Source organism: Massilia sp. UYP32, assembly GCF_050434365.1.
GTDB classification, from domain to species: Bacteria; Pseudomonadota; Gammaproteobacteria; order Burkholderiales; family Burkholderiaceae_D; genus Telluria; species Telluria timonae.
Window position 1 is genome coordinate 1 of the sequence record NZ_JBNDIK010000032.1, and the last position, 57,671, is coordinate 57,671.

Below are 57,671 nucleotides of genomic sequence, written 5' to 3' on the forward strand. Positions count from 1 at the left end.
TGACGATCAAGTCTGGTTGAATCCGGAACGGATTCGGCCAGAAGCACTACAGCAAGCAGCTTGAGATGACGCGACAACTACGTTGACAAACACCGAGACGACCGCGGAACGCACAGGCGAGGCGAACGCGCGCAGTCATCAGCCCCGCGCCCCCCAAGCAGGGAATCGGGCAGCTTGGGCCGCACTCCAATCCACCCTCACCGCCGGCCTCCCGCTAGCGGTTTTCTTTTGGCGAAGCATGCTGAGAGGGAGAGGCGAGAATCGCCGGGTCGAGCCAAAAATCCTCGCCTACTTCAAAAGTCAAATTACGGACATCGAGGGAGGGCCGAACCCTCTTCTCCTCCCTGCTGGATGACGCCTTTAACTTTCGGCAATCCCGATTCCCGGAATGGCCGGTTCCGGGAGAGCCCAGTATGGAATAGCCTTAAAACGGGATAGCCAAAACCGGCAGGCAGTAGATAGAGGGCTTCACCCTGTGTAGGGCCACACCCGCCGTACGTAAATTGATTTTCGGCTCCGGGCACCTCAAGCATGGGTCTGGCAGGGATGAGATTGGGCTGCGGCGCTTGCCTGTCCGTAAATTGATTTTCAGGTTTGCGGACGTGACCTTTAATCAGCTGAGGCGTAAACACAACAAGCAGTATCCCTCGAAGGAAGGCTGGATTAAACTCGAAAGCGGCATATTGCCAATTCGAAAACTACAGGGAGGGTCAATGAAAAAACTTCTTCTGCTATGTGTTGCGTTAGCCGCCGGCCCGGCTTTGGCGGGTGAGCCGGTTCGCGCTGTTTCAAAAGACCTCGGCATTGCAATGGATAACGCCAGGCTTGCCGTTGAGCAAGCAGCTGTCGCCCACGGTACCTGCGTCAGTGAATATCCGAGTATTAAAAAGTGCGAGGAAGGCCCACAAGGATATTGGCAATGCACGGGTATTCGTGCAAATCACAAGGGCTCCTGCGCAAGCAAGCCATCTGACCTGGATGTCGTGATTAAAGCTGCCAAAGGCCTCACTGGGCCTGCAGCAAAAGCTGCCGTGATGGCAGGAGGAGTACCGCAATGAAACGTGCACTCAGCCTCGCTGCGTTACTAACTACCGCCCTGCTTTGCATTAGCCCCGCTGCCGTTGCTGGAACTGCGTTTGAAGGCTCCGGGGCAACGCTCGAGGATGCAATGGCCGATGCTAGAAAAAAGGTTGAGGATGCCGCAAAGAAAAAGAGAACTTGCGTATCGAGGTACCCTGAAATGAATACATGCAAGCAAGGCACCGATGGTAAGTGGGTATGCGTCGGTATCCGTGCGGACCGTAAGGGTAGCTGCAAATAATTAAACGGGGCTAGCGCCCCGTTTAAGTTCCACACTTCAATTTTATGCGCATCCTGTCGAACCCAAAAATGAGTCTTTATGGCAAGAGTATTGTTTCTGCTGCTATATTCAGCTCTGGGCCATGCGTTTGCTGGCGAGCCGGTACACGGAGTATCCAAGGACCTCGGTGATGCGATGGAAATGGCTCTAAAAAACGTAGAGCAAGCGGCCAAGGCTCATAGGACCTGTGTTGGCACCTAACCAAGCATCAAGACATGCACGGAAGGCCCTAAAGGCTATTGGCTTTGTACCGGAATTCACGTCCGCTCATTTTGTAATCGAAAACCGAGTGAATTGGATGCAGAGATAGCGGCGGCGAAAGGACTAACTCTCGAAACCGCTAGGGCTGCTGTTGTCGCCGGAACAGCACGAAATAAAAAGTAGCGGACAGCCTGTTCGCCTGCACCTGTACTGCCCCGACCAGCTTGGCCCGGGTTCAGCCGTGGCAGTCATGGCGCAGCTCGAGCGGCGCGGCACAGGGCTACTTCGCCAGCGGCAGCGTGGCCAGCCTGTTCAGGATTTCGGCACGCACCGCATCAGTGGCGGCCAGGTCGGCGAGCGCCTTCGGCCACAGTTCCTTGGCCAGGCTCACGGTCTGCTTGACCACCGCACGCGCGATTCACTCGGAGATGCCCGCACTCTTGGCCATGGCCAGGTAGTCGTCCACCGTTTCCTTGCGCTGGTACTGGTCGATGGCGACATCGGTGCCGAATCCCTGGAAGCCCGGCAGCGCCGCAACGCACACGATGTCGTACGCCGGCGAGAGTTCCGGCATCAGGCCATTGTGGTAGAGCACCGAGAAGTTCTTCAGGTGCGCGTCCGAGTTGCCAAGCAGGGTGTTGACCGTCTGGCGGATGAAAAACTGGCGCACGTCCTCAATGCCGCGGGTGCTGAAGCGGTTGAGCACCTGCACCAGGCGCACGAAGTATTCGCGCCCGGCGTACTTCTGGCCCGGCATCAGGCGCAGCAGCTGGCAGGCGTCTTCCATGTGCACCGCGCTGCTGGGGCCACGGTCAAACCGGTCAACCGCCAGGAAATGCGTGTCCGCACCCAACGCCTCCACCAGTTCAGGGCGCCCGGCCATCTCGCGCATTGACACCATCCGGCACTGCGCGATGTTCGCGCCCGCCAGGGCAGCCAGCTGCATGCACGCGTATTCGTTGAACACCTGCGAGTCGTCGCCCTTGACCGGCAGCTTGGCAAGCAGGCCCGACAGCGTGCCCTTGACCGGCATGCAGTAGCGCTGGCCGTTGCGCGCGCTTGAGAGCGCCAGCTTGTCATGCACCCCGGAGAGCGTGGCGGCGCCTTCGGCCGCCTGCTCAGATACGCCGATTTCGAGGTTGTCGGCACCCGTCGACGATGTGCAGACCGCGCGTTTCGGGCGCCGCGCCGGCCGCATGGCAGGTGCAACCGACATGTTCAGCCTAAATTGGTCGCAATGCACCAGGATGACTGCAAGGCTCTCCGCGGCCCGCCCGCGTACCTATATGTGGTCAATAAGGACAGCTGGCTGACCGATTCGGATAATCGTGGCATCGCTCGCCTACTCGAGCAGCACGTGCGAGCAGTGCGCCAGTTCGTCTGCGGCACGAGCGAGCTGGTTGGCCTCTTCGCCAACCCGTTCGGCCCGCACTACGCGTGCCATCATCTTCGGCTGCTATCGGGTGGCGTCCAGTCTCATGCTTGGCTGTACGGGCTCCTGCCGCATACCTGCTCCGGCGCAGTGTGCCGCGCGTCGATACCTGCCAGCTCTTCGGACTGACAAAGGTCTACGAAGGGACTTCATGGGTGAGATGAAGCTATACCTTAATGCGGAGGCAATAGTGTCGCTGCACAAACCAACCCCTCAGGAGTCTCAAAATGCGTAAATTTGTCATGGTTTCCCCAGCATTCTGGATTGGTCAGACCGGACGCGACCTTCGCAACGCCGGCATCGCCGCCCAGCTGCTCGCTCTTTACCTGCTCAGCAACCCAATCGCGAACTACACTGGCCTGTACCGCCTACCCATCATCTACATTGCCAACGACCTGGGTATGGGCCTTGACCAAGTGCGCGCCACGCTCACCGCCGTCGAGCAGACTGGCTTTGCAAAGTACGATGAGGCGAGCGAGTACCTATGGATTATTGAAGGCGCACACTACCAGCTCGGTGAGGAGCTGAAGGAGAAAGACCTGAAGGTCAAGTACGTGAACAAGGAGTTTGCTACCATCAGTAAAAGTTGCCCATTCTTGGTTGATTATTTCGCCAAGTATGGCACTGCGCTTCGCCTGTTACCACGGAAGGACGTGATGTGCACCCCGGGCACCTCTCTTGTTCCGGCAACGGGGCTGGTACCTGCTACAGCACCAACTCCGGTCGAACTAGCCGAGCTGCCGTACGGCGAGACGACCGAAGGCATCCTGGCCCCGGTCGAGATTGCTGATGAGCTAACCAAGTTTCTTGCTGAGCGTGAGTCTCGCGGTGCTCGCGCTGGCGGTGCCAAGGGAGTGACAGCGTGGGTTCTGAACTTCGATGCCAAGCATGGCGCGTGGCTGACCAAAGAACTGCTTCGGGCAGCAGCATTGGCCGGCGACTACGATATTGTCAACGGCGTCCAGTATGAGCAGGAAGCACTGGAAAAGGCCAACATTTGAGCCACACGAGCCTGATGGCAGAAGTTAGGGAGATGAAGCTGTGAATGTTAACGACCTTCATTTGGCGCTGACCTTGCCTGCCGGATAGCAAACCGTTGAGTATCACATTCCGGCATTGAAATGCGGGCATAACGGATATTGAAGATTTCGACTTGGTTCCTGAGACAGCCAGTAGCTGAGTGAGACTGAGTAGGAAAAGTGCTGCGCCAAGAACTGAGGCCACTCCCGATAACGGCAAAAGTGTCCTACTAGGACACTCTTGTCGGGTTTGAACTGGCATCACCATCACGACTCACCAACTGGATACCGGTGCCGGTTTGGATACGGTAGCTCCGCAGCGTGCCATATAGGGATGCGGTGCTGCCGGAGGACGGCAATCGAAACATGGAGTACGAAATCTAATTGCGAAGAGACTTGTAGGCTGCTCCTAGCTGCTTAGAGAACTTGAAACCTACTCTCGAAATTTTCATTGAAGACTGATAGCCCTACCCGTTAAGACCAAGATTGCTCAGCCTATCAGGAGACAAATATCTACGTCCCGTTGAAAGCTCCTCTGGCGCTATTACATCCTGCTTGACGATAGAAATAATCTTGGGGTCGACTACACAGTAACTCGGACCACCAGACGCATCCTCAACGACGTTGGGGTAAGAAATTAATTTAGAATTTGACTCAGTAAAATATGCCAAGACCACTGGTAAGGCCAACTTTTCTCTGCCAGTCTTATCCCGCCTCCACCCACCATCATCCGTCTTAACGCGCGTTGTAGCTAAGTTAGCCGCTGCTCTAGCCTTTTCAAATTTTTCAGGATACAGTTCAGCTAAATGCACTAGCAGCGCAAACGCACTAGCGCCGCCCCAATCTTCATCAAACTTGGCCAGCTCGTTGGAATCGAATGTAATATCGACCTCATAAAGATAACCCTCGGTTTCCTCTAATCTCCCCTCCGACTTCTCATGACAAGCAGCAAAAGCGGCGCCCAGAGCGGCATTCCTAGTACCAAAATGGGAAAGCTGTTTGAAAACCGCAATATTTTTAGCTGTCGTTCCGTGATAAAGTTTAATTATAGTTGTCATAGTGGACTCAGTTTACACGCGTTCTTAAATTATAATTTAATTAATTAAAAGATACCGGGAAATGCTGTGTGCGTCAACTGGATTATACTCGACAAGCAACTAAAAATTATTGTAGAGATACTCCGTTAATGAAAAAATCACAACTTATCAAATAGTTTTTCTCAGAAAAACAGGGGACGGGCCGCTTTACGCGGAAAAATTATCGAAATTGAAAAGTGTCCTACTAGGGCAATTTTTTCAATTTTAAGGCCTGCTAGGGATAGCAAGCTGAACAGACAGGGGCAATAGAAAAAACCACTGGGAGCCATAAGGTTAGATAGCAACCAACGTGGCGATTTTTCCCGCTAGGGCACCGCGTCAAGGGTCGCACTTGCCCTAATGGGCTTTCGCGCAGATGTCAGAACGAAGCTAAGAGCTTCTGAATGGCGTCCTGCACACCAGGGTCGCTCAACCCAAGACGGTCATCGGTCTTGATAAGATTTTCCCGGTATCCCGCTGGCCATGCGTGGTCATCATTGTCAATTGCGAACCAACGCGTTGGTTTTCGTCGCCTCACATCAGTGCATATTTGCATGCCCCGCGACATGTTATCGAAGGCGAACTTCGGCGTCTCTCTGTTATGAAATGTCGCACCGATGACCCTCGACTGCAAACTTGGAGTTAGCTGATGTTTCGCGAATTCAAAACCAAAAACACGCACCCACGACGTACACAGCACAATTTTCACGTCAGGATACGGGGCAAGCAATTCTTCGAAAATGGGTAACCATTCAAAAAGGGTTCTACCTGGCGTACGGATGTGTATGCCAGCTTCCGGCGAGGTGTAAACTGCGTCATCATGGGTGACACCATCGAAATCAAAGTAGCAAACCCAGAGAGGGAGGGACTGTGTAGTCTGGTCCATTAGAAGTTCAGTTTGCAAAGGATTCTGAGCCCGGCACCGGGCCTCCAGCTACGTCATGCTGCGCTTTGCCTAAGAACGCCTAACAAAACCTCTCGACATACCGCCAACAGATGAGCGAGCACGCGAGCGAGAGGAAGGCCTGATGTATGTCCGCTCGCCGCTCGTGCCGAATGCGCAACCTGCGGAAGCGGTGCAGCCATCCTAGCGTGCGTTCAACGACCCAACGCCATCGGCCGAGCCTTTCACGCGACTCCACGCCGTATCGCGCTATACGTGCTGCGATACCTCGTTGACGCAGCCAAACGCGATGCGCTCGTGAAGCGTACGCTCGATCGGCGTGCAGCTTACCTGGACGCTTACGCGCACGGCCGCGAAGTCCCTTAACCGCTGGGATGGCTTCTACGAGTGGAATAAGAAAACGCGAGTCGTGCACCTGGGCGCCCGAGATCTTCGCTACCAGCGGCAGCCCACGTTGATCAACGAGCAGGTGGTGTTTGCAGCCGAGCTTGCCACGATCGGTCGGATTCCGACCCGTATGCTCGCCACCTGCAGGCGCCGGCACGCTGGCAGCGTCAACGCAAGCTCGATCCCACATGATCTGATCGTGCTCGCGTAGCCGTCGAAGGACTGCCTCGTGGACTCGCTGCCAAACGCCAGCTTTCATCCATTCGTGGAGCCGGCGCCAACAAGTCATCCCGCTGCCGCAGCCGAGTTCGCGCGGCAAATACTCCCACGGTATCCCAGTCTTCAGCACAAACAGAATCCCGGTTAGGGTAGCGCGATCGTTGAGACGTGGCCGTCCGCCCTTCGGCGATCTGTGATGGGTCGGGAGATGAGCTGCTATGAGCGACCAAAGGTCTTCGGGTAGAAGTGCTTGGGCCATGGCATCAGTCCGTATGGGAACACGGACGTCATCTTAGCTGCCGAACTATGGCCGTGTACTTCCGCTATCGACCCAAAGCGGACGTACCCGTTGTTGAGTTCCGGAACCTTCACGTCGTTCCTATGATTAGGGCTTGACAGTATCCATGTTTGTCGTGCCGATTTAGGCTTGGCTTTCTAGCCAACCTTCATACCTGAGTCCACCTGCGCGGCTTTGGTGCACCGTATTCTCCTCGATGGGCTCATCCTTACACGTGCTCAACTATACGGTGGTTTGGCAGAAATATTCCTGCCAACTTAAAATTGTTTGAGGTATTCTTGAATTTTAGAAAACGGAGAAGAGCATGGGCATGTTGACTGAATTTAAAGAGTTTGCTACCAAGGGGAATGTGATGGACCTTGCGGTTGGGGTCATCATTGGTGCAGCTTTCAGTAAGATCGTCGATTCGCTCGTGCAAGACGTTATTATGCCTATCGTCGGCAAGATTTTTGGCGGCCTAGACTTCGGAAATTATTATCTTCCGCTAAACGGTCAGGCATTCGGACTGCCTCTGGCAGAAGCAAAAAAGGCAGGCGCAGTCTTGGCATATGGAAATTTTCTAACGGTTCTCATAAATTTTATTATCCTCGCATTTATCATCTTTCAGATGGTCCGTATGGTAAATCGACTGCGCAAACCTGCTCCAGTTGTTGTTGCCGCTCCTACGGAAGACGTTATCCTTTTGCGCGAAATCCGAGACACGTTACGGCGATAGGTTAGCTGGAGTCGTACACGCTGGGACTAGTCTACTGGAGCTATTATCGCTGGGGAATTTCGTTAGATGGTGCGGCGGAATTAGACGTCTGCTTCTGGCCGGTAGCGGACGCTGCGCTGCGGTGAGTGTATCGGATAAATTTTCTTCAAGAAAATTTCTAGACTAGTCCGCGTTAGTAGGGAGAGTACGTACGATGGCATCGCAAACCATAAACGACCGCGACGATGACACCGGCGGCGTTCTGAACCGCGCGGATCAGCGTCCGAACAATCCTAACCGTTACTGATCGTCTAGTCGTAGACCGCGCAGGCAAAGCAAAGGGGCACCGTAGTGACCTATTTCACGGGGAAGCGATACAGAATCAGGCCACCAGCTGGCGCACCTGGCGCGTGCCCATCTGCGCCAACGAAACGGCATAGGCTAGGACGACAGCGGCGGCCACGGCGGAGACGCGATGCTCAGGAAACAGTAGCCAGGCAGCTAGGATCAATGCGGTACGCAGGATGGCATGAACTACGCCCACGGAATGCTTAACGATCCAAGAATACACGATCCAGTGCAGACCCAGCCCGATGCCTAGGCTCAGCGGCACGTACTGGGGCGCGCCGAAGAACAGGCTGAGGTGGACGATCCATAACAGATTTACCATCAGTACGCACATGCCCATCAATTGTGCAAGGGGATTGGTGGACGAGACCAGCTCTTCGCAGCGAATGCGGGATAGTAGCAGTGCGATGGGGAAAATGGCGCCCGTGGCGGCCATCATCGCGATTAGAGCAGTGCGCATCGGCAGCATCAAGCCGAGGACGCCTATGGCGGCCCACACCAGCATGCCAGCAAGCGGCATTGAGATTGAACGGTTGGTGCGGCGTTCAAAGTCGCTACGCAGTTCTTCCAAGCTAGGCATTGGCGTTATCTATGTCGTTTGAGAAAGAAAAGTCTAGCATTCTTCGCAAGTGTATTGACGCATCGGCGGTAAAAAAGTTCAGAGCCGAGCATTGAAGGCTTAGGTAAAAGAACAACCTCAAGGATGGGTTTTTAGGGCTCGGAGGTCTATTACAGCGCTAGTCTTTGAATGCTAACCTTTATAATTTTCGCAAAGACTCAAGTGAACTTTCTTGCAATGCTCGGAATATGCGGCTTCGTCGTGCTTTCGAGGTAATCCAATCGATGAAAAGTTTCGCTCGTTTGCAGTCCGCGCCCGGATGCTTGGCCGGGTTTACGGCAATGATGCCGTAATGGTTGAACATCCGTTTGTCGCCTTCGACAAGGATCGTTAGACAAGTTTTTGCCTCGTAGGCGCCGTATGCAGCGCCATCGGTCAGCGTGAAGGCGCGCATTTAAACGGCCATGCTCACCACCTCGCCTATGCCAATTCCCGCCGGCACGCAAAGCACGCCTGCGAGTTTCGTACCGGCCGCCGGTTAGTACACATCGGTGCCCGAGTTGTCGCCGCGCGAAAGAAGCACGGTTATACGGAAGGCGAGACCGCCGACTGTCGCCAGTACCTGGAACTCGCCGCCGACGGCGCTAGCAAGTACGGGATCAACGTCGCCTGCCCGTGCGCCCCCTGGTGCAGCGCCAGACCGAGTCGTCCTGATCGCAGGCGGCTCCCGGCTTATGCGAGCAGCCTTGGCGTATTGAGAGCGGAGGAAACTGTCCGGCCCGCGCCAACGGCCGGGGCAAGGCTGCTGCTCAGCTCGAACGTACCCACGACCCGGCGTAGGTCATCGGCCTGGTCTTGTAACGAACGTGCGGCAGCTGCTGCCTCTTCGACCTGCGCCGAGTTCTCCTGCGTGAAGGTATCCATGTCCGTGATGGCGCGGTCAATCTCCAAAATGTTCGATTCCTGCTCGACACTGGCGGCTCTGATCTCGCCAATGATGTCGGTCACGCGGCGAACGCTGTCGACAATTTCATGCATCGTGGCGCCGGCTTGATCGACCAGCTGAGTTCCCGTGTCGACGCGAGCAACCGAGGCGCTAATCAGCTCCTTGATTTCCTTGGCAGCACCAGCCGAGCGCTGCGCCAGGGTGCGCACTTCCGATGCAACAACTGCGAACCCGCGCCCCTGCTCGCCGGCACGCGCTGCTTCGACTGCGGCGTTCAGCGCCAGGATATTGGTTTGGAACGCGATGCTGTCGATCACGGAAATGATTTCGACAATCTGCTTCGACGACTCGTTGATTGACGCCATCGTATCGACGACCTGTGCGACCACGTCGCCGCCACGCACGGCCACCCCTGATGCGGAGATCGCCAGTTCATTGGCCCGCTGGGCGCTCTCGCCGTTCAGCCGGACGCGCGATGTCAACGATTCCATCGACGCCACAGTGCCTTGCAGGGAATTGGCTTGACGCTCGGTACGTTCGGACAGATCGAGGTTGCCGGTGGCAATCTCGCGTGATGCCGCAGCGATCATTGCAACGCCCTCATGCACGCGCTCCATCGCCCCATGCATAGCGCCAACCGCCTGTTGCAGAGCGCTTCCAGCCGGGCTCACCGCCTTATGGCTGTCACTGCGCAGGTCGATTACGCCACTTTTACCTGACAAAGCCGCCACCGTCGCCGTCAGTTCGGCTGCCTGTACGGTCTCGCGTTTGAGCATGACGGACAGGAAGCACAGTACGCCTGTCTCGACCACGACGTAAGCAGCATGGACCAGGACCCGTCCAAAGCCCGGCTCGGTCATGCACCGGACGCCATAGCCGAGCTCCTGCAGATAGTTAAAGCTGAGGTGGTGCAATGCGATGGTCGTCGCCGCGACGACCACGACCACCCAGTCGCGGTAGCAAAGCAGGAAAGCCAGCAGCACGAAAATGCCGAAGTGCAGTTCGTTCAGGCCAGCCGCCTGGTGGATGTGCAGGCCCGCAAACATCATCAGCGCAACCGCCACTACCGACGCCGTGAGGCGAGTGCCGCCCGATGTCAAGATCATTGCAGTTGGAATTAGCGCCGCTGGCAGACCTACGATCAGCGCCCATTTCATCGTATCGTGCATGCCCGTCAGGCCAAGCGACATGACGAAAAGTCCCCACAGGATAAACAACATCAGGTGGTCAGCTTGCTTGTAATGAGCGCGTTCAAGGTTTGGCATCGTGAAATTTGGGATTGGAGCCCTGAAAATAGTTAACTATCGACATAAAACAATGCCGTCCGGAAAAACTATCTAAATCTAACACGATCTTCGTTCGTCAGTTCCGGCAATTTTCTCAAAAACAACAAAAGATGAAGATAAACCGTGCGCGCGCCTCCCTCTTTCGTAGCAAAAAAGACCAACTTGTCGTCCCGGCTCCTGCCGACGACCGACGTGACAGCGCCAACAGTCCAGATGACCAGTCTAGTGGGTGGACACATCAGCAGTACGGGTGACGATCATGGTGCAGTCTGCGGACAATAGCGGCGCGGCCGGCATCATCCACCAGCTGTGTATCGATGGCGTTCTCGCCGCCAGTGACAATGGCGCCAGCTTGTCGTTCAAGTGGAACACCTAGAAATTGTCAAAGGTGCGCATACAATCAAGGCGTTACGCAGGGATAGCGCCGACAACGTTTCGCTGCGCTGAAATGGTCCGCTCTTGGCCGATGGCGGACTGTCGGAACGGCTCAGTGTACTCGGCTGTTGCCTGCTGAGCAACTAGAGGGTTTTGTTAGGCGCTCTAAAGGTGGCAACGTGAAACCAGTTCGATTCAACGCTCGTGCCGAGACGGCTAGTCCGACGCCTTGGAACACTTTGACCAGCGAATCGGTCCGCACCGCTTTGCCGTTTTCGAGGCGGGACATTACATATATCAAAACGCCTACGCGGGTTGAAGCATCAGCCCGGCTTAGTTGGAGCGCAGACCTGCGAACACGAATGAGGTCTTTAAGCTCCTCTAGTCCGTAGGCAATAGGGCATTGGTCTGTTACAGGAAGAGGAGTCATCATGATGCGCTGTGCTCGCGCAGACGGCACATAATCCAAGCTTGCTCGGTGTCAGTGAAACACCACTTCCCCTCACTGACCTTGTTTATAAACGCAAGACGAATACGCTCATAGTTCTTTTCGTCAGTCCATTCGGGGTATGCCCTCTTCTTGCGCTTGAAGTACGTCACGAGCTGGCCGGCGATGTCCTCCGCTATTGTGAAACGATGCATGATTTCCTCAGGCGAACATGTAGGGACGTCACAAGTACCGTTCCCCCTCCTTTTCAACGACAGCTTTGGCTGGGCGCCTCCAACAGCGCCCAGAATCGGCTCAACTGGAAAATCCGGATGGAGCTTTCGCGTACCAATTTCTTGCGTTTCAGACATATAATGTACTTTCGTCATCAAGACATATTCTGCGCCGACGCGCCCTGCACTAGGCAGTTACGACAGCGCAAAAGCGCGGCAGACTCAAGCACTGCCTTGGCAATGAGCGACATCGGGGTAGCCCCGACAACGCCATCAGCAGCATGAAGGAAGAAAAAACGCGCTCTACTTTGAACGTACCATGAGATTTTTTCAAAGGTCAACAGCAGTCAGATGTCCGTAGGCAAAATGAAATTTCTACGGTATACGAGCCGTTGTATGCTGGTCTACTTTGCCTAACTGCCGCCACGGAGGCGCGCAGGTGGCCAGCGCCGGCAGTATGCCTTCAACATTGCTATGGCGCATCGCGACGCGCGTGGCCGAAAATAGAGGTCATCAATAGCCCAAGTCGGCTCGAAGCCCAAGGTCGAACCTGCATACGATTACCACTTCAAGCCGGATTTGAGAAGTGTGACTTGTTGAGTTTTGGTCGGCCGGGCGCGCCGGCCCGTATGAACACGCTCCACTTCACTTGGTCGGGTCGATGAGTCTGGCGGTAACTGGATTTGTGCAGCTATCCATGCGTCGACATCAGATTGTCGGAAGCGCAACCTGTTCCCAATCTTGAGACACGCTGGCAGACTTCCACCGGTACTGTGGCGGTTGTAAATTGTCTATTCTTTCAGGGATAGTAAAATGCTAGCCAAGTATTTGCCTGACACGACCCGTTGAATGGTTTAGAGTTCTTATGAGACGCAATCGCTCCGAGCGTACAAACCGGCTTCAATGACGAAACTCAAATACACAGGAAATCTTTTATTTTCTACTATAAAGAACTCTACAGACATAAATCAAATGCTTTTTTTTAAAACATTATTAAAATTTGGATAAATTATGGTAAAAATTACCAATGTTCTATTGGATAAAAAAGTCGATTCGAGAAATATTCAGTTCATCATGGATATAGCAAGCTATGCGGAGCTTGCCGGCGACATTATCAACAACAATCCTTACCAAAGGAATAAAGTAAGCAAAAGTGGAAGCATATATAATTTACTTAAAGAAGATATTCTAAAGCAATGTATCATTCCTCCCATCGTGTTGGCATCAACGTCAAAACTAGCCGAGAATGCATCGCCTGAAGAATTGCTGAAAGAAGTTTTATCGGATTCGGGGAATTTGAAAATTCTTGACGGATTACAGAGAACGCTTTCGATAATTGATGTTTACAACAATAATCGCGAACACTTTGAGCGGCTCGATGAAGAGTATCTGATACGGGTTGAGGTATATCTTTCAATTAGCGACACCGGTATTTTATATCGCATGCTAACCCTAAATACAGGCCAAACACCGATGACCTTGCGCCATCAATTGGAGATACTTTTTTCGAAATATGCGGAAGGCGAATTTAATGGCGTCAGCATTTTGCGTGAGGTTGATGAGACATCCGTGAAGTCGATAGATTCTTACAGATTTTCGGACCTAATCGACGGCTATACTTCTTTCCTAGAAAAAAATGAACTGCCGATTGATAGATTCGATATTCTTCAGACGGTAAGAACTATTAAGTTTGTCTCCGGTGAAGCCGCAGCGAAAATAGAATTCTCTGACTTCCTAATTTCCTACCGGACCTTATCGCTTGCATTCCAAAGCCGCTTTCCTGAATGGATTTATCCGGCGGAGGTGAATGATGATTTGAAGATAGAAGCAAATCCATTTGGGAGAGAAGTCTATAAGATTTTCAATAAGAGTCAACCATTAACTGGATATGGGGCTGCAGTCGCTGAGTTAATATCCTCCAAAACCATAGCTGGGTTGGATGAAGTAAGCAACCTAGCTTCTCGACTTGAGTTCGATGAGGATGACTTACTTCGTTTAATTAAATTTCTTGATGACATTCGGGGCCAATTCAAAAAAATTGGCAATGGACAAAGGATATTCTTCAAATTGTTCTTTAAATATTTGCTCGATAGGGATGGAAGCTCATTCTTAAATGTTTCTGATTCTTTAGAAAGGGCTAAAAACCGAGCAATGGCTGAGGTCTAATTTCATGGATGAATTAATAACATTGTCTGCGGAAAGAGTGCCACCGGAATACTTAGCAGACCCTTTGCCAACCATCCAAGTTCAGTACGGAGTAAGGATTTTTACGAAATCATCCCCTGATGAAAAGGAAATTTCAGAAGTTTATATAAAAGGTGAAGACTTCGAAAAGCGTATTGGGTGGATGATTCCCGTCCTATCGATGGTTTCATTGGAGCATGATTACGCTGAAAATCCGTATTTTAAAAAACATGTCTATGAAGCGATGAAATATCTTATTGGTCAAGATTTTCATGAAAAGACTTATATATTAGTTTATAGCAAAAGGTTTGTCGAAGAGGCAGGAGTTATAGCAGATGGTGAATTATCTACATCATTTGCTCTTTATGGAATATATCCGTATTATAATTCCCACTCGATTTTTGATACAAAACATAAAACCCTGGTTAGCAAAAAATTGCTTATTGAGAAAGGTTTTAATTTTGATTTTTCGTACGGATTTTTTAAGTTTATAGTAGAAAACCTACTTCCATTAGAGAATAACGGTTACGCGAGATTCATGTTCTTCTATCAGATATATGAGTTGGCGATGGAAAAGATTTTCTATATGAAAATAAATGAGCTTAAGAGTAATAGAAGCCACCTCGGCATTATTAGAGAGAAGATAAAAGATTATTCATCTGAAAATAAGCTGATTGCAATACTATATGCAGAAATGGGAAGCGATAGAAATGATGCTTCCCTTGCTCAGGTCGCGATGAGCATATTCAGTAACTTCAAAGAGGAGGCGTATTATACAACAACTCAAAAGTCTTCTATGCTCTATGACATTCGAAATACTCTTGTTCATAACTACTACAGATATAATATCGAGGGAAATATCTTATACTTGGCTTCCTATATTGAGGATGAAGCATTTCATATTTTAAAGTATATTTATTCCGTACCTAGCATTAGGAAAGAGATGGAAGATGAGTATTTTTCGAACATTGTTGACTAAGCAAGGATATATAAGTTATAGATTTGATTTCCTGTTCAAGCAGTGCGCTTTGCGCAATTAAATCATCTAACCAGGGCGGTTTCTTTTTAACCGCCACTTGTAGAGGGCATTTCCACCGTGGCAAATAATGTTAACTTGACTAATGACTTCGCGAGTTTCTTTGAACTGCGAGCCGTTCTCTATTTTTAGTTGGACCGCGCGACGGAGTCGACATCAGCGCGCTGGCTGAGTTTGAGCGTGAACTACTCCGCGCGCGAACCCAGCTGGCATGGAGGCCGCCAAGGTTCGCGGCCGAAAAGGCGGGGCGTCCGAGCCTGCTGGACGCGAGGCAGCAGCGCGCTGCCTTAGCCATGATGCGAGATACGGAGATGTCCAGGTCTGAGATTGAATCCACTACCTCAGCATAGAACTCAGTAGTAACGTCCGGTTCATCATCTCGCATCACGATGCCATAACGGCACAGTGCCACCATAGTAGTGGTGAACGCTGTTGTCCTCCCTGCCGAGTCCCAGGACGATACCTTTCGCACGTTCGAGGAGTGCCCGAACTGCAGGTCCGGCAAGCGGGCGCGACATCACGAATTCGCCTGACAGTGATTTATCATTCGCGGCAGTAGAGATGCATTTAAGCCGGCGCCTTAGCTTTAGACACAGACGTCTACCGGCAAGGTTTCACGACAGCCACCCGGATTGAAGCCACTGGCTTGCTCGTAGTGCCGACCAATATCCCTTTGTAGGCCTGAAGCAAGGGCACAGCATGCGCTAAGCTTGGGAAGGCTGTTTTGAAGGAATAAGCACTTCGCAAGACCAACTTCGGTCCATCATCTTCAAGCCTGACGATAAGACCGACGCTCGTCAGTAAGTCTCGGTATTTGTAACCGCTGAACGGGCCGGCCTCAACCAGCTTTTTGCATACGACTTCTACGGTTTGCCTAGCGGTTATTTTCGCCGCAAGAACGGCCTGGAGGATATTCTGTTCGGATACCGCGACCCTATCACCTCCTGGCTTGGATGAGACTATGGTGAAGGCGTTCTGGCTACGCCAAGAACGGATGACACTAGCATTGTTTTCTTGGGGGCGAGAGGTGGACATTTTGATTCCTTGCTAAATTTGCAAAATTCCATAGAAGAAATTTCATATGGATTACAAAAACCAGTCGCACTAACTGGTACAAGAAGCCGGCGCGGCCAAGGGAGCTATGTCGAAGTTCCAGTATTTTCCATAGAGGAATTTTTTTGTCAATATGGGCAAGCTCTTCCAAGCAAGGCATGCTCCGCCAGAGACAAATGATGGATGACTCAGCGAAGTGTCCTAGTTGGACACTTTTTTCAATTGCGATAACCCGAAGCACATAGCATTGCGAGTGGCTGCAGGTTGAGGACTCAGCTCTACAAAATCTTCCGAGGCCGACCGCGCCCTTTAGGGACGTGAGCGCTCAGCTGCGACTTGCTATGAAAGTCTAAACTTCGCTGCAATTCGACCTGGTCCCAGAGCAAAATTTTTCCAACCCTTGTAGGATTCGGAATCAACCCATGCTGCATGTAGCTGCTAACGGTGCGGACCGTTACACGCAATAAATCCGCGACTTCCTTCTTCTTCAAGTACATAACTTCCTCCGAAAGGAAAGTATAGGAAGGAAGTCGCGACATGACTTACAGCGACGGCATGCCTTTGAATGCATCAGGCATTGAGGACAATTTCAACACCAGTTTGCCCGGGTCCAGCCTGAGGTAATGCTTCTCTAGCGTGCGACTTTCGGAGTGTCCTGAGAACAGCATCACCTGCTCAAGTGACATGCCATACACCTCGACTAAACGGCTAATAGCTTCACGACGGCAGTCGTGCAGAACGACGTCATACAGGCCCGCCGCGTCAGCTGCGGCTCGCCAAGCATTCGTTACATCAGTAGCGCTTACCGGAAAGATGAGACCTCGCTCCAATGGCCCCAAATCCTGTAAGACCTTTATCGCCGTAGGCAACAGAGGCACATCCCTTGCAAGAACCTTAGATTTCTTAATATGACCGGGGTTGCGGAGCTTGACAACCTGACGTTTCCAGTCCACATCCTCCCATCGTAAGGACACGTACTCGCCGCGACGCAGTGATGTGAGTACAGCGAAGAGCATCGCAGCGCGCAAAAACCTATCTGTCACATGACCAAAAATAGCGGTCATCTCGTCGTCAGAAATGCGCCGGTTGCGAGGGGCACCGATAGGAGGGAGCTTCATGGTCATCACGTACTGCATTTCCCACCAAGAGCCGTACGTCAGCCAGCGGTTGTCCCGTTTCAAGAACATCGTGACGGCACGTCTCAGCAGCTTCAACTCATGCCTTACGGTTTGAGAGCTAACCGGATAAATTACCTTTTCGGCGATTTTCTGGTCTGCGGGCGTCTTCTTAAATTTTTTTCGATAGTGTCGCTGGTGCTTCGTAACGAGCTTCCCGTCTTTGAGTGTCAGCGATTCTCCTCTGTTTGGAGGACGCCCCGAGCCATACTTTCCCGCAATACGGTCCGCCGTCCATTCCTTGATAAAGTCTTCCGATAATTCATCAAGCGCGTACGCCCCAAAACACTGGCGCAACAACCTCAACCGCGACCCCTCCTGGTTTTCTCCAACAAGTTCCTTGAGTTGGTAGCGTTCGTACGAATCGAAGACATCCGACATCCTGACCTGCTCGGACATGATTGCCTTGGGTGGGACTGGCTCGAGGATTGGCTGGTATGCTCGCAGGAGTGCGGGGGGGAGGGTTTCCCTCACGCCTCCATCGCGCTCTACCATGAGCTCGAGTTTACGGCGTCGCGCCCAGGCAGCGCCCTTCTTCTCGGAAGAAAAGGTCGCAGCGTCCTTGAGGGGGTTTACGGTAACTTTGAAACGAAATGAGCCATTTCGCATCTCGACGAAGATATACTTCTCGAGGGTGTAACCTTGTTTCTTTGACATGCCGAAAGCTCCTGAAGTGTTGGAGCTACGGTATAGGGGTGGGATACCCCTGATGACGGCCTTGGGAAGCGAACTTTTTTCCCAAAATTTTCCCAAAATCAGCTCCACACGGAAGCGGCCTTCAAAAACACCCTTGGAAGGTGCATGAAATCTGGTGCGGCTGGCTGGAATCGAACCAGCGACCCTTGGCTTCGGAGGCCAATACTCTATCCACTGAGCTACAGCCGCGCTGGAGGCGTGACGAAGGATACAGTCTTTCCGCAAGTACGTCCATGGGGAGAGGCGGAAAAACCCCTACACCAAAGCAGGATTACACTATAATAAGATTCTTGACGGCATTTGCAAAAAGCCACTAGATCGCAGTGCCCCAGTGGCCGGTTTTTTTAATTGAATTAAGGAAATCATGAGCGACGCACACAACGAACACCAATCCCTCATCCGCACGCCTAAACAGCTCGTCGTTGCCGTCACGGGATTCTTCTTGGTTATTGTTCTAGGTATCATTTTACTCGTCACGTTCGTGACCAGTACCGCCACCACCGGCGCCGGCACCGACGGCCAGAGCGCCGAAGCCATCTCCAACCGCATTCGCCCCGTTTCCGAAGAAGGTTTCACCCTGGTCGACGCCAATGCGCCGCGCGTGCTGCAGGCCGGCGGCGCCGTCTATGCCGCCACCTGCGCAGCCTGCCACGACAGCGGCATGGCCGGGGCGCCGAAGACCGGCGACAACGGCGCCTGGGGCGCACGCCTGGCGCAAGGCTATGACACCCTGCTGAAACACGCCATCGAAGGCATCCGCGCGATGCCGGCCAAGGGCGGCAATCCGGACCTGGACAATCTCGAGGTCGAGCGCGCCGTCGTCTTCATGACCAACAAGAGTGGCGCCAGCTTCAAGGAGCCGGCCGAGCCCGCGCCTGCCCCGGCTGCGGCCGAGGCGCCGGCCGATGCCGCCGCTACCACCGTCGCACCGGTAGCGCCAGTTCCGGCCGCAACGCCCGCCGCTGCCCCGGCAGCCGCGCCAGCCATTGCCAGCGCCGACGCTGGCAAGAAAGCCTACGATTCAGCCTGCATCGCCTGCCATGGCGCTGGCATCGCCGGCGCGCCGAAATTCGGCGACAAGGCGGCCTGGACCGCGCGTCTCGGCCAGGGCGCTAACGTGATGTACGAACACGCGATCAAGGGCTTCCAGGGCAAGGCCGGCTTCATGCCCCCAAAAGGCGGCTCTACCCTCCCCGATGCCGAGATCAAGGCCGCGGTCGATTACATGGTGGCCGCCGTCAAATAAGACGCGCTGCGGCTCCAATAAAAAAGCACCCAGCCGGGTGCTTTTTTGTTTGAAAGATCATGAACGTTGTTGCAGCGCAACCCAGCAATAACGTCGCTTCGATCAGTGCAGGCGGCGACGGCGCGTGGTCAGCATGGCCATGAACCCAAGTCCGACCAGCAGGACGCCAGCCGGCTCGGGGACTGCGGTCGGCTCGGTGCTCACGAAGAAATCGAAGTTAATGCCCAACACGCCAAGTCCGCCGATTTGTTCGGTTCCGAACGCATCGTCAGTGGCCGGGAAAAAACCGTCCCAAGGATAATTCTGATATACCCCGTCAGCAAGATTATCCGTTTCGATGAGCAGCTTATTATTTGAATCGAGGAAAGAAATACGGGCCTCGTACAAATTAACGACGCTCATCAATTCGAGCGGATAATCGAACAGACCGATACCCAAAATCGCTGTTTCTCCCAACACCGGGAATAAATCGCCAGTGCTTCGAATCTGAATACTGATGAGTGATCGACCATTGCCCAAGTCACTCTCGGATTCGCTCACGGTGAGAAAACTATCTCCCCGAACCGCCATGGCTGCCTCGTCATCGAAAGTGGCGACGCCGGCAAACGCCTCATCGCTTTCGCTCCCTTGCAGATAGAAGGAGTAGGCGGAACCGACAGTGACGACCGGCGCCGCGACCGCAGCCTGCGACCCCGCGCCCAGTGTTGCGGCGACTACAAGAATCGATCCAATAAATTTACGCATGCTTTCCCCTTGATGCAAAATATTATACTTACATCAAAGCAAAATTCATGCCTTTTGGCCTGATTTCTATAAAAATCAGTGAATTAGCTCGAGCTTACCGGAAGCAAATCCAGGCGCTGTAAATTATACCGACACTACCTCAAGTCGAGCGATCACCTTGCACTATCGGTCTTCTGCGCAACTTTTCGTTCATTCTCCTCCTCTCGCAAGCTTCCCGGGCAGCTTCCAGCAACGGATATATGCCGCGTGGTATTTCGCTGCACTGTATTGCCGTTGAATCCCTTATCGTGAATTTTCTTGAATACCAAAATAAAACCTGATTCAAAATATTGCTCGAAAGAAAATTTAAACTGCTCAGAAACAGTTGGCACTATTGAACAAAAATACTTGCATGAAATAGTTGCCGTTCATATTCATTGGTTAGTAATTGTTAAATATTTCCATATTGCACTGTCACAATTGGTTACAAGTAGACTGCCGTAAATATCGTATCCTTCAAAACTTTCCCACCGGAACAAATTCCAAGCGGAATTTTTTACAGGATAAATACCATGCAATTCTGCAACTCTGCATCGACCAAACACCACGTCTTTCGCCTGAACGCCGCGCTGCTGATGTCGCTGGCAGCCATTGGCAGCACCTCGGCCGCCACCCTGTCCGTCGGTCCTGGCAAGACCTACGCGGCGCCCTGCGCCGCTTTCGCCAAGGCCAAGGCCGGCGACATCATCGAGATCCAGGGTGGCAAGACCTATAGTGGTGACGTCTGCGCCATCAGCCCGAGCGACCTCGTTATCCGCGGCGTGAACGGCCGCCCGAAGATCGATGCTGCCGGCAAGAATGCTCAAGGCAAGGCGATCTGGGTGGTCAAGGGCAATAACATCACCGTCGAGAACGTCGAGATGTTCGGCGCCAAGGTGCCAGACAAGAACGGCGCCGCGCTACGCCTTGAGGGCACTAACTTCACGCTGCGCTCGTCCTACCTGCGCGGCAATGAAAACGGAATTCTGAGCGGCGCCAACGCCAACAGTAATATCGTGATCGAATACAGCGAATTCGAACGCAATGGCGCGGGCGATGGCTATTCGCATAACTTATATATCGGCAATGTCGCCAGCCTCGCGTTCCGCTATAACTATTCGCACGACGCCCTGGTCGGCCACAATCTGAAGTCGCGCGCCAAGGTCAATACGATTAGCTACAACCGTTTCTCGAGCACGCCATCGGCCACTGCCAAGGCAGGTGCACCAAGCTATGAGATCGACCTGCCGAATGCCGGTACCGGCTACGTCGTCGGCAACGTGATCCACCAGCCGGCGGTCCACAATAATCCAGGCATGCTGGCCTATGGCATGGAAGGTGCGACAAATCCGGGCAAGGACTTGTATGTCGTGAACAATACCTTCCTGAACGACGACAGCTCGCGCGGCACCTTCGTCCTGGTCGGCAGCAAAGTGACGACCCCGGTCTTACTGCAGAACAATATCTTTAGCGGCACAGGCACCGTGACCAGCCAGGGCAGCGCCGTGCAGAAGAGCAATTATCGTTCGGTGGCCGCAGGCTTCGTCAACCGCGCGCAGTTCGACCTGCATCCGCTCGCCAACGCACTGGTGATCAATGCCGGCACCGCACCGGGCAAGTCGGCGGCCGGCGTCAGCCTGGCCCCAACCGCGCAGTACAAGCATACGGCTTCGGGAGAATCCCGTCTGGTTTCCGGCACGCTCGATATCGGTGCCTATGAAGCGGCAGGTTCGACGGCGGCGCCGACGACTCCTGCGCCTGTGCCTGCGCCTGCGCCGACGACGCCGGAAACCTGGAAGCAGTGCGCCACCGAAGGTTATACCTGCTCTTTCACCGGTACCCGTGAGGTGCGCTACGGCGTGCCGGGCGCCTACAGCACCAAGGTCATTACTGCAAAAACCGCCTGCACCTCCGCCGTATTCGGCGATCCGAAGAAAGGCTATTCGAAGACCTGCAGCTATTCCAGCCTGGCGCGCTGACCGTCCTGTATCGCGGGGAACGGCCGACCAGCTCTTCCGCGCGTAGCCACGGTACAAGCACAAAGGCCCGGTCGTCGTCGACCGGGCCTTTTATATATGCAGCACTATTTTCGGCTTGGACAGCCCTGGCTTACCAGATGATCACGCGATCCTTCGGCGCCAGGTACATCTTGTCGCCCGCCTTGACCCCGAACGCCTCGTAGAAACCAGGCTGGTTCTTCAGGGTGCCGTTGGCGCGGTACTGCGCCGGCGAGTGCGGATCGGTCTTGATCTGGGCGATCTGCGCCGGTTCGCGCATCTTGGTGCGCCACACCTGGCCCCAGCCCATGTAGAAGCGCTGGTCGCCGGTGAGACCGTCGATGACGGGCGCCGGCTTGCCCTTCAGCGAGATCTTGTAGGCTTTATAGGCGATCGCCAGGCCCGAGTTGTCGCCGATGTTCTCGCCCAGGGTCAGTTCGCCGTTGACGTGGTAACCCTCCAGCGGGCTGAAGGCGGCATATTGCGCGATCAGCGCCTTGGTCTTCTCGCCGAAACGCTTGCCGTCTTCTTCGGTCCACCAGTTGCGCATATTGCCGTCGCCGTCATACTGCGAACCCTGGTCGTCGAAGCCGTGGCTGATCTCGTGGCCGATCACGGCGCCGATGCCGCCGTAGTTGACCGCGTCGTCGGCATTGGCGTCGAAGAACGGCGGCTGCAGGATCGCGGCCGGGAACACGATCTCGTTCAGCTCCGGGTTGTAGTAGGCGTTGACGGTCTGCGGCGTCATGCCCCACTCGTCGCGGTCGATCGGCTTGCCGAGCTTGTTCAGTTCGCGGTTGTATTCCACTTCGCGCGAACGCATCACGTTGCCGACCAGGTCATCGCGCTTCACGGTCAGGGCCGAATAGTCCTTCCACTTGTTCGGGTAGCCGATCTTCGGCGTGAACTTGGCCAGCTTGGCCTGCGCTTCCTTCTTGGTCGCGGGGCTCATCCAGTCCAGAGTGTCGATCGACTCTTTATAGGCGGCCAGCAGATTGTTGACCAGGACTTCCATGTGCGCCTTGCGCTCGGCCGGGAAGTGCTTCGCCACGTACAGCTTGCCGACCGCGTCGCCCAGGCTCGATTCCAGGGTCGAGACGCCGCGCTTCCAGCGCGGTTCCAGTTGCGGGATGCCGGCCAGGGTGGTGCCGTTGAAGGCGAAACGCTGGTCGACGAAGGCTTTCGACAGGTAGTTGGCGTAGCCGTTCACGGTCTGGAACTGCAGATAGGCTTTCCAGGTTTCCAGCGGAATACGACCAAGAACGTCAGCGAAGCCCTTCAGGTAGGTCGGCTGGCTGACGATCAGGTAGTCGGCCTTGCCCTGCAGGCCCGACGCCTTCAGCCACTGCTGCCAATCGTAGCCCGGCGCCATGGCGGCCAGTTTCGAGAGTTCGACCTTGTTGTAGGTCTTGATCGGGTCGCGGTTCTCGACCTTGGTCCACTGCGCCTTGGCCAGCTCGGTTTCCAGCTCGACGATGGCTTTCGCATCGGCCTTGGCATTCTTGCCGCCGGCCAGCGCCAGCATCTTCTCGACGTGCTGCTGGTACTTGGCGCGGGTGTCCGCCAGCTTGGCGTCGTCCAGCTTCAGGTAGTAGTCGCGGTCGGGCATGCCCAGGCCGGCCTGGTACAGGTCAGCCACGTACTTGGTCGAATCCTTGGCGTCCTGGTGGATGAAGAACACGAAGGGCACGTTGACGCCGATGCGGCCCAGGTGGGCGAACATGGCCGGCAGTTCATTCTTGTTCTTGAGCGCGGCGATCTTGCCCAGTTCGCCGGCCAGCGGCTTGGCGCCCAGCTGTTCCAGGCGCGCTTCGTCCATATAGCTGGCGTAGAAGTCGCCGATCTTGCGCGCTTCGGTGCCGTTGGCCGCGCTGCGTTCCATCGCAGCTTTCTCGATCACGGCGCGCAGTTGCGGCAGGGTGTCGTCGCGCAGCTGGTGGAAGGCGCCCCAGGTCGACTTGTCGGCCGGGATCTCGACGCTCTTGAGCCACTTGCCGTTCAGGTGTTCGAAGAAATCGTCCTGCGGGCGTACGCCGGCATCGATGTACTGGGTGGCGATGCCCGACGCTGCCGCGCTGGCCTTGGCGGCGCTGGCAGGGGCGGCAGGGGCGGCGGCGCCGGATTCGGCGTGCGCGAACGAAGCTACCAGCACGAGTGCGGCAGCGCTGAACAAATGTCGTTTCATGTTCTCTCTCTTTGTTGTGAGTGCAATGCAAAACGGGCCGGCGCTCATGACGCCGGCCCGTCCTTGGACCAGATTACCAGATGATGACGCGTTCTTCAGGCGGCAGGTACATCTTGTCGCCCGGTTTCACGTCGAAGGCCTTGTAGAACTCGGCCATATTGCGCACGGTGCCGTTGGCGCGGAACTGGCCCGGCGAGTGCGGGTCGGTCTTGACCTGGTTGATCTGCTGCGCTTCGCGCATCTTCGAGCGCCACACCTGGCCCCAGCCCATGAAGAAGCGCTGGTCGCCCGTGAGACCGTCGATCACCGGCGCCGGCTTGCCGTGCAGCGAGATCTGGTAGGCCTTGTAGCCGATCGCCAGGCCGGCGTTGTCGCCGATGTTCTCGCCCAGGGTCAGTTCGCCATTGACGTTATAGCCCGGCAGCGGGCTGTAGCCGTTGAACTGGTTGACCAGCTTGTCGGTGCGGGCCTTGAACGCGGCCTTGTCCTCGGCGGTCCACCAGTTGCGCAGGTTGCCGTCGCCATCCGACTGGCTGCCCTTGTCGTCGAAGCCGTGGCCGATTTCGTGGCCGATCACGGCGCCGATCGCGCCGTAGTTGACGGCGTCGTCGGCGCGCATGTCGAAGAACGGCGGCTGCAGGATCGCGGCCGGGAACACGATCTCGTTCATCGTGCTGCGGTAGTAGGCGTTCACGGTCTGCGGCGTCATGCCCCACTCGGTGTGGTCGATCGGTTTGCCCAGCTTGCCGATGTTGCGCTCGTACTCGAAGGTCGAGGCGCGCATCGCGTTGCCCACCAGGTCGTCGCGCTTGATGGTCAGGCGCGCGTAGTCGCGCCACTTGTCCGGATAGCCGATCTTCGGCGTGAACTTGGCCAGCTTGGCGCGCGCTTCCTTCTTGGTCGCAGGGCTCATCCACTCCAGGTTGTCGATCGACTGGCCGTAGGCGATGATCAGGTTCTTCACCAGCTCTTCCATGCGCGCCTTGCGCTCGGCCGGGAAGTGCTCCTTCACGTACAGCTTGCCGAGCGCCTCGCCCAGCGCGCCTTCGACGGTGGCCACGCCCTTCTTCCATTCCGGACGCTGCTCGGTCACGCCGGTCAGCGCGGTGCCGTAGAAGGCGAAGTTTTCGTCCACGAAGGCCTTCGACAGGTAGGGCGCGTATTCGCGCAGCAGCTGCCATTCGAAGTACGACTTGACGGTCGCCAGGTCGGTCTTCGCCAGCAGTTCATTGAAACCGGTGAAGTAGCTCGGCTGGTTGACGATGATGTATTCCAGCTTGTTGCCCACGCCGGCGGCGCCCAGGGCCGCCTTCCAGTCGTAGCCCGGCGCCAGCTTGGTCAGTTCAAGCACGCTCATCTTGTTGTAGCGCTTGACGGGATCGCGGTTCTCGACCTTGGTCCACTGCACCTTGGCCAGCTCGGTCTCGAAGTCGACGATGGCCTTGGCCTGGGCCGCGGCGTTCTTCTCGCCGGCCAGGGCCAGCGTCTTCTCGACGTGCTGCTGGTACTTGGCGCGGATCTCCGCCAGCTTGGCGTCGTCCTGCTTCAGGTAGTAGTCGCGGTCGGGCATGCCAAGGCCGCTCTGGCTGATGTAGGTGGCGTACTTGGTCGACTCGCGCATGTCCTGGCCGACGTAGATGCCGTAGGGGCTCGAAACGCCGATCTTCGCCAGGTGGGCGGCCAGGGCCGGGATGCCCTTCTTGTCCTTCAGCGAGCGGATCCGCGACAGCTCGCCGGTCAGCGGCTTGTAGCCCAGGGTTTCGCGGCGCTCGGCGTCCATGAAGCTGGCGTACAGGTCGCCGATTTTCCTGGTCTCGGTGCCGGCCTTGGCGCCGGTGTCTTTCTGTGCGGCCTCGATGATCGCCAGCAGCTGCGGCGTGGTGTCTTCGCGCAGCTTCATGAAGGTGCCCCAGCTCGAACGGTCGCTCGGGATTTCGGTGTCCTTCAGCCACTTGCCGTTCAGGTAAGTGAAGAAGTCGTCCTGCGGACGCACGCTGGTGTCGATGTACTGGGTGTCGATGCCCGAAATGACGCCGGCCGGCGCGGCGGCGGTGGCGGCGGTGGCCGGCGCAGCGTCGGCAGCCATGGCCGGCGCAGCGAAGGCGGCCATCAGGGACAGGGTCAGGGTGCTCAGGAGGTGTCGCTTCACGGGAAAAATCCTTACTTGCAGTGCGATTGCAGGGTGAATCGGTTCCGGCCGGATGGTCGGCAAAAAAACCATTCTAGCGGTTAGGCAATAAACCTCGCTGGCGGAGCACGGATTTTTACTTTTCGATACACGGCACACATGTGTTTTCGCGTATGCATGTGTTGGAAGATGACAACACGATGACAGGCGGGATGACATGTGCGCCCCGTGTCCGGTGAAGGGGAATGTACAATCTCCGCAGAGGCAGCCGACAGATCGCACAATGTGCGAAACCGGGACCGGAAAGAAAAAAGCCCGCGGTGGAGGCCGCGGGCAAAGACCACTTCAAGAGTGGAGAGAGAGAAAAACTGGTTCCAACTATAGGCTGCCTCATCCGCACGCTCTTCTACTCTTACAATTGCTTACCATCGTAGGATCGGGTGTAACAACTCCGCCTCCCAACGCATCCTTTTTCATTCCAGCTCGATAGCTTTTGCGCCGCCGCCCGCAGCCGCGCACGAACCGGTTTATACTGGCCTTGCGCTACCTCAGGCATAAGTTCGCCTGCCGGTTCCGTGCGCAAATGCCTCAACGGATCAACCACATGGGTTCCACCTTCAAGAATTCCTGCCTCGTCGGCCTGGGCGTGATCGCCGGGGTCGGCCTGACCATGCAATTCTCCGCCCTCGCCTTCAAGCCGCCGGTCGACGCCAGCATGCCGATCGCCGAGCTGCGCCAGCTGGCCGACGTCTACGGCGTCATCAAGTCCACCTATGTCGAACCGGTCGAAGATAAAGCCCTGCTGTCCGAGGCGATCGCCGGCATGGTCGCCTCGCTCGACCCGCATTCGGCCTACCTCGATCCGCGCGCCTACCGCGAGCTGCGCGAAGGCACCGAGGGCCGCTTCGTCGGCGTCGGCATCGAGATCGCCGTGAGCGAGGACGGCTATATCGAGATCGTCACCCCGATGGAAGATTCGCCGGCCTACCACGCCGGCATCAAGGAGGGCGACCTGATCACCCGCATCGACGGCCACCCGGTCCAGGGCACGCCGATCGACGACGCCATCAAGCGCATGCGCGGCGAGCCGGGCACGCGCGTCACGCTCACGGTCGCACGCAAGGACGCGCCCGAACCACTGAATTTCACCATCGAGCGGCGCGAGATCGTGCAGAAAAGCGTCAAGGCGAAGATGGTGGAGCCGGGCTACGCCTGGCTGCGCATCGCGCAGTTCCAGGAACCGACCGTGGACGACATGGCCGCCAGGCTGCAGGCGCTGTACCGCGAAGATCCGGACCTCAAAGGCCTGGTGCTCGACCTGCGCAACGATCCGGGCGGGCTGCTGCAGGGCGCGATCGGCGTCGCCGCCGCCTTCCTGCCGAAGAACGCCGAGATCGTGTCGACCAACGGCCAATTGGCCGATTCGCGCCAGCGCTTCTACGCGCGGCCCGAGTTCTACATGCTGCGCAGCGGCGCCGACCCGCTGGCCACCTTGCCACCGGCGTTCAAGGACTTGCCGATGGTCGTGCTGGTCAATACCGGCTCGGCCTCGGCTTCCGAAATCGTGGCCGGCGCCCTGCAGGACTATAAACGCGCCGCCATCCTGGGCAGCCAGACCTTCGGCAAGGGCTCGGTGCAGACCATCCGCCCGATCGGGCGCGACGCCGCGGTCAAGCTGACCACGGCGCGCTACTACACCCCGGCCGGGCGCTCGATCCAGGCGCGCGGCATCGTGCCCGACCTGCCCGTGGACGAAACGCTGGAAGGCGACGGCCTGAACGCGCTGCGCATGCGCGAGGCCGACCTGCAGCACCACCTGTCGAACGGCGCGGGACCCGAAGCCGCCACGCGCGAGGACGACATCGAGGAACAGATGCGCCTGCTGGCCGAGGCGCGCACCCGCAAGCCGCTCGACTACGGCAGCGCGGACGACTTCCAGCTGGCCCAGGCCCTGCGCCACCTCAAGGGCCAGGAAGTGGTGCTGTCCAAGCGCGCCGCCCCCGCCACCACGCTGGCCCAGCACGGGCGCAAGGACCAATAAACGCGACTGAACAGTCCCTGCGGCAGCCGATTCCCAGGCATGCGCCGAGCGTGTAGAATCGGCGCATCTTGCGGACAACCCCGCTTATTTTCCCTGAAAGTTTGCTGAATATGAAACCTGTCGTCATCAGCGGCACCGGCCTGTTTACCCCGCCGCATTCCATCTCGAACGACGAGCTGGTGACAGCCTTCAACGCCTATGTCGAACTGCACAACCAGGAGCATGCCGCGCAAATCGCGGCGGGCGAGGTGACGGCGCTGGAACCGTCGAGCAGCGCCTTCATCGAAAAAGCGTCGGGCATCAAGTCGCGCTACGTGATGGAAAAGAGCGGCATCCTGGACCCGAGCCACATGACGGCGCGCATTCCGGAACGGGCCGACGACGAGATCTCGCTGCAGGCCGAGATGTGCGTGGCCGCTGCGCGCGAAGCGTTGACGCGCGCCGGCAAAACGCCGCAGGACATCGACATGGTGCTGGTCGCCTGCAGCAATATGCAGCGCGCCTATCCGGCCATGGCGGTCGAGGTGCAAGAGGCGCTGGGCATCGACGGCTTCGGCTTCGACATGAACGTGGCCTGCTCCTCGGCCACCTTCGGCATCGCCACCGCGGTCGACGCGGTGCGCAATGGCCGCGCACGCGCGGTGCTGGTGCTGAACCCTGAAATCACCAGCGGCCACCTGAACTTCCGCGACCGCGACAGCCACTTCATCTTCGGTGACGCCTGCACCGCGATCGTGATCGAGGCCGCGGAGACGGCAAGCAGTGCGCACCAGTGGGAAATCCTCGACAGCCGCCTCAAGACCAGTTTCTCGAACAATATCCGCAACAACTTCGGCTTCATGAACCGCTTCGACGAAGCGGGCATCGGCCAGCCGGATAAACTGTTCCGCCAGCAGGGCCGCAAGGTATTCAAGGAAGTCTGCCCGATGGCGGCCCAGACCATCGCCGACACGCTCGCGGCGGCCGGCCTGGAAACGAAAGACGTGTCGCGCTACTGGCTGCACCAGGCCAACCTGAACATGAACCTGCTGATCGTGCGCACCCTGCTGGGCCGCGACGCGACAGCCGACGAAGCGCCGGTGATCCTGGACAGCTATGCCAACACCTCGTCGGCCGGCTCGATCATCGCCTTCCACCGCTACCAGGACGACCTGCCGGCGGGCGCCAATGGCGTCATCTGCTCGTTTGGCGCAGGTTACTCGATTGGTTGCGTGGTGGTGCGCAAGAAGTAATCAACTTCGAATCCACTTCGAATCCACATCGGCGCGGCTCACAGCCGCGCCGCCAGTTCCGCCCCTTCGCGGATCGCGCGCTTGGCATCCAGCTCCGCCGCCAGCGCCGCGCCGCCGATCTTGTGGAAGCGCGGGCCGCCCGTGGCCCCATCCGCCGGCATCAGTTCCGCCAGGCTTTCCTGCCCGGCGCAGATCACCACATTGTCCACCTCGAGCAGGCGCGCTTCGCCCCCGACCGTGATGTGCAGGCCGGCGTCGTCGATGCGCTCGTACCCCACGCCGGCCAGCATGGTCACGCCATTGCGCGCGAGCGTGGCGCGGTGCACCCAGCCCGATGTTTTCCCCAGGCCGGCCCCTGGCCGCGTGGTCTTGCGCTGCAGGAGCCAGACCTGGCGCGGCGGATGCGGCGCCACCGGCGGCGCCAGCCCGCCCGGCGTGGCGACCAGCGGGTCGACGCCCCACTCCTTCATCCAGTGCGCCGCCGGCACCGGCAGGGCTACTCGCGGATCGTGCACCAGGAATTCGCCGGTATCGAAACCGATGCCGCCGGCGCCGATGATCGCCACCCGGCGCCCGACCGGGCGGCCGTCACGCAGCACGTCGAGATAGCTCAGGACCTTCGGATGGTCGATGCCGCGAATCGATGGCTTACGCATGCGGATGCCGGTCGCCACGATCACCTCGTCGAAGCCCTGGGCCAGCAGTTCCTCGCGCGTAATCAAACAATTCAAGCGAATGTCGACGCCCAGCAATTCGAGACGGCGGCCAAAATAACGGATCGTCTCCGCGAATTCTTCCTTGCCTGGAATGCGCATCGCGATATTGAACTGGCCGCCGATGCGGTCCTGGGCGTCGAACAGGGTCACGCGGTGCCCGCGCTCGGCCGCGACCGTCGCCGCCGACAGCCCGGCCGGCCCGGCGCCGACCACCGCGATGCGGCGCGCCGTGGCGGCCTTGCGGAACACGAGTTCGGTTTCGTGGCAGGCGCGCGGGTTGACCAGGCAGGTCGCGCGCCGGTTGGAGAAGGTATGGTCCAGGCAGGCCTGGTTGCAGGCGATGCAGGTATTGATCTCGTCGCTGCGGCCGGCGGCGGCCTTGGCGACGAAATCGGCGTCGGCCAGGAAGGGCCGCGCCATCGACACCAGGTCGGCGTCGCCGCGCTCCAGGATGCCCTCGGCCTCGGCCGGCATATTGATGCGGTTCGAGGCCACGACGGGAATGCCGACTTCCTTGCGCAGCCGTCCCGCGACTTCGGCGAAGGCGGCGCGCGGCACCGAGGTGACGATGGTCGGGATGCGCGCCTCGTGCCAGCCATAGCCGGTGTTCAGGATCGTGGCGCCGGCGGCCTCCAGCGCCCTGGCGGACAGCACGATCTCGTCCCAGGTATTGCCGCCTTCGACCAGGTCGAGCACCGAATGCCGATACATCAAAATGAAGTCCGGCCCGACCGCGGCGCGGATGCGGCGCACCACCTCCATGGCGAGCCGCATGCGGTTCTCGATCGGCCCGCCCCAGCGGTCGGTGCGGCGGTTGGCGCGCGCGCACAGGAACTGGTTCAGCAAATAGCCCTCGCTGCCCATGATCTCGACGCCATCGTAGCCGGCCGTGCGCGCCAGCCTGGCGCAGCGCACGTAGGCGCGGATCGTCGCTTCGATGCCGGCCTCGGTGAGCGCCCTGGGTTTGAAGCGCGAGATCGGCGACTTGATGTTCGAGGCCGACACCACGAAGGGCTGGTAGCCGTAGCGGCCCGCGTGCAGGATCTGCATCAGGATCTTGCCGCCCTCCTCGTGCACCGCGCGCGTGACGCGCCGGTGGTTGGGCACGTCGAACAGGGAGTTCAGGGTGCCGCCGAAGGGCAGCAGCCAGCCCTGGCGATTGGGCGAGATGCCGCCGGTGACGATCAGGCCCACGCCGCCGCGCGCGCGTTCGCGGTAGAAGGCGGCCAGCTTGCCGTAGTTGTAGAAGCGGTCTTCGAGCCCGGTGTGCATCGAGCCCATGATCACGCGGTTCTTCAGGGTGGTGAAACCCAGGTCGAGCGGCGCAAGCAGGCGGGGATAGGTAGCAGTAGTCATCGCGGCATTACACCGCGATTTTCTGGAGCCGTGCGTCTAAACGGCTGGAAGGCGCATCAAGCCAGGTGGCTTTCGCGGTCGCGCAGTTCGGCGAAGCTTTCGATGCTGCCGATGCTGACCACCACCGGGTTCAGGCTGGCGCCGGGGGACATCGGGCGCCAGGCGAACTGCCATTCTTTTTCGCGCGCCTGGCCCAGGCTCTTGGTGAAGGCCGCGCCCAGCGGCGAACGGTTGCCGTACTCGATGGCGCCGTCGATGCCAGCCCAGTTGGGCAGCAGGCGCTGCACGGCGCGGTGCAGGCGCTCGCCGAATTCCTCGGTATTGTGGATCACCAGGCAGGCGTCGCTCGGCGTGATGATGTCGAACAGGCGCTTGTCCCAGACGGTGGAAAACGAGACGTGCAGGAAGCCGCCATTGGGCTCGAGGCGGAACTGGCCGGTCTTGAGCGCGTTTTCGAGTTCGGCGCGCAGCGCGTAGCGGTGCAGGGTCGGAGGGCGTTGGTAGTCGTGCATGGGATTCTTTCTTGCCGCATTCAAGGCTGCGAGGTTGGCGATGGTGGTGGCGGCGGCGGCGATTGCAGCATCATGATGGCCTGGTGCTGCATGCGCATGAACTTCGACGCGATGAAGATCTCGCGCAAAAAATAGACGAAGCTGCTGATCAGGGCGATCATCGCGAACACGAAGCAGGCGGCGATGTACTGGTCGAGCGGAATGCCGGTGGTGTCGCCCGCGAACAGCATCGCGATGACCACGCACACCAGCAGGCCGCAGGCGGTGCTGGAGGCGATCGCGAAGTTGATCAGGTGCGAGCGCTGGTAGAGCAGTTCGAGTTCGCTTGAAAACTCGGCGTTGGGGCTGACCTTGAGCCGGTCCTCGAGCACGCGCGTGCGGTCGATGATGCGCGCCAGCCGGTTGGTCAGCACGGTCAGCTTGGTGGCCACGCCGGTGAGCAGGAAAACCGGCGCGATCGCCAGCTGGATGACATGGCCGATGTCGCTGATCTGGATATTCATAAGAACACGTTCGAATTGTTGTAATGTGCCTGGTGCGTCAGGTGCGCAGCTGTGCTGCCTGGGGACTCGACGGCATGCGTAGGGTTGGCGGCTACGCCGCCGACGCGTTCAACTCCATGACACATAGTGTAGCAGCCAACAGCACCCCGACCCAGCTTCATTCAAACCGGCGCAGCCGCTTGAACTGCTCGGTGGCCGCCACCAGCGCGCGCGCGATGCCCGCCTCCAGCGCGCCATGGCCGCCGTCGGCGATCATCTCCAGCTTCGAGCCGGGCCACGCCGTGTGCAGGCGCCAGGCCGACAGCGGCGGGCAGATCACGTCGTAGCGGCCCTGCACGATCACCGCCGGCAGATGGGCGATGCGCGCCAGGTCGCGCAGCAGCTGGTCTTCTTCGAGGAAGGCGCCGTTGAGCATGTAATGCGACTCGAGCCGGCCGACGCCGAGGTCGAGCGTATCGTTCGAGACTTCCTCGGGCTGCGGCAGCAGGAACACGCGCCGGCCTTCGAAGCGGCTCCAGGCGCGCGCGGCCGGCCAGTAGACATCCGGGTCGTGGCACAGCAGGCGGCGCGCATAGGCGTTGAGCAGGTCGTGCCGCTCGTCCTGCGGAATCGGGGCCACGAATTCCTCGTACAGCTCGGGATAGAACCAGCGCACCTCGTTGATGAACCAGTCCACCTCGGCGCGGGTGCACAGGAAGATCCCGCGCAGCACGAAGCCCAGGCAGCGCTCGGGATGGGCCTGGCCATAGGCCAGCGCCAGGGTCGAGCCCCAGGAGCCGCCGAACACCAGCCACCGTTCGATGCCGAACAGCGCGCGCAGGCGCTCGATGTCATCGATCAGGAGCTGGGTCGTGTTGTTGCGCCACTCGCCCAGCGGCGTCGACTTGCCGGCGCCGCGCTGGTCGAACAGGATCACGCGGTAGGCCTGCGGATCGAAGAAGCGGCGGTGCTGGGGCGACAGGCCGGCGCCGGGGCCGCCGTGCAGGAACAGCACCGGGATGCCGTCCGGATTGCCGACTTCTTCCCAGTAGATCGTGTGCATCTCGTCGACCGCCAGCATGCCGTGGCGGATGGGCTGGATCGGCGGGAACAGCGACGGCGGCGTGACGGGCATGGCGGCTCTTGTTGGCAGTGATTCAAGAAGCCGATTGTAGCGTATGGACGGTCTGTTTCAGAAATAGGTATTGAGCGCGTAGCGCACCGTGTAGGCGTCGTCCACGGCCAGCAGCAGCGGCCACTTGTCGAAGGTGGTGCACGGGTGCGAGATGCCGCAGCCGACCAGGTCGCCCACCGCCAGGCTGTCGCACAGCGGGTCGCCTTCCGGCAGGCGCAGATAGGCGTGCTGGTCGTTCATCTTGAAGATCGTGCAGCCGGACGGCAGCGCGGCCGGCACGGCAGCGCCATCGGGACGCGCCGAGTAGAGCGGAATCGGCAGGTCGGCGTCGTAGGAGGCGTCGCGCTTGCCCATGGTGAGGATGGCCAGGGTCGGTTCGGGGCGCGACTGGACCATGCTCCAGACTTCGAGCGCAGGACGTAACCCTTCCTGCAGGCCTTCCTCCCGGCCGCCTGCGCGCGCGTTCAGCTCGTCGATGTGGCGGCGGTACATGCCGTGGTCGCTCGTCAGGTAGCAGCCGCTGCGCAGGATGGCGCGCACTGGACGCGACAGGCCATCCACATCCTGGAAACCGCGCGCCACCAGGTCGAAATAGGACGAGCCGCCGGCCGAGATCACGATCTCGGACGTGGCGAACAGGCCCTCGGCATCGGCGCCGCGCACCAGCGCCACCAGTTGAGCAAGGAAAGCGTCGACCTGGCGCAGGTCGGCGGCGCGGTCGTCGCTGACGAGCAGGCCCTCATAACCCTCGAAGCCGGCCAGCGCCAGGCCGTCGGCCAGCGCGATGGCGTGCGCCACCTCCATCGCTTCCTGCGGCGTGCGGCAACCGGCGCGCTTGCCGGCCAGGCCCAGCTCGACCAGCACCAAGAGCGGACGCGCCAGCCTGTGCGCGGCGACCGCCTGCGCCAGGCGCGCCACGCCGGCGGGCGAATCGGCCAGCACGATGCACTCGAAATCGGGATCGCCATGCAGCAGGGCCAGCACGGCGTCGATGTCGCTGCGCGCCACCAGCTGGTTGGCCAGCAGCACGCGGCGCACGCCGAAGCGGTGCGCCACCTGGACCTGGATCGCGGTGGCGAGGGTGATGCCCCAGGCGCCATTGGCCAGTTGCGCGCCGAACAGCTGCGGACTCATCGTGGTCTTGCCGTGCGGCGCCAGCGTGGCGCCGTGACGCTCGCAAAAGGCGCGCATCCAGGCCAGGTTGTGGCGCAGGCTCGACTCCCTGAGCACGGCGACCGGATAGCTGGTGTCGCCGCGCAGCACATTCCACCCCTGCACGCCGATCGCGCCCTGGCGCAGCGGTGCGCGCAGCGGCAAGCCCTTGGTGCCGGGGAGCAGCAGCTGTTCGTCGAGGCTGGACAGGGCGAGGCCGCCGTGGGGCAAGGTGTGCATGATCTGCTCCGAAAATGGGTGGTCGTTTATTGTAATCGGCGAAAAAAAAGCACCGCCTGAGCGGTGCTTCGTGGTTCGCCCTGATGGATCAGGACATGTGCTGCCCGCCATTGATGGCGATATTGGCGCCGGTAACAAATGCCGCCTCGTCCGACGACAGATACGCCACCAGGCCGGCCACTTCTTCAGGCTTGCCCAGGCGGCCCATCGGGATTTGCGGGATGATCTTGGTTTCCAGCACTTCGCTCGGGATGTCCATCACCATCTTGGTGCCGATATAGCCCGGCGAGATGGTGTTGACTGTCACGCCCTTGCGCGCCACTTCGAGCGCCAGCGCCTTGGTGAAACCGTGCATGCCGGCCTTGGCCGCCGAGTAGTTGGTCTGGCCGAAGGCGCCCTTCTGGCCGTTCACCGACGAGATATTGATGATGCGGCCCCAGCCGCGCTCGACCATGCCGTCGCAGACCGGCTTGGTCATGTTGAACACGGAATCGAGGTTGGTCTTGATCACGGCGTCCCAGTTGACCTTGTCCATCTTTTTGAAGGTCATGTCGCGGGTGATGCCGGCGTTGTTGACCAGCACGTCGATCGGGCCGACGTCGGCGATCACCTGGCGCACGCATTCCTGGGCGGCGTCGTAGTCGGCCACATCGCAGGCATAGGCCTTGAAGTCATGGCCCTGCTCTTTCATGGCGCCGAGCCACGCATCGACTTTGGTATTGCCAGGCGAAAAAGTGGTGACGACCTGATATCCCAATGCGGCCAGCTTGATGCACACCGCTTCGCCCAGGCCGCCCATGCCGCCGGTTACTAATGCTACTCGAGCCATTGTCTTCTCCAGTTTTATATTGTGTCACTTCACACCGCTTGAAACCGACGGCGCCGCCAGGCGGGCCGTCGCTGCCTGTCGCCAGGTCGTGCTCAGTCGCGCTCGACCGCCAGCGCCACGCCCATGCCGCCGCCGATGCACAGGCTCGCCAGGCCGCGCTTGGCGTCGCGGCGGATCATTTCGTGCAGCAGGGTGACCAGCACGCGGGCGCCGGAAGCGCCGATCGGGTGGCCCAGCGCGATCGCGCCGCCGTTGACGTTGATCTTGGACGTGTCCCAGCCCATCTGTTTGTTGACGGCGATGGCCTGGGCGGCGAAGGCTTCGTTGATTTCCATCAGGTCGACGTCTTCGTGGGTCCAGCCGGCCTTCTTGAGGCACAGCTGCGAGGCCGACACCGGGCCCATGCCCATGATCGACGGGTCGAGGCCGGCCGACGAATAGGCCTTGATGCGCGCCAGCGGGGTCAAGCCCAGTTCTTTCGCTTTCGAGGCGCTCATCATGATCACGGCGGCGGCGCCGTCGTTGATGCCCGACGCATTGCCGGCGGTGACCGAACCTTCCTTGTTGAACGCCGGACGCAGGCTGGCCAGCGCCTCGAGCGTGCTGCCATGCTTCGGGTATTCATCGGTGTCGAAGACGGTCGTGCCCTTCTTGGTCACGATCTCGATCGGGATGATCTCGTCCTTGAACTTGCCTTCTTTTTGAGCAGTTTCGGCCTTCAGCTGCGATTGCAGCGCGAATTCGTCCTGCTCGGCGCGCGAAATCTCGTATTTCTTGGCGACGTTCTCGGCGGTGACGCCCATGTGGTACTGGTTGTAGACGTCCCACAGGCCGTCGACGATCATGGTGTCGGTGAGCTTGGCGTCGCCCATGCGGAAGCCGTCGCGCGAGCCGGCCAGCACGTGCGGCGAGGCGCTCATGTTCTCTTGCCCGCCGGCGATGACGATCTCGGCGTCGCCGCAGCGGATCGCCTGGGTCGCCAGGTGGGTGGCCTTGAGGCCGCTGCCGCACACCTTGTTGATGGTGTAGCCGGGCACCATGTCGGGCAGGCCGGCCTTGATGACGGCCTGGCGCGCCGGGTTCTGGCCCACGCCGGCGGTGAGCACCTGGCCCATGATGACTTCGCTGACCGACTCGGGCGCGATGCCGGTCTTGGCCAGCAGGTGCTTGATCACTTGCGCGCCGAGCTCGGCGGCGGGAATCTTGGCGAGGGTGCCGCCGAATTTGCCGACGGCCGTACGACCGGCGGCGACGATGACTACGTCTTCCATGTTCAAATCTCCGTTCAGCCGGCCGTGGCCGGCAACATACAGAATTCCCTCGGACTCGGCGCGCCATTCTGCGATGGCGGGCTTTGTGCATGGGATCGATAAAAACCTCAAGTTACGGAATGAGGAACCCATGCTGCTGTTAAAGCATCAGCAATCTTAGCAGTTTATTCATCGAAAACAACATGCCAATCGTGCGTGTTTGATCTATCGCATGACTTAATTTCTGGTTGCTGACAAACGTTCAATTTCCGTAAGGAATGATGCGTGCGCTTCTGTCCTTTTCCACAATTTTCACAGTAGAATGCACAAGCGCAACGCCAACTACACCGTTTTATGCCTAAAACCACGCTTCCCATCGAAATCAAGATTTCCACGGTCGTTGCCATCTCCACGATCCTGCACTCGGCCGACCCGGAAGCCATCGATTCCGCCCTGGAGCAGATGACGGGTGGCGTGTCCGACTTCTTCGAGGACGAGTTCGCGGTGATCGACGTGGCCGCGATCGCGCCTGACGCGCCGCGGCTCGACTGGGCGGCGCTGGTCGCCCTGCTCAAGAAATACCGCCTGAACGCGGTCGCCGTGCGCGGCGCCAGCCCGGCGATGATCGAGGCGATCCGGGCCCAGGGCCTGGCGCTGGACGACGGCTCGAGCGGCGTGCGCGCCGGCGGCCACGCGGCCGCGCAGCCCGCCGCCCCAGCGGCGCCGGAACCGGCTGCTCCCGCAGTTGCCCCGGCGGCGGCTCCCGCGGCGCCGGCCCTGGAACCGGCCGCGGCCCAGGCGCCGGCCGCCCTGCCCCTGATCATCGACACCCCGGTGCGCGCCGGCCAGCGCATCTATGCGCGCGGCACTGACCTGATCGTCACCGCCGTGGTCAATAATGGCGCAGAATTGATCGCCGACGGCAGCATCCACGTGTATGCGCCGCTCAATGGCCGCGCGCTGGCAGGCGCCTCCGGCAATCCGGACGCGCGCATCTTCGCGCTGTCGATGCAGCCGGAACTGGTCTCGATCGCCGGCGTGTACCGCACGTTCGACGAAGGTTTCCCGTCCGACCTGGCGCGCCAGCCAACGCAGATCCGGCTGGTCGGCGACCGGATCGACATCCAATCGCTGGCTCCGGCATCCCGCTGATCCCGAACTGAACAGATACTGTAAAGGACTTTTTTGTGGCAAGAATTATTGTTGTGACGTCCGGCAAGGGCGGTGTGGGCAAAACGACCTCGAGCGCTAGCTTCTCCACCGGGCTGGCCATGCGCGGCCACAAGACGGCAGTGATCGACTTCGACGTCGGCCTGCGCAACCTCGACCTGATCATGGGCTGCGAACGCCGCGTGGTCTACGACCTGATCAACGTCGTCAATGGCGAAGCGACCCTGCACCAGGCGCTGATCAAGGACAAGCACTGCGACAACCTGTTCATCCTGCCGGCCTCGCAGACGCGCGACAAGGATGCCCTGTCCGAAGAAGGCGTGGAGCGCGTGCTCAACGACCTGGTCAAGATGGACTTCGAGTTCATCATCTGCGATTCGCCGGCCGGCATCGAGCACGGCGCGCTGATGGCGCTGACCTTCGCCGACGAAGCGATCGTGGTCACCAATCCGGAAGTCTCGTCGGTGCGCGACTCGGACCGCATCCTGGGCATCCTGCAGGCCAAGTCGCGCCGCGCCCAGAGCGGCAGCGAGCCGGTCAAGGAACACCTGCTGATCACCCGCTACTCGCCGAAGCGCGTCGAAGCGGACGAAATGCTCTCTTACCAGGACGTGCAGGAAATCCTGCGCATCCCCCTGATCGGCATCATTCCGGAATCGGAATCGGTGCTGCACGCCTCGAACCAGGGCAACCCGGCGATCCACTTCAAGGGGACCGACGTGGCCGATGCCTACGAGGACGTCGTCGCGCGCTTCCTGGGCGAAGAACGCCCGCTGCGCTTTACCAACTACGAAAAGCCGGGACTGTTCCAGCGCATTTTCGGAGCCAAGTGAGATGGCATTGCTTTCATTCCTCTTCCCCGAAAAAAAGAAGAGCGCGACAGCCGCCAAGGAACGCCTGCAGATCATCATCGCACGCGAACGGACCAACCGCGCCGGTCCGGATTTCCTGCCGGCCCTGCACCAGGAGCTGATCGCCGTGATCTCGAAGTACGTCAAGGTCAATCCCGACGACATCAAGGTCTCGCTCGACCGCCAGGGCAACCTGGAAGTGCTGGACGTGAACGTGGTGCTGCCGGATACCTGAGCGGCAAGGCCCTTCGCCCGACGATGCCCGCCTGGTGCGGGCATTTTCTTTGGTGCCGAGCATAGTAGCAGTGAGACGATCGGGCAATTATTAGTGAAATCCGAGCATTCAAAGTATCGACGGGCCTGCCTATACTGGATTCATGGCTGCAACACATCGGACAGCCAGCCACACCCGACGAACTTTCGACAAGGAGCTTCACCATGACCCGTCTCGCCTCCCGCCCCGTCCCGGACGCCACCGGCGCCGCCGCCCAATTGTTCAGCGCCATCCGGGGCGCCGTCGGCAAGGTGCCGAACGCCTACCGCGACATCGGCAGCAACAGCCCGGTGGTGCTGGAATCGGTGCTGGCCCTGGACGCCAGCCTCAAGAAAACCACGCTGTCGGCGCGCGACGTCGAAGTCATCAAGCTCGCAGTCAGCGCCGTCAACGGTTGCGACTACTGCGTGGCCGCCCACAGCCTGATGGGCAAGATGGCCGGCTTGTCCCCCGATGCGCTGGCCGCCGTGCGCCAGGGCCAGGCCACCGGCAATGCCCGCGAAGACGCGCTGGCGGAGTTCGCGCGCCACCTGGTGACGACCCGCGGCACCGTGGACGCGAGCAGGATCGAGGCGGTCAAGGCGGCCGGCGTGAGCGATGCCCAGATCGTCGACCTCACCCTGGCGATCACGGCGATCACGCTGACGAACCTGTTCAACCGGATCAACGATACGGTGGTCGATTTTCCGAAGGTTGCCTGAACGCGCGGGGACTGCGCCGCCACGCGTCCGGGCCCCCTCGCCTTACATCACCAGCACCGGCTCCTTCGCCGGTCCGCTGACCGCGCCGCCATTGACCTGTGCAGTGGCGGCGTCATCGTTCTCCTCCACCGGCTGCGGCGCTTCGCCCGCGGACTCGGCCCGCTCCAGCTCCTGCACCACCTTGACGCAGGCTTCCACGTGCTGCGCCCCCATCCGCTTGAACAGCGTGTAGCCGATCGCCGCCGACGCGATCTGGCCGGCCAGCGGCACCATCTTGGCCGTGGTCTTGACCGCCATGCGGCCGGCCACGACCCGGAACAGGCGCGCCACCGCGCCGCGCGTCACCAGTTTGCCGACCAGCATGCCGCCCACCGACGCCGCCGCCTTGTAGGCGATCACGCGCATGCGTGGGTTGAGGCGCTCGATCTGCTTCTGGGTCAGGCCGAATTCGGCATTGATCTGGTCGACCAGGGCCGCGAAGCCCGTGATGTCGGCCAGCAGGTCGAGGCCGGGCACCGGCACCGCGGCCACCGCCGCCGACATGGCGGCGCGTTTCTTGACCAGGGCCAGGCACTGGATGCGGGTGGTCTCGATGGCGGCGCCGCTGACGGGCACGCGATCCTCGGGCACCGTCACGTTTTTACGTGTAAACAACATAATTTACCCCTCTACATTATCTGAATGACATATGAAATTCAGTCTACGCCTGTAGCGAGATTTACTGCGTGGTCCCCTTAACACAACAGTCTTATAGTACAAATGTCACCTTTTGGTGTCTGGGCGAAGTTTATCAGTAGCATCGTTTTGTGAAAGTCTGATATATTTGGTTTAACTTTGTAGGAATCTTCCTACATAGGCAACCAAACAACATTTCGCCCGTCATGAAGATCGCCGTACTGGAGCAAGACCGCCCCCAAGCTGACCTGATTTGCCAGGTCCTCAGCGCTGCTGGCCACAGCTGTCAATCGTATGACAGCGCCAAGGAGCTGCTGGGGCAGCTGCGCAAGGACAGCGCCGACATGCTGGTGATGGACTGGAATGTCCCCGATATGGAAGGCACCGAAGTGCTGCGCCGCGCCAAGGAAAAGCTGGCGTCCGCCGCGCCGACGATGTTCCTGGTCGGGAATAACGCCGAAGACGACATCATCGCCGGCGTCACCGCCGGCGCCGACGACTACCTGGTCAAGCCGCTGCGCCGCGGCGAGCTGGTGGCGCGCGTCTCGGCCCTGCTGCGCCGCGCCTATCCGTCGCAGAACAGCGCCGAGCAGCTGCAGTTCGGCCCGTACACCTTCGAGACCCGTCCCGGACGGCTGCTCAAGGACGGCTCGGTGATCGACGTGACCCAAAAAGAGTTTTCGCTGGCGCTGCTGTTCTTCCGCAACATCGGCCGCCCGCTGTCGCGCGCCTACATCCACGAATCGGTGTGGGTCCGCGAAAACGACGTGCCGTCGCGCACCATGGATACCCACGTTTCGCGCGTACGCAACAAACTCCATCTGCGGCCGGAGAACGGCTTCCGCCTCGTGCCGGTCTACAGCTATGGCTACCGGCTGGAAAAGCTCGGCGCCTGAAACCCTGACAGCAAGAAGGTATAATGGCCCCAGTCCATTGACCTTCGCCCTCCCTCCGAAATGCAACTGCTTGCCGTCGGCCTGAACCACACCACAGCACCGGTCTCGCTGCGCGAGCAGCTGGCGCTCGCGCCCGATCAGATCGGCACGGCGGTGCAGTCGGCGCGCGGCTGGTTCGCGCGCCAGGGGTCGGTCGGCGGCGAAGAGGCGGCGATCCTGTCGACCTGCAACCGCACCGAGCTGTATGCGGCGACGAGGCTGCCCGATCCCCTCGACGCTTCAGCTCAATTCCTGGCGCATTATCACGCCCTGAACTACGCCGAGCTGCGCCCCCACCTCTACCTGCTGCCGCAGGACGACGCCGTGCGCCACGCCTTCCGCGTCGCGTCGGGCCTGGACTCGATGGTGCTGGGCGAGCCGCAGATCCTGGGCCAGATGAAGGATGCGGTGCGCACCGCGGACGCCGCCGGCGGCCTGGGCACCTATCTGCACCAGATGTTCCAGCGCACCTTCGCGGTGGCCAAGGAAGTGCGCACCACCACCGAGATCGGCGCCCACAGCGTGTCGATGGCCGCCGCTGCGGTGCGCCTCGCGCACCGCATCTTCGACCGCATCGCCGACCAGCACGTGCTGTTCATCGGCGCCGGCGAGATGATCGAGCTGTGCGCGGCCCACTTCGCGGCCCAGAACCCGAAATCGGTCACCATCGCCAACCGCACCATGGAGCGCGGCGAGGCGCTGGCCGCGCGCTACAACGGCCGCGCGATCCGCCTGGCCGACCTGCCGGACAACCTGCAGCAATTTGACATCGTCATCTCGTGCACCGCCTCGACCCTGCCGCTGATCGGCAAGGGCCTGGTCGAGCGCGCGGTCAAGGCGCGCCGCCACCGCCCGATGTTCATGGTCGACCTGGCCGTGCCGCGCGATATCGAACCCGAGGTCGCGCGCCTGGACGACGTGTTCCTGTACACGGTCGACGACCTGGCCCAGGTGGTGCAGACCGGCATGGAAAGCCGCCAGGCCGCCGTGCGCCAGGCCGAAGCCATCATCGAGACCCGGGTCCAGTCCTTCATGCACTGGGTCGGCGACCGCGCCGTGGTGCCGGTGATCCGCGACCTGCACGAATCGGGCGAGGCATTGCGCCAGGCCGAGCTGGAACGCGCGCGCAAGATGCTGGCGCGCGGCGACGATGCCGAAGCCGTGCTCGAAGCGCTGTCCAAGGGCCTCACCGCCAAGTTCCTGCACGGCCCGCAACAGGCCCTGCACCAGGCCCAGGGCGACGACCGCGCGCGCCTGGCCACCCTGCTGCCGCAGCTGTTCCGCGGCCGCCGTTAGCGCCCGATCCTCCCGGCGGCCCCGCCCGCCATGCGCGCCAGCTCGCGCAACCCGGCCCTTCGCTGCGGCCATCCGACCATCTTCATACCGAGACTGCCCATGAAACCTTCCATGCTGTTCAAGCTGGACCAACTCGCCAACCGCCTCGTCGAGCTGGATGAACTCCTGATGAGCGAAGGCGCCACCGCGAACATGGACAGCTACCGCAAGATGACGCGCGAGCACGCCGAACTGACGCCGCTGGTGGGCGTGTACCGCCAGTACCAGGGCGCGCTCGCGGATACCGAGGCGGCCCGCGAGCTGCTGCAGGATCCGGACATGAAGGACTTCGCCCAGGAGGAAATCGAGGCCGCGAAGGAACGCATGGCGGGCCTGGAACTCGAGCTGCAGAAAATGCTGCTGCCGAAGGACGCCAACGACGAGCGCAACATCTTCCTCGAGATCCGCGCCGGCACCGGCGGCGACGAATCGGCCCTGTTCGCGGGCGACCTGCTGCGCATGTACACCCGTTTCGCCGAGCGCAATCGCTGGCAGGTCGAGATGGTGTCCGAGTCGCCCTCCGACCTGGGCGGCTACCGCGAAGTGATCGTGCGCGTGGTGGGCCATGGCGCCTATTCGAAGCTCAAGTTCGAATCGGGCGGCCACCGCGTGCAGCGGGTGCCGGCCACCGAAACCCAGGGCCGCATCCACACCTCGGCCTGCACGGTGGCGGTGATGCCCGAGGCCGACGAGGTCGAGGACGTCGACATCAACCCGGCCGACCTGCGCATCGACACCTACCGCGCTTCCGGCGCCGGCGGCCAGCACATCAATAAAACAGATTCTGCAGTGCGTATTACCCACCTGCCGACCGGCCTGGTGGTCGAGTGCCAGGACGACCGCAGCCAGCACAAGAACAAGGCCTCGGCCATGAAGGTGCTGGCGGCGCGCCTGAAGGACGCCCAGCTGCGCGAACAGCAGTCGAAGGAAGCGGCCACCCGCAAGAGCCTGATCGGCTCGGGCGACCGCAGCGAGCGCATCCGCACCTATAACTTCCCGCAGGGCCGCCTGACCGACCACCGCATCAACCTGACCCTGTACAAGCTGGACTTCATCATGGACGGCGACCTGAAGGAGCTGACCGATGCGCTGGCCCAGGAACACCAGGCCGAATTGCTGGCGGCGCTCGGTGACTGATGACTTAAGTCATTGTTAAGTTGCCAGATTGAAAATGCACGACGTCGGGCGTGGCCGCTTCATGCGAAAATAAGCGCTTGCCCCGCCCCTTGGTACACGTTCTGAGAAAGCCACGCATGCCTACCAACCGCCAGGTCCTGTTCGCCATCTCGTCGATCTCGTTCGCGCTGATCGCCGTCGCCCTCTATCTGCAGCACATCATGGAGATGCGGCCCTGCCCGCTGTGCGTGATCCAGCGCTACATGTTCCTCGCCATCGGCGTGTGCACGCTGGTATCGGCCATCAGCGGCAAGGTGCGTGAAGGCACGATCCTGGCCCTGCTGGCGGCCTTCGGCGGCCTGTACACGGTCGGCAAGCACCTGTACGTGATCGCCAATCCCGGCTTCTCGTGCGGCATCGATCCGATGGAAACGATGCTCAACAAGATTCCCACCGCCGAATACCTGCCGTGGCTGTTCCGCGCCGACGGCCTGTGCGAAGGCGCGACCGACGCCATCCTGGGCCTGGCCATCCCGCAATGGTCGGCGGTCTGGTTCGTGGTGCTCACCGTGCTGCTGGGCTGGGTGCTGCTGCGCCACTTCCGCGCCAAGCGGGCATGATCGAGGCCGGCGCCACCCTCGGGCAGGTGCGGCTGTCGCTGCCGCTCGATCCGCTGGAAAACCGCATCCTGCTGTGCCATGCGCTGCGCCTGCCGCGCGTGGCCCTGATCACGCAGTCGGAACGCGTGCTCACCCCTGAAGAAGCGGCGCTCCTGGCGGCGCTGGTGCAACGCCGCCTGGACGGCGAACCGATCGCCTACATCGTCGGCGAGCGCGAATTCTTCGGGCTGCCGTTCAAGGTGACGCCGGCGGTGCTGATCCCGCGTCCGGACACCGAACTGATCGTCGAACTCGCGCTGGAGCGCCTGGCGCCGCAGCAGCGCGTGCTCGACATGGGCACCGGCAGCGGCGCGATCGCCGTCGCCGTCGCCCACACGCGGCCCGACGCCGACGTCACCGCGCTCGACGTGAGCGAAGAGGCGCTGGCCGTCGCGCGCGCCAATGCCGCCGCCAACGGCGCGCGCGTGCGCTTCCTGCGCAGCGACTGGTACGCAGCCCTCGGCGCCGAGCGCTTCCACCTGATCGTCTCGAACCCGCCCTATATCGTGGCCGGCGACCGCCACCTGATCGAGGGCGACCTGCGCTTCGAGCCGATCGACGCCCTGACCGACCATGCCGACGGCCTGTCCGACCTGCGCACCATCGCCGATGGCGCGGCGGCGCACCTGGAACCCGGCGGCTGGCTGCTGCTCGAGCATGGCTACGACCAGGCCGAGGCGGTGCGCGGCCTGTTGAGCGCGCGCGGCTACGGCGAGGTGCGGAGCTGGCGCGACCTGGCCGGCATCGAACGGGTCAGCGGGGGCCGCCGCGGTGCCTAGGGCGCCTGGGGCGCGCACGCCTGGGAATGGACTTGTTAAAATGACCAGTCCTGATTCCGGAGCATGCATGCGCATCCTGTTCGCCTCTCTCGTCCTGCTCGCCCCGTTGCATGGCGCCGCCGCCGTGCCGCCCGCGCCGCCTGCCGTCACCCAGGATGCGCCGGGCGAGCAGCCGTCAAGGCTGGCGGCCCGGCTCTACGAGCGCGACTGGCAGTGGCAGTTGCGCCATGCGCCCGAAAAGGCCACCGCCCTGGGCGAGCATCGCTACAACGCCTGGCTGTCCGACACCTCGCTGGCGGGACGCGCGGCCGCGCTCGAGCACGAGCGCGCCATGCTGGCGGCGGCGCAGAAGATCGACCGCGCGCAGCTGGTTGGTGAAGACCGGGTGTCGTACGACCTGTTCGTGGCCGACAAGGAGCGCCTGATCGCCGCCGGCGCGCTGACGCCCTTCGATCCGCTCCCGATCACCGCCTACGACGGTCTGCAGGTGCGCTTGCCGCGCCTGGTCGCGCAGATGCCGTTCGCGACCGACGCCGACTACCTGACCTATCTGGCGCGCCTGCAGGCGCTGCCGGCCCACGTCGACGGCCTGATCGAGCAGCTGCGCGCCGGCAAACAGGCCGGCTGGACGATCCCGAAGCCCGCCGTCGCGCAGGTAGCAGACGCCTTGCGCGCGCTGCGCGAAAAGCTGGCCGAAGGACCGCTCGGCGCGCCCTTCCGGCGCATCCCGGCGACCATCGCGCCCGAGGTGCGCGAGCAGTTCCGCGCGGCCGGCAAGGCAACCCTCGAACAGCAGGCGGCGCCCGCCCTGCGCAAGCTCGAGGACTTCCTGCGCCAGGACTACGTGCCCGCCGCACGCGACAGCATCGGCGCCGCGGCGCTGCCGGGCGGCCCCGCGTGGTACGCCCAGCTGGTGAAGGACAGCACCACCACCGCGATGACGCCTTCCCAGGTGCATGCGCTCGGCCTGCAAGAGGTGGCGCGCCTGCGCGCGGAAATCGAGCGCCTGATCCCGCGCACGGGCTTTCGCGGCGGCTTCGCCGAGTTCATCGCCTTCGCGCGCAGCGACCGGCGCCTGTTCTTCGTCGACGCGGCGGCCCTGCTCGACCGCTACCGGCGCACGCTGGCGCTGGCCCAGGCGCGGCTGGGCCGCGTGGTGACGGTCGTCCCGGCGGCCGGCATCGTCGTCAAGCCGATGGGCGGCGACGGCGCCAGCCAGCCGGCCGCCTATTACGAGGCCGGCAGCGCGGCGCGCACCGCCGCGCTGGTGGTCGACACGGCGCGCCTGGACGCGCGTCCGATCTGGCAGGTCGACACCGTGGCCCTGCACGAGGCGGTGCCCGGCCACCACCTGCAGGTGGCGCGCGCGCAGGAACTGGACCTGCCGGCGTTCCGGCGCCACGGCTGGTACGACGCCTACGGCGAAGGCTGGGCCACCTATGCCGAAAGCCTGGGCCCCGAACTCGGCCTGTTCCAGGATCCGTTCTCGCTGTTCGGCCACCTCAACGAAGAGATGTTCCGCGCCGCGCGCCTGGTGGTCGACACCGGCATCCATTCGCTCGGCTGGACGCGCCAGCAGGCGATCGACTACCTGAACACGCATACCGCCAATCCGCCGCTGGACAACGAGGCCGAGGTCGACCGCTATATCGCGCGTCCGGGCCAGGCGCTGGGCTACAAGATCGGCCAGCTGCGCATCCTGGCGCTGCGCACCCAGGCGCGCTCCGCGCTCGGCAAGCTGTTCGACCTGCGCCGCTTCCACGACGCCCTGCTCGGCGGCGGCGCGCTGCCGCTGGCCGAGCTGGAACGCCGGATGGGCCTTTGGCTCGTGGCCGAGAAGGATCCCGCCACGCGCGCCGGCGCGCCGCAGGCCGCGGCCGCCCCCGATGCCGAGTTCAACGCCGAATTCGCATCGCGGCCGGAGCCGACCTGGATGCCCGCCTTCGAATTCGATTTCGTGCTCGACGGCGAACTCCCGCCGGGCTACGACCCGGGCCCGGCGCCCGATTTCGCGCCGCCGTCCCTGCCTGCGCCGCCGCCTGCCAGCAAATCGTTCCGGGCGCCGCTCTGGGATGCGCCTTCGCCTGAATGAGGGGCGCCCGAACGCGCAGTCCGTTTTTCGGTTAATCTCTGCACCAACCGAACTGGCAGTATAAGAAAGGAAACACTGTGTCGAACCAATTCAACCGCCGCCTGGCCCTGCTCGACGACGACGACCACCGCGCCCTGCTGGGCCAGGGCCTGCGCGGCATCGAGCGCGAGACCCTGCGGGTCGACGCGCAAGGCCGGCTGGCGCGCACCCCGCACTCCCCGGCGCTCGGTTCGGCCCTGACGCACCCGCACATCACGACCGACTACGCCGAGGCGCTGCTGGAATTCATCACGCCGGCCGAGCACGACATCGCGCTGGCGCTGCACCGCCTCGATGCGATCCACCGCTACGCCTACGCCAAGCTGGGCGACGAAATGCTGTGGGGCGTGTCGATGCCGGGCGAACTGCCGCCCGAGGAAGAGATCGAGATCGCCTGGTACGGCAAGTCGAATATCGGCATGCTCAAGCACGTGTACCGGCGCGGCCTGGCGCTGCGCTATGGCAAGGCCATGCAATGCATCGCCGGCATCCACTACAATTATTCGCTGCCGGAACGGTTGTGGCAGCTGTTCGCGCAAGAAGAAGGGATCACCGAGGAACGCCGCCATGCGCTGCGCGACTTCCAGTCGGAAAGCTATATCGCGATGATCCGCAACTTCCGCCGCTATTCCTGGCTGCTGATGTACCTGTTCGGCGCGACGCCGGCGCTCACCACCAGCTTCCTGCGCGGCCGTGAGCACCAGCTCGAGACACTGTCCGACGACACCCTGTACCTGCCGTACGCGACCAGCCTGCGCATGAGCGACCTGGGTTACCAGAACGATGCCCAGTCCGGCCTGCGTCCGCACGAAAACAGCCTGGAAAGCTATGTCACGAGCCTGATGGATGCGGTCAACCGTCCCTACGAGCCTTATGCCAAGCTGGGCACCAAGAAAAACGGCGAGTGGATCCAGCTGTCGACCAATGTGCTGCAGATCGAGAACGAGTATTACTCGACCATCCGACCCAAGCGCGTGATCCGCACCGGCGAGCGTCCGGTCCAGGCCCTGTGCAACCGCGGCGTGCAATACATCGAGGTGCGCTGCCTCGACGTCGACCCGTTCGAACCGGTCGGCATCGCCCTCGATACCGGCCGCTTCCTGGACGCCTTCCTGCTGTTCTGCGCGCTCGAGGAAAGCCCTCTGATCAGCGCCCACGACAGCCAGCTGCACGCGCGCAACTTCGCGCGCACGGTCAAGGAGGGGCGCCGCCCCGACCTGACCCTGACCCGCGACGGCCTCGAGGTGCCTTTGACGGAATGGGCGCTGGAACTGATCGAGCGCATCCGCCCGGTGGCGCAGCTGCTGGACGACCAGCACAACGAGGGCGACGTGCACCAGGGTTCGCTGGCCAGGCAGAAGGCGAAGATCGAGGATCCATCGCTGACCCCGTCGGCGCGGGTGCTGGAAGAAGTGCGCGCGCTCGGCTCGGCCGCGGCCTTCGGCCTGCAGCAGAGCCGCCTGCATGCGGCCACCTTCCGCGACAGCCCGCTGATGCCGGCCGAGGAAGCGCTGTTCGACGAGATGGCGGCCAACTCGCACGCCGAGCAGGCGAGCATCGAGCAGACGGACACCGGCAGCTTCGACGACTTTGTTGCGGCCTACAATTGCAGTAGGCTATGCTCCAACAACTAAGTTCCGGTAGGCTGTAGTTCGACGGGGCGCGCCAGCGCCGCCACGGCCGCTCGCGCTTACCGCTTGACTCCGCAGCCCCGAGGACCACTTGCTCACGTTTTACAACGAACACCATGCCCAGCATGACGGCCGCGTCGAGCTCGATCGCGGCGAGCTGGCGCCTTGTTCGGAAAAACCCGAGCGCGCCGCCATCGTTCTGAAGGAATGCGAGCGGCGCGGCCTGGGCGCCATCGTCACGCCGCACGGCGTGCCGCTCATGACGCTCGAGCGGGTGCACAGCCCGCGCTATCTGCACTTCCTGCGCCAGGCCTGGAACGAGTGGATCGGTCTCGACCCGCGCAATGCCGGCAAGGATGCCTTGCCGGGGGTGTGGCCGGTGCGCACCCTGCGCGCCGATATCGAGCCGGACGATGTGTGCGCGCGCCTCGGCCTGTACTCGATGGATGCCGCTACGCCGCTGACGAGCGGCACCTGGATCGCGGCCAAGACCGGCGCCGACTGCGCCGTCAATGCGGCCCATGCCCTGCGGCGCGGCGAGCGCGGCACCTTCGCGCTCACGCGCCCGCCCGGCCACCACGCCGGCAGCGATTTCTTCGGCGGCGCCTGCTTCCTGAACAATGCCGCGCTGGCGGCCCAGCACCTGCTGGACGACGGCCTGGAGCGCGTGGCCATCCTCGACCTCGACTACCACCACGGCAACGGCACCCAAAGCATTTTTTATCATCGCAACGACGTGCTGTTCGTCTCGATCCATGCCGACCCGCGCCAGGCATATCCGTTCTACCTGGGTCATGCCGACGAGACCGGCAGCGGCGCCGGCCTCGGCTACACGATGAATATCCCGCTCGCGCCCGGTTGCGGCAGCAGCGCCTGGTTCGCGGCGCTGGAAACCGCCTGCCTCAAGATCGCCATGGCCCGGCCGCAGGCGCTGGTGGTCTCGCTCGGCGTCGATACGGCCGCGCAAGGACAGGATCCGCGCTTCGGCCTGCAGGGCGGCGATTTCCTGCGCATCGGCGAACGCATCGCCCACCTGGGCCTGCCCACGGCCTTCATGTTCGAGGGCGGCAACGCCGGCCCCGAGCTCGGCATCCATACGGTCAATGTGCTGGAAGGTTTCGAAACCGCCGCCGAATGACCGCCGTTCCACATTCCACCACCATCGCTTCGCATTTCATGACCACCTCTAGCCTCATCGACTGGCAATTCTCGCGCTTCGCCGACCTTACCCCGTTCGACCTCTACGAAGTGCTGGCCCAGCGCCAGAACGTCTTCATCCTCGAGCAGACCTGCCTGTATCCCGACATCGACGGCCACGACCCCGAAGCCCACCACCTGCTGGGCTGGCGCAGCGTCGACGGCAAGCGCAGCCTGGCCGCCTACCTGCGCGTGCTGGCCCCGGGCGCCAAGTACGACGAGATGTCGATCGGCCGCGTGATCACCACCCCGGCCGCGCGCGGCACCGGCGCCGGCCGCGCCCTGCTCGACGAAGGCATCCGCCAGGCCGAGGCGCTGTATCCGGGCCACCGCATCCGCATCGGCGCCCAGCAATACCTGGAGCGCTTCTACGGCAGCTTCGGCTTCCAGACCGTCTCGGAACCCTATGACGAAGACGGCATCATGCACATCGACATGCTGCGCTGACCGCCCGCACGACTGCGGGCGGCGCCGCGGTCTCAGCAGTCGCATGGCGGCGGATCGAGCCGCACATACTGGCAGTCTTCGAGACGGCAGGCCAGGGCCAGGATCTGGCGCGCATCGTTGATGTCGGTCGCGTCCACCAGCGTCCAGCCCGCGGGCATCGCGCTCAGCGCGTTCAGGTCGCGCATCGCGCCCCGCTCGTAGAGGAAGGCGTGCGACGCCGGGCCATCGGGCGTGTCGGCGCTCGACGAGCCGACCACCGATGCGGCGTTGTTGAGGCCGTTGGCGACGCCATAGCCGAAGCCGCCCAGCGCGCCCAGGCCGTACATCACGCCGCCCGAATACAGGAACGGTTGCCATAGATAGCTGGCGCCGTCGATGACGATGCCGGTATCGGCGACGCCCACCACGTCGCCCGCATCGTTGATGTCGAAGGCGCTGCTGTTCTTGCCGCCCAGCGTCCCCAGGCTGCGCATGATCTGGTCGCGATACACGTAGGCAAGGTAGTGCGGCACCGGGATCGCGTCGCCCGTGACCGACGCGGTGCCGGTCACGGCGCCGTGGCGGTTGATCGCGGCGGAACCGCCCCAGGTGCCGCCGAACGTGGGAATGATGCGCGTGATGCCGTTGGCGACGACGAAGCCGCGGCCACGCTCGCCGACGCCAAAGGCGGCGTTGCCGGATACCGCCCCGCTGTCGTTCAGGCCGCTCGCCGAATTGAAACCCACCAGCACCCCGCGCCCGGCATTGCGCAGGCCGGCGGGCGAGAACACGTGGGCGGCATCGACGTAGGCCCCGGCCAGGTGGCCGTGACCGTTGATCGCGGCGGCGCTCGAACCCGGCGCCAGCGCGGCGTAATCGCGCACGGTGGCGCCATCCCACACGGCGGCCGCGCCGTTGCTGCCGGCCACATGGCCCTTGCCATTGATGGCCCTGGCATTGAGTTCGGCCGGAATGAAGGTGACCCGGAACAAGCCCGGCGCGGCCTGCGCCGCTTCCACCGGCGCTGTGGCCGGCGCTGTGGCAGGAGTAGCGGCCGCTGCCAGCGGCGCCGCCAGCGGTCCGATCAGGAGCGCCGGCGCCATCCGGTGCAGGCGCGCGCGCGGGCGCCGGCGCGCGCGCCAGGCCAGCAGCGCCAGCCCAGTCCCCAGCATCGCCCAGGTTCCGGGCTCGGGCACCGCCGTGACCAGGTCGAGCCGTACCGCACGGCAGTCGCCCAGCCCGTTGCAGGCCTGGACCAGGATCTGGCCGGCATCGTTGACGTCGAGCGCATTCACCAGCTGCCAGTCGCCGCGCTCGCCCACCAGCGCGTTGAGGTCGAGCATGCCTTCACGCCCGCCGTCGGCCCCATACACGAAGGCATGGTAGTCGAAGCCGCCCACGCTGCCGATGCCGGACAGGCCCACCACGAGCCCGGCATTGTTGAGCGCATTGGCGCGCCCGGACACGCCGCCCAGCGTGCCGAGATCGATCATGCGGTCATCAAGGGGCGAGAACAGGAAGGGCCGCTCGCTGAAGTTGTCCTCGAGCCCGGACCAGCCGGCGACGAAGCCGGCGTCGTTGATGTCGTTCGCTTCGCTGAACCAGCCGCCCAGCGAGCCGAGGTCGTGCTGGACGCCGTCGCGGTAGACCGAGGCGGTGCGGCGCGGATCGCCCCAGTCGGCGCCATCGCCGGCGCGGCTGGCGAAGCCGGCGATGTGGCCGCTGGCATTGATCGCGTTGGCCACGCTGATCGTGCCGCCGAAGCTGCCAAGCTGGGTCACCGCGCCCGACTGGTACAGGAAGGCGTAGGTCTCGGAAAAGCCGACGGCGCCGAAGCCCGCCACCTGGCCGGCGTCGTTGATGGCGGTGGCCCAGGTGCCGTAGGCCGGCGGCACGTTGAAGATCGAGAACGCGCCGCCGGCATACACGAAGGCGTCGCTGCCGACGCGGCCGACGATGGACCCGCCGTTGTTGATCGCCAGGCCTTCGCTGCCCGGCAGGAGCGAGGCCAGGTAGGTGGTGCCGCCCGTCGACCACACCGCCGCCCCGCCCTGCGCGGTGCCGACCACCCGCCCGGCGCCGTCGAGGCCGGCGGCGGTGAAGTCTTGCGGCAGCCAGGTCATGCGGTACAGCGGCGCCGCCATGGCCAGTCCCGGCAACGCCATTATTATCACCAACAATTTATTTAAGAAATGTTTGCGCAGGGACATGATCGATCCTTCCGGTGACCGGGGAATCTCAACGATGTCGCAAACACGGCGGGGACGTTCTGCGCCAGCGCAGGCGTGCACGGGTCAGGAGGCGGCCAGGCGGCCTGCCCCGAGCAGCAGCAGCGCGGCGGCCAGCAGCAGCCAGGCGGGCGGGTCGGCGGCGAGAACGGGATCAGCGACGACGCAAGCCGGGGAGACCGGCGCGGGCGCGGGCCTGGTGGCGGCGAAGGCAGAGTAGCTGGGCAGCAGGCAGACGGCAAAGTGGAAAGAAGAACGCATGATCGGCTCGGCCTAAAATCCCGAGCATCGCCTGCCGCCGTCACGTGGACCGTGCGCCAGGTCAGCCGTACACGCAAAAAAAGACCGGGGCGGTGCCCCGGTCCGGTAGGTCATTGACGCCGGGCCTGGCCGGCTTACTCGACCTTGGTCAGGATGATTTCATACACCAGGCCCGAGTTCGGCGGAACCGGACCGTTGCCGGTCGCGCCGTAGGCCTGGTTAGCCGGGATCAGGACGGTGCGCTTGCCGCCGACCTTCATGCCGATCACACCCTGGTCGTAGCCGGGAATGACGGTGCCGCTGCCGACGACGTAAGGGCGCAGATTGCCCGATTCCAGACGCGTGCCCTTGAAGTCGGCGACCTTGTCGTTATACAGCCACAGCGTGTACTGGGTGGTCACCGTCTTGCCGGTCACGGCCTCGGCGCCGGTACCCACCGTGTTGTCGGTCTTGGTCAGCGCCGCGGGGCTGCTGACGACGGGCTTGTCGTCGTCGCTGCCGCCACCGCCGCAGGCGGTCAGCGCGAGCATGGCGGCAAAGGCGGCAATCAGGGGAAACTTCAGCTTCATGGGGGTCCTCGACAGGAAAGGCAAATAAGGTTGGTGTAACGAAACCTCGTACCTTATCGAATTAGTCCCATGAAACTGTCTTGAATTTGTCTGATAATTGTCGTGCCATTCTGCAACGGACGTGCCGGGACGACAGCGAGAAAAGTCAACCTCGCCCCCTCGGCCCGAAACGGCCGATGCGGGATGCCATGGCATTCCGCGGCGCTCAGCGACGCGACGCGATATCGAGCTGGTCGAGATAGAGTGCCAACGGACTGTACCAGTGTGTAGACGCACTGAAGGCTGAACTGAAGAGGGTCCGCACAGCGCGTGGAAGGGCAAAGCGCTTGTTGATCAGTCGTGATGATGGACGAAGCAGCAGGCGCTTGGCTACCTTCCTGCCAAATTCGGCGTGAAGCAGCATGAAGTCTGGCGAATCGGCGCGCTTTCCTTTGTCTTCATATGGAAGTCCTGCGTACTCGGGATATGCGCGGCTGATTGTATCTGTATGGAAGGTATGATCGACTAACATTTCTACAGGCAGTCCCGTAAGAAAGTCGTAGAGATCATGATCCAGGAATGGAGCATACACCGTTGGCACATCTCCCAGCAGGCCATAGGGTACCAAGGCAATCTCGCGTCGTGTACGGTTCCAGAAGAAGAACGAACCGACCGGATTTGGACTATCCAAATGAGTTTTTACTTCTTTTTCCAGATGGCTGACAGCAAGTTCCAGGCTTGTACTACGGTATAACTGCGGCGTCAGAAGATTGCTGAGTTTCCTCTCGGCTTTGCTAAGGAGCTGTGTTGCGATTTCTTTGGCAGAAGCGGTCTGGAATAATCGCAGGCGTTCCTCTGTCAGAAAAACGCTTTGCGAAAGAACATCTCCTGCAATACCGTCATAAACGACACGTTCTCGCGCGCGAATATTGGATACCGTCTCCAGATACCAGGCATGCTCATCGGTGCAATAACTGGTCAACAGATTTTTCGCCGCTTCCGCTGTGTAAAATGAGCCGGATTGCGGAATAATGTCATGCTTCAACCCGAATTCTTGCGTAAGCATGGTGGCAATGCGCGCATCTTCGTTTCCCCGTGGTGGGAAGTGGAGCGCAGTAATGCAGCGACCAGGCTTATGCCCTTGGCGGAGCAGTTCGAACAAGATATGTCGTGAATCGCGTCCTCCGCTCAATGGCACAGCGAAATTCGCATCGGAGGGAGCCCGCCGGGTCATCGAACGGCGGAAAAGTTCGTTATAGGTGTCGAGCGCAGATGTGCGAGATTCGCCACGGCTGGGGGCGCCACGGGCCCTGGTCGCGCGTTCAAGACGTAGTTCACCATCCCAACTCAGTGTCGCCGCCGGCGGCAGGGCGCGGATGTGGCGGAAAGGTGTATCGTCGCCGATAAAAAAGCCGAGCCTGAAGAATACGGATAGCGCCGTTTCATCCAGTTCGGGACTGGCACCGGCATTGAGAAGCTGATCAATGGACGACGATATCGCGAATTCCCCGTCGCGCGAGTAATAAAAAACCGGGAACATCCCGTAGCGGTCGTTGCGCGCAGTTAAGCACTTCCCATCCCAATTCCATTCGACGTAGATGCCATCGGGATTACCCGATTCTCGTGCGATCTGGTGCCCAAGGGCACAATGCGCTTTTCCCCGAACATCAAACCCTTCAGTCAGCCGTTTGACGTGGAAAAATGATTCGTTCATTCCAATATCCAATTCATGAAAAGATTGATGCACAAGTTCTATATCACAATCCGTTCAATGATCCAGTCTTGCGATGCCCGGTTGAGCCCGCTAAAGCAAGCTCATTGTTTCCGCGATGCTGCGTTTTTCAGATCATGTGCCTGATGCAAGAATCCACGCGTGTGATGGTAGTGGAAGCGCGCCTTGAACTTGGCTTCACTATCGCCACGCAACGTTGCCAAGGCAATTTGCAGTGCATGACGCATTTTTTTCGTATATAGCCAGCGCGGTACGCCAAATAATGTGGGGAAGTGCGTCATGTCGCCCGTTTCCAGACAAGTACCGCGTCCTCCTCGGAAAGCGCGGCCCAGGCAAAACTCCTCAGTTAACTGATGTGGACGAATAAAATGGTTGACTCGCGGATTGTTCGAGAACCAGGCTTTATGGCCTGCGGCGACGACACGTTTATTGAATTCCGTCTCGCTACCCATGATATAGTTACCGCGGTTTGGTCCCACATTCGGGTTGAACCGGTGCCCGGCTTCGAACACCCGGCGGCGAACTGCCATATTCGGCCCCCATATGGCGCCGGGCTGAATCGGGCCGTCGCTGAAGTTGGTGATCGCGAACGCCAGCCCAAGTGGAACGTGACGCAGCACCCAGTCAGGAGGTGGGGCGCCCCAATCGGGCAATATTGCACCACCAAACAGGTCGTAGTCGGCGTGCTCCAGCATGCAAGCCTGCATCGCAACAAGCCAATCGCGCTCAGGCGTGGCGTCATCGTCTGTCATCACGAACAACTCGGCGGCCGGACGACGTTGCAGCGCCAGCTCAACGCCACGGTTGAGTGCTGCGTTCTTGCCGCTTCGCTCCTGATGAACGTATTCGATCGGCAATAATTTTGCGTAAGATTCGACGATTGAACGGGTTTCGTCATCGCTCCCGTCATCCACCACGATGGCCGACCACCCACCTACGGGTTGTGCGAGGTTCGCATATCCTTCAAACACTTTTGGCAACGTCTTGGCCCCGTTGCACGTTGCCATAATAATTATCATGGACAAGATTTATCTCCTATAGTCACCTAAATCTTCGCGAGTGTGTTGGCTGACCTGATAACAGTCAGCTACAAGTGTATCGAGGAGGGGCTGTTCGGCTTCAAGTCCAGAATGCGGCAAGTCTGTACATGTCAGGTAACAGGCAGCGCCGTGGTTGACTGCTACCCGTGGAACCTGCCAGTACTTCATGCAATACGCTTTTGCCTTACTCTCACGAAATTCATGGCGCCAGGCATATACAGTTTGGCATGACCATACACACAGGGTTCCCCTGACCATCGGTAAAAAATTGTCAACAATCTTAGCATTTTTCTGCCATGTCATCTTTCCAGGAGAAAATCATGACACCTGGCCACTCGTCTGCCCGATATCAGGCGAGCCCCTGTGATCGTGGTGCGGGACCGCCATGGCCACGCATGCGGACTGCCGGCAGGCTGCAACATAGCAGAATGACAATCGTACACTGAGATATACAGTTCCAGATCCGTACATCAATGGCGGCGGTCTCCTCAGATCTCGATCTGCGTGCCCAGCTCGATCACCCGGTTGCTGCGGATCTGGTAATAGTCGGCCGCGCTGCGCGCATTGCGCGACATCGCCACGTACAGGTGCTCGCGCCATGGCGCCATGCCGCCGCCCGGGCCCGAGATCACGGTCTGGCGCGCGATGAAGAACGAGGTTTCCATCATCTCGAACGACAGGCCGAGCGCGCCGCAGCGGTCGAGGATGTCCGGAATGTCGGCCTCGTCCTTGAAGCCATAGTGGATGTTCAGCTGGTAGCAGTTGTGGCCCAGGTCGACGATGTCGATCTGTTCCTCGAACGGCACCCATG

At 60.8% G+C, this 57,671-nt stretch carries 50 protein-coding genes and 1 tRNA gene (1 of these 51 running past the window's edge); 22 read left to right on the plus strand and 29 right to left on the minus strand.

Annotated features, from left to right (window positions below; genetic code table 11):
- The first annotated feature begins 602 nt into the window (after nt 1–602).
- The gene (locus ABIB42_RS22340; protein WP_429249009.1) at nt 603–1,058 is read left to right on the plus strand and encodes a hypothetical protein; all 456 of its coding nucleotides are present in this window, start codon (nt 603–605) and stop codon (nt 1,056–1,058) included.
- A gap of 783 nt (nt 1,059–1,841) precedes the next feature.
- On the opposite strand, the gene ABIB42_RS22345 is transcribed toward ABIB42_RS22340, so the two are convergent.
- Both ABIB42_RS22345 and ABIB42_RS22350 read right to left on the minus strand, forming a co-directional pair.
- Nucleotides 1,842–1,967, minus strand: coding sequence for a hypothetical protein (locus ABIB42_RS22345; protein WP_429249010.1), 126 nt, complete (start codon nt 1,965–1,967; stop codon nt 1,842–1,844).
- 12 nt (nt 1,968–1,979) lie between these two features.
- Complete coding sequence (locus tag ABIB42_RS22350; RefSeq protein WP_429249011.1) at nt 1,980–2,777, minus strand: type II toxin-antitoxin system HipA family toxin; 798 nt, start codon at nt 2,775–2,777, stop codon at nt 1,980–1,982.
- A 443-nt stretch (nt 2,778–3,220) separates the two neighbouring features.
- Here ABIB42_RS22350 and ABIB42_RS22355 point away from each other — a divergent pair, with 443 nt between their 5' ends.
- Entirely contained in the window at nt 3,221–3,994 is a 774-nt protein-coding gene (locus ABIB42_RS22355; RefSeq protein WP_429249012.1) for a hypothetical protein, read from the plus strand.
- Between the two features lie 485 nt (nt 3,995–4,479).
- Here ABIB42_RS22355 and ABIB42_RS22360 read toward each other — a convergent pair whose 3' ends face one another.
- From ABIB42_RS22360 to ABIB42_RS22370, 3 genes are all read right to left on the minus strand, one after another.
- Nucleotides 4,480–5,070, minus strand: a complete 591-nt coding sequence (locus ABIB42_RS22360) for a hypothetical protein (protein ID WP_429249013.1) — start codon at nt 5,068–5,070, stop codon at nt 4,480–4,482.
- A gap of 397 nt (nt 5,071–5,467) precedes the next feature.
- Nucleotides 5,468–5,974 carry an HAD domain-containing protein gene (locus tag ABIB42_RS22365; protein ID WP_429249014.1) on the minus strand — a complete coding sequence of 169 codons (507 nt, stop codon included), beginning with the start codon at nt 5,972–5,974 and terminating at the stop codon, nt 5,468–5,470.
- 79 nt (nt 5,975–6,053) lie between these two features.
- On the minus strand, nt 6,054–6,857 hold the full coding sequence (locus ABIB42_RS22370; protein ID WP_273162059.1) for an IS5 family transposase: 804 nt from the start codon (nt 6,855–6,857) through the stop codon (nt 6,054–6,056).
- 343 nt (nt 6,858–7,200) lie between these two features.
- Between ABIB42_RS22370 and mscL the strand changes: the two genes are divergently transcribed.
- A complete protein-coding gene (gene mscL, locus ABIB42_RS22375) occupies nt 7,201–7,611 on the plus strand; it encodes a large conductance mechanosensitive channel protein MscL (RefSeq protein ID WP_313631855.1) in 411 nt (136 codons plus the stop codon).
- A gap of 361 nt (nt 7,612–7,972) precedes the next feature.
- Here the strand turns inward: mscL and ABIB42_RS22380 are convergent, their stop codons facing one another.
- The 5 genes from ABIB42_RS22380 to ABIB42_RS22400 all read right to left on the minus strand — a co-directional run bounded on the left by ABIB42_RS22380 (nt 7,973) and on the right by ABIB42_RS22400 (nt 12,552).
- A complete protein-coding gene (locus tag ABIB42_RS22380) occupies nt 7,973–8,518 on the minus strand; it encodes a DUF7010 family protein (protein ID WP_273162049.1) in 546 nt (181 codons plus the stop codon).
- A gap of 178 nt (nt 8,519–8,696) precedes the next feature.
- Nucleotides 8,697–8,951 (minus strand): hypothetical protein, encoded by a 255-nt coding sequence (locus ABIB42_RS22385; protein WP_273162048.1) that lies wholly within the window; start codon nt 8,949–8,951, stop codon nt 8,697–8,699.
- A gap of 278 nt (nt 8,952–9,229) precedes the next feature.
- Nucleotides 9,230–10,708 carry a methyl-accepting chemotaxis protein gene (locus tag ABIB42_RS22390; protein ID WP_273162046.1) on the minus strand — a complete coding sequence of 493 codons (1,479 nt, stop codon included), beginning with the start codon at nt 10,706–10,708 and terminating at the stop codon, nt 9,230–9,232.
- An 825-nt stretch (nt 10,709–11,533) separates the two neighbouring features.
- Nucleotides 11,534–11,920, minus strand: coding sequence for a hypothetical protein (locus ABIB42_RS22395; protein WP_429249015.1), 387 nt, complete (start codon nt 11,918–11,920; stop codon nt 11,534–11,536).
- A 404-nt stretch (nt 11,921–12,324) separates the two neighbouring features.
- Nucleotides 12,325–12,552: a helix-turn-helix transcriptional regulator gene (locus tag ABIB42_RS22400; protein ID WP_429249023.1), complete on the minus strand. Its 228-nt coding sequence runs from the start codon at nt 12,550–12,552 to the stop codon at nt 12,325–12,327.
- 223 nt (nt 12,553–12,775) lie between these two features.
- Between ABIB42_RS22400 and ABIB42_RS22405 the strand changes: the two genes are divergently transcribed.
- Both ABIB42_RS22405 and ABIB42_RS22410 read left to right on the plus strand, forming a co-directional pair.
- Nucleotides 12,776–13,930, plus strand: a complete 1,155-nt coding sequence (locus ABIB42_RS22405) for a hypothetical protein (RefSeq protein ID WP_429249016.1) — start codon at nt 12,776–12,778, stop codon at nt 13,928–13,930.
- 4 nt (nt 13,931–13,934) lie between these two features.
- A complete protein-coding gene (locus tag ABIB42_RS22410) occupies nt 13,935–14,927 on the plus strand; it encodes a hypothetical protein (protein WP_429249017.1) in 993 nt (330 codons plus the stop codon).
- A gap of 1,652 nt (nt 14,928–16,579) precedes the next feature.
- Here ABIB42_RS22410 and ABIB42_RS22415 read toward each other — a convergent pair.
- On the minus strand, nt 16,580–17,869 hold the full coding sequence (locus ABIB42_RS22415; RefSeq protein WP_429249018.1) for a tyrosine-type recombinase/integrase: 1,290 nt from the start codon (nt 17,867–17,869) through the stop codon (nt 16,580–16,582).
- A gap of 152 nt (nt 17,870–18,021) precedes the next feature.
- A tRNA-Arg gene (locus ABIB42_RS22420) sits at nt 18,022–18,097 on the minus strand.
- 175 nt (nt 18,098–18,272) lie between these two features.
- Between ABIB42_RS22420 and ABIB42_RS22425 the strand changes: the two genes are divergently transcribed.
- The gene (locus ABIB42_RS22425; protein WP_219861973.1) at nt 18,273–19,154 is read left to right on the plus strand and encodes a c-type cytochrome; all 882 of its coding nucleotides are present in this window, start codon (nt 18,273–18,275) and stop codon (nt 19,152–19,154) included.
- Nucleotides 19,155–19,256: 102 nt separating this feature from the next.
- On the opposite strand, the gene ABIB42_RS22430 is transcribed toward ABIB42_RS22425, so the two are convergent.
- The gene (locus ABIB42_RS22430; RefSeq protein ID WP_005663915.1) at nt 19,257–19,898 is read right to left on the minus strand and encodes a PEP-CTERM sorting domain-containing protein; all 642 of its coding nucleotides are present in this window, start codon (nt 19,896–19,898) and stop codon (nt 19,257–19,259) included.
- 551 nt (nt 19,899–20,449) lie between these two features.
- On the opposite strand from ABIB42_RS22430, the gene ABIB42_RS22435 reads away from it, so the two are divergent.
- Nucleotides 20,450–21,895, plus strand: coding sequence for a hypothetical protein (locus ABIB42_RS22435; protein WP_429249019.1), 1,446 nt, complete (start codon nt 20,450–20,452; stop codon nt 21,893–21,895).
- A 130-nt stretch (nt 21,896–22,025) separates the two neighbouring features.
- Here the strand turns inward: ABIB42_RS22435 and ABIB42_RS22440 are convergent, their stop codons facing one another.
- Both ABIB42_RS22440 and ABIB42_RS22445 read right to left on the minus strand, forming a co-directional pair.
- The gene (locus ABIB42_RS22440) at nt 22,026–24,098 is read right to left on the minus strand and encodes a M13 family metallopeptidase (RefSeq protein ID WP_005663917.1); all 2,073 of its coding nucleotides are present in this window, start codon (nt 24,096–24,098) and stop codon (nt 22,026–22,028) included.
- A gap of 73 nt (nt 24,099–24,171) precedes the next feature.
- A complete protein-coding gene (locus tag ABIB42_RS22445; RefSeq protein ID WP_005663918.1) occupies nt 24,172–26,247 on the minus strand; it encodes a M13 family metallopeptidase in 2,076 nt (691 codons plus the stop codon).
- A 583-nt stretch (nt 26,248–26,830) separates the two neighbouring features.
- On the opposite strand from ABIB42_RS22445, the gene ABIB42_RS22450 reads away from it, so the two are divergent.
- Both ABIB42_RS22450 and ABIB42_RS22455 read left to right on the plus strand, forming a co-directional pair.
- A complete protein-coding gene (locus ABIB42_RS22450) occupies nt 26,831–28,267 on the plus strand; it encodes a S41 family peptidase (RefSeq protein ID WP_071360905.1) in 1,437 nt (478 codons plus the stop codon).
- 110 nt (nt 28,268–28,377) lie between these two features.
- Entirely contained in the window at nt 28,378–29,499 is a 1,122-nt protein-coding gene (locus ABIB42_RS22455; protein WP_005663922.1) for a beta-ketoacyl-ACP synthase III, read from the plus strand.
- Nucleotides 29,500–29,537: 38 nt separating this feature from the next.
- On the opposite strand, the gene ABIB42_RS22460 is transcribed toward ABIB42_RS22455, so the two are convergent.
- From ABIB42_RS22460 to ABIB42_RS22490, 7 genes are all read right to left on the minus strand, one after another.
- Nucleotides 29,538–31,571 (minus strand): NADPH-dependent 2,4-dienoyl-CoA reductase, encoded by a 2,034-nt coding sequence (locus ABIB42_RS22460; RefSeq protein ID WP_219861971.1) that lies wholly within the window; start codon nt 31,569–31,571, stop codon nt 29,538–29,540.
- A 56-nt stretch (nt 31,572–31,627) separates the two neighbouring features.
- Nucleotides 31,628–32,083 (minus strand): hypothetical protein, encoded by a 456-nt coding sequence (locus ABIB42_RS22465; RefSeq protein WP_005663928.1) that lies wholly within the window; start codon nt 32,081–32,083, stop codon nt 31,628–31,630.
- Between the two features lie 20 nt (nt 32,084–32,103).
- Nucleotides 32,104–32,586 (minus strand): DUF2721 domain-containing protein, encoded by a 483-nt coding sequence (locus ABIB42_RS22470; RefSeq protein WP_005663930.1) that lies wholly within the window; start codon nt 32,584–32,586, stop codon nt 32,104–32,106.
- Between the two features lie 157 nt (nt 32,587–32,743).
- The gene (pip, locus tag ABIB42_RS22475; RefSeq protein ID WP_219861969.1) at nt 32,744–33,700 is read right to left on the minus strand and encodes a prolyl aminopeptidase; all 957 of its coding nucleotides are present in this window, start codon (nt 33,698–33,700) and stop codon (nt 32,744–32,746) included.
- A gap of 57 nt (nt 33,701–33,757) precedes the next feature.
- Entirely contained in the window at nt 33,758–35,092 is a 1,335-nt protein-coding gene (locus ABIB42_RS22480) for an amino acid deaminase (RefSeq protein WP_005663934.1), read from the minus strand.
- 88 nt (nt 35,093–35,180) lie between these two features.
- Complete coding sequence (gene phbB, locus ABIB42_RS22485; RefSeq protein ID WP_005663936.1) at nt 35,181–35,921, minus strand: acetoacetyl-CoA reductase; 741 nt, start codon at nt 35,919–35,921, stop codon at nt 35,181–35,183.
- A 92-nt stretch (nt 35,922–36,013) separates the two neighbouring features.
- The gene (locus tag ABIB42_RS22490; protein WP_184238577.1) at nt 36,014–37,192 is read right to left on the minus strand and encodes an acetyl-CoA C-acetyltransferase; all 1,179 of its coding nucleotides are present in this window, start codon (nt 37,190–37,192) and stop codon (nt 36,014–36,016) included.
- Nucleotides 37,193–37,525: 333 nt separating this feature from the next.
- Between ABIB42_RS22490 and minC the strand changes: the two genes are divergently transcribed.
- From minC to ABIB42_RS22510, 4 genes are all read left to right on the plus strand, one after another.
- Nucleotides 37,526–38,323: a septum site-determining protein MinC gene (minC, locus tag ABIB42_RS22495; RefSeq protein WP_184238578.1), complete on the plus strand. Its 798-nt coding sequence runs from the start codon at nt 37,526–37,528 to the stop codon at nt 38,321–38,323.
- Nucleotides 38,324–38,358: 35 nt separating this feature from the next.
- Nucleotides 38,359–39,174, plus strand: coding sequence for a septum site-determining protein MinD (gene minD, locus ABIB42_RS22500; protein ID WP_005663941.1), 816 nt, complete (start codon nt 38,359–38,361; stop codon nt 39,172–39,174).
- A gap of 1 nt (nt 39,175) precedes the next feature.
- Nucleotides 39,176–39,427, plus strand: coding sequence for a cell division topological specificity factor MinE (gene minE / locus ABIB42_RS22505; protein ID WP_005663943.1), 252 nt, complete (start codon nt 39,176–39,178; stop codon nt 39,425–39,427).
- Between the two features lie 203 nt (nt 39,428–39,630).
- The gene (locus tag ABIB42_RS22510; protein WP_005663944.1) at nt 39,631–40,167 is read left to right on the plus strand and encodes a carboxymuconolactone decarboxylase family protein; all 537 of its coding nucleotides are present in this window, start codon (nt 39,631–39,633) and stop codon (nt 40,165–40,167) included.
- Nucleotides 40,168–40,209: 42 nt separating this feature from the next.
- On the opposite strand, the gene ABIB42_RS22515 is transcribed toward ABIB42_RS22510, so the two are convergent.
- The gene (locus tag ABIB42_RS22515) at nt 40,210–40,824 is read right to left on the minus strand and encodes a hypothetical protein (protein ID WP_219861967.1); all 615 of its coding nucleotides are present in this window, start codon (nt 40,822–40,824) and stop codon (nt 40,210–40,212) included.
- Nucleotides 40,825–41,048: 224 nt separating this feature from the next.
- On the opposite strand from ABIB42_RS22515, the gene ABIB42_RS22520 reads away from it, so the two are divergent.
- The 9 genes from ABIB42_RS22520 to ABIB42_RS22560 all read left to right on the plus strand — a co-directional run bounded on the left by ABIB42_RS22520 (nt 41,049) and on the right by ABIB42_RS22560 (nt 51,072).
- The gene (locus ABIB42_RS22520; RefSeq protein WP_005663947.1) at nt 41,049–41,738 is read left to right on the plus strand and encodes a response regulator transcription factor; all 690 of its coding nucleotides are present in this window, start codon (nt 41,049–41,051) and stop codon (nt 41,736–41,738) included.
- Between the two features lie 60 nt (nt 41,739–41,798).
- Nucleotides 41,799–43,073, plus strand: a complete 1,275-nt coding sequence (hemA, locus tag ABIB42_RS22525; RefSeq protein WP_005663950.1) for a glutamyl-tRNA reductase — start codon at nt 41,799–41,801, stop codon at nt 43,071–43,073.
- 99 nt (nt 43,074–43,172) lie between these two features.
- Nucleotides 43,173–44,249, plus strand: coding sequence for a peptide chain release factor 1 (gene prfA / locus ABIB42_RS22530; RefSeq protein WP_071360916.1), 1,077 nt, complete (start codon nt 43,173–43,175; stop codon nt 44,247–44,249).
- 116 nt (nt 44,250–44,365) lie between these two features.
- On the plus strand, nt 44,366–44,848 hold the full coding sequence (locus tag ABIB42_RS22535; RefSeq protein ID WP_005663953.1) for a disulfide bond formation protein B: 483 nt from the start codon (nt 44,366–44,368) through the stop codon (nt 44,846–44,848).
- Nucleotides 44,845–45,666 carry a peptide chain release factor N(5)-glutamine methyltransferase gene (gene prmC, locus ABIB42_RS22540; RefSeq protein ID WP_219861965.1) on the plus strand — a complete coding sequence of 274 codons (822 nt, stop codon included), beginning with the start codon at nt 44,845–44,847 and terminating at the stop codon, nt 45,664–45,666. Before ABIB42_RS22535 ends, prmC begins: the two co-directional genes overlap by 4 nt.
- A gap of 67 nt (nt 45,667–45,733) precedes the next feature.
- The gene (locus tag ABIB42_RS22545) at nt 45,734–47,758 is read left to right on the plus strand and encodes a DUF885 domain-containing protein (RefSeq protein WP_219861963.1); all 2,025 of its coding nucleotides are present in this window, start codon (nt 45,734–45,736) and stop codon (nt 47,756–47,758) included.
- 77 nt (nt 47,759–47,835) lie between these two features.
- Nucleotides 47,836–49,431: a glutamate--cysteine ligase gene (gene gshA / locus ABIB42_RS22550; RefSeq protein WP_184238587.1), complete on the plus strand. Its 1,596-nt coding sequence runs from the start codon at nt 47,836–47,838 to the stop codon at nt 49,429–49,431.
- Between the two features lie 88 nt (nt 49,432–49,519).
- Nucleotides 49,520–50,566 (plus strand): histone deacetylase family protein, encoded by a 1,047-nt coding sequence (locus ABIB42_RS22555; RefSeq protein ID WP_005663957.1) that lies wholly within the window; start codon nt 49,520–49,522, stop codon nt 50,564–50,566.
- A 38-nt stretch (nt 50,567–50,604) separates the two neighbouring features.
- A complete protein-coding gene (locus ABIB42_RS22560) occupies nt 50,605–51,072 on the plus strand; it encodes a GNAT family N-acetyltransferase (protein WP_005663958.1) in 468 nt (155 codons plus the stop codon).
- A gap of 32 nt (nt 51,073–51,104) precedes the next feature.
- On the opposite strand, the gene ABIB42_RS22565 is transcribed toward ABIB42_RS22560, so the two are convergent.
- The 6 genes from ABIB42_RS22565 to ABIB42_RS22590 all read right to left on the minus strand — a co-directional run.
- Nucleotides 51,105–53,216, minus strand: a complete 2,112-nt coding sequence (locus tag ABIB42_RS22565; RefSeq protein ID WP_169331310.1) for a PEP-CTERM sorting domain-containing protein — start codon at nt 53,214–53,216, stop codon at nt 51,105–51,107.
- Nucleotides 53,217–53,345: 129 nt separating this feature from the next.
- Nucleotides 53,346–53,540 carry a hypothetical protein gene (locus tag ABIB42_RS22570; RefSeq protein WP_005663961.1) on the minus strand — a complete coding sequence of 65 codons (195 nt, stop codon included), beginning with the start codon at nt 53,538–53,540 and terminating at the stop codon, nt 53,346–53,348.
- Between the two features lie 134 nt (nt 53,541–53,674).
- Nucleotides 53,675–54,109, minus strand: a complete 435-nt coding sequence (locus ABIB42_RS22575) for an FKBP-type peptidyl-prolyl cis-trans isomerase (protein WP_071360923.1) — start codon at nt 54,107–54,109, stop codon at nt 53,675–53,677.
- 205 nt (nt 54,110–54,314) lie between these two features.
- On the minus strand, nt 54,315–55,802 hold the full coding sequence (locus ABIB42_RS22580) for an asparagine synthase family protein (RefSeq protein WP_219861961.1): 1,488 nt from the start codon (nt 55,800–55,802) through the stop codon (nt 54,315–54,317).
- Nucleotides 55,803–55,903: 101 nt separating this feature from the next.
- On the minus strand, nt 55,904–56,839 hold the full coding sequence (locus ABIB42_RS22585; RefSeq protein WP_429249024.1) for a glycosyltransferase: 936 nt from the start codon (nt 56,837–56,839) through the stop codon (nt 55,904–55,906).
- Between the two features lie 509 nt (nt 56,840–57,348).
- Nucleotides 57,349–57,671: the 3' portion of a potassium transporter Kup gene (locus ABIB42_RS22590; protein ID WP_219861958.1), read on the minus strand. It continues 1,555 nt past the right edge of the window; 323 of the gene's 1,878 nt are visible here — the last part of the coding sequence; its start codon lies beyond the right edge, outside the window; it ends in the stop codon at nt 57,349–57,351.

Bases quoted from the DNA above. Each gene is read 5' to 3' on its own strand.
- ABIB42_RS22350 (WP_429249011.1), bottom strand. From the start codon at position 2,777: ATGTCGGTTGCACCTGCCATGCGGCCGGCGCGGCGCCCGAAACGCGCG.
- ABIB42_RS22355 (WP_429249012.1), top strand. From the start codon at position 3,221: ATGCGTAAATTTGTCATGGTTTCCCCAGCATTCTGGATTGGTCAGACC.
- ABIB42_RS22360 (WP_429249013.1), bottom strand. From the start codon at position 5,070: ATGACAACTATAATTAAACTTTATCACGGAACGACAGCTAAAAATATT.
- ABIB42_RS22365 (WP_429249014.1), bottom strand. From the start codon at position 5,974: ATGGACCAGACTACACAGTCCCTCCCTCTCTGGGTTTGCTACTTTGAT.
- ABIB42_RS22370 (WP_273162059.1), bottom strand. From the start codon at position 6,857: ATGGCCCAAGCACTTCTACCCGAAGACCTTTGGTCGCTCATAGCAGCT.
- mscL (WP_313631855.1), top strand. From the start codon at position 7,201: ATGGGCATGTTGACTGAATTTAAAGAGTTTGCTACCAAGGGGAATGTG.
- ABIB42_RS22380 (WP_273162049.1), bottom strand. From the start codon at position 8,518: ATGCCTAGCTTGGAAGAACTGCGTAGCGACTTTGAACGCCGCACCAAC.
- ABIB42_RS22385 (WP_273162048.1), bottom strand. From the start codon at position 8,951: ATGCGCGCCTTCACGCTGACCGATGGCGCTGCATACGGCGCCTACGAG.
- ABIB42_RS22390 (WP_273162046.1), bottom strand. From the start codon at position 10,708: ATGCCAAACCTTGAACGCGCTCATTACAAGCAAGCTGACCACCTGATG.
- ABIB42_RS22395 (WP_429249015.1), bottom strand. From the start codon at position 11,920: ATGACGAAAGTACATTATATGTCTGAAACGCAAGAAATTGGTACGCGA.
- ABIB42_RS22405 (WP_429249016.1), top strand. From the start codon at position 12,776: ATGGTAAAAATTACCAATGTTCTATTGGATAAAAAAGTCGATTCGAGA.
- ABIB42_RS22410 (WP_429249017.1), top strand. From the start codon at position 13,935: ATGGATGAATTAATAACATTGTCTGCGGAAAGAGTGCCACCGGAATAC.
- ABIB42_RS22415 (WP_429249018.1), bottom strand. From the start codon at position 17,869: ATGTCAAAGAAACAAGGTTACACCCTCGAGAAGTATATCTTCGTCGAG.
- ABIB42_RS22425 (WP_219861973.1), top strand. From the start codon at position 18,273: ATGAGCGACGCACACAACGAACACCAATCCCTCATCCGCACGCCTAAA.
- ABIB42_RS22430 (WP_005663915.1), bottom strand. From the start codon at position 19,898: ATGCGTAAATTTATTGGATCGATTCTTGTAGTCGCCGCAACACTGGGC.
- ABIB42_RS22435 (WP_429249019.1), top strand. From the start codon at position 20,450: ATGCAATTCTGCAACTCTGCATCGACCAAACACCACGTCTTTCGCCTG.
- ABIB42_RS22440 (WP_005663917.1), bottom strand. From the start codon at position 24,098: ATGAAACGACATTTGTTCAGCGCTGCCGCACTCGTGCTGGTAGCTTCG.
- ABIB42_RS22450 (WP_071360905.1), top strand. From the start codon at position 26,831: ATGGGTTCCACCTTCAAGAATTCCTGCCTCGTCGGCCTGGGCGTGATC.
- ABIB42_RS22455 (WP_005663922.1), top strand. From the start codon at position 28,378: ATGAAACCTGTCGTCATCAGCGGCACCGGCCTGTTTACCCCGCCGCAT.
- ABIB42_RS22460 (WP_219861971.1), bottom strand. From the start codon at position 31,571: ATGACTACTGCTACCTATCCCCGCCTGCTTGCGCCGCTCGACCTGGGT.
- ABIB42_RS22465 (WP_005663928.1), bottom strand. From the start codon at position 32,083: ATGCACGACTACCAACGCCCTCCGACCCTGCACCGCTACGCGCTGCGC.
- ABIB42_RS22470 (WP_005663930.1), bottom strand. From the start codon at position 32,586: ATGAATATCCAGATCAGCGACATCGGCCATGTCATCCAGCTGGCGATC.
- pip (WP_219861969.1), bottom strand. From the start codon at position 33,700: ATGCCCGTCACGCCGCCGTCGCTGTTCCCGCCGATCCAGCCCATCCGC.
- ABIB42_RS22480 (WP_005663934.1), bottom strand. From the start codon at position 35,092: ATGCACACCTTGCCCCACGGCGGCCTCGCCCTGTCCAGCCTCGACGAA.
- phbB (WP_005663936.1), bottom strand. From the start codon at position 35,921: ATGGCTCGAGTAGCATTAGTAACCGGCGGCATGGGCGGCCTGGGCGAA.
- ABIB42_RS22490 (WP_184238577.1), bottom strand. From the start codon at position 37,192: ATGGAAGACGTAGTCATCGTCGCCGCCGGTCGTACGGCCGTCGGCAAA.
- minC (WP_184238578.1), top strand. From the start codon at position 37,526: ATGCCTAAAACCACGCTTCCCATCGAAATCAAGATTTCCACGGTCGTT.
- minE (WP_005663943.1), top strand. From the start codon at position 39,176: ATGGCATTGCTTTCATTCCTCTTCCCCGAAAAAAAGAAGAGCGCGACA.
- ABIB42_RS22510 (WP_005663944.1), top strand. From the start codon at position 39,631: ATGACCCGTCTCGCCTCCCGCCCCGTCCCGGACGCCACCGGCGCCGCC.
- ABIB42_RS22515 (WP_219861967.1), bottom strand. From the start codon at position 40,824: ATGTTGTTTACACGTAAAAACGTGACGGTGCCCGAGGATCGCGTGCCC.
- ABIB42_RS22520 (WP_005663947.1), top strand. From the start codon at position 41,049: ATGAAGATCGCCGTACTGGAGCAAGACCGCCCCCAAGCTGACCTGATT.
- hemA (WP_005663950.1), top strand. From the start codon at position 41,799: ATGCAACTGCTTGCCGTCGGCCTGAACCACACCACAGCACCGGTCTCG.
- prfA (WP_071360916.1), top strand. From the start codon at position 43,173: ATGAAACCTTCCATGCTGTTCAAGCTGGACCAACTCGCCAACCGCCTC.
- ABIB42_RS22535 (WP_005663953.1), top strand. From the start codon at position 44,366: ATGCCTACCAACCGCCAGGTCCTGTTCGCCATCTCGTCGATCTCGTTC.
- prmC (WP_219861965.1), top strand. From the start codon at position 44,845: ATGATCGAGGCCGGCGCCACCCTCGGGCAGGTGCGGCTGTCGCTGCCG.
- ABIB42_RS22545 (WP_219861963.1), top strand. From the start codon at position 45,734: ATGCGCATCCTGTTCGCCTCTCTCGTCCTGCTCGCCCCGTTGCATGGC.
- ABIB42_RS22560 (WP_005663958.1), top strand. From the start codon at position 50,605: ATGACCACCTCTAGCCTCATCGACTGGCAATTCTCGCGCTTCGCCGAC.
- ABIB42_RS22565 (WP_169331310.1), bottom strand. From the start codon at position 53,216: ATGGCGTTGCCGGGACTGGCCATGGCGGCGCCGCTGTACCGCATGACC.
- ABIB42_RS22570 (WP_005663961.1), bottom strand. From the start codon at position 53,540: ATGCGTTCTTCTTTCCACTTTGCCGTCTGCCTGCTGCCCAGCTACTCT.
- ABIB42_RS22575 (WP_071360923.1), bottom strand. From the start codon at position 54,109: ATGAAGCTGAAGTTTCCCCTGATTGCCGCCTTTGCCGCCATGCTCGCG.
- ABIB42_RS22580 (WP_219861961.1), bottom strand. From the start codon at position 55,802: ATGAACGAATCATTTTTCCACGTCAAACGGCTGACTGAAGGGTTTGAT.
- ABIB42_RS22585 (WP_429249024.1), bottom strand. From the start codon at position 56,839: ATGATAATTATTATGGCAACGTGCAACGGGGCCAAGACGTTGCCAAAA.